The sequence below is a fragment of the Pseudomonas neuropathica genome (assembly GCF_051174785.1).
In the GTDB taxonomy this organism is placed as follows: Bacteria; Pseudomonadota; Gammaproteobacteria; order Pseudomonadales; family Pseudomonadaceae; genus Aquipseudomonas; species Aquipseudomonas neuropathica_A.
This window is the reverse complement of the sequence record NZ_CP195111.1, coordinates 2,592,599-2,649,320: the sequence shown is the minus strand read 5'-3', so window position 1 is coordinate 2,649,320 and position 56,722 is coordinate 2,592,599. Positions and strand designations below refer to the sequence as shown.

The following is a 56,722-nucleotide window of genomic DNA, read 5'->3' as shown; positions in this document are numbered from 1 at the left end:
GCACTGATCAGCAACACGCCCAGCACCAACGGATAATCGAGCTTGCTCGGCAGCAAGGTAAAAATTACCGCCGCCATCAACGACCAGTTCAATGCGCCTAACAGCAGTTGCAGGACCGCCATGCGCAACGACGGCAGATTGATTTCCACCCCGCGAATCGACCACTCGCGGCGCTTGGAAAACTGACACGCCGCGAGATAGCCGGCGCTGGTCAGCAGCAACAACACACCAATGCCTTGCAACGCATCACTGCTGACTTTCCAGCCCGGCGGCATGCTCACCAAGCCGCTGCTGAACACCACGCCGGCAATGGTCATGTAGCCGAACCAGTTGGTCGCCAAGCTTAAGCCGAGAATTTTGGCGATATTGCTTTTGCTCACGCCGAGGCGTGAATACAAGCGATAGCGCATGGCGATACCACCGACCCAGGCGCTGAGATTGAGATTGAACGCGTAACTGATGATCCCCACCGGCAGGATCTGTTTCCAGGTCAGGTCCTGCCGAATGTAGGTGCGGCCGATCAGGTCAAAACTGGCGTAGGTGAGAAAGCTCAGCAAGGTCACGCCAGCGGCGATGATCAACGTGCGCACCTTGAAGTCGGCCAGGGTTTGCAGGACTTCGGCCCATTCGATGCGCGTGGCGAACATTGTCAGCAAGACGATCAGGGCGAGGAAAAACAGCAGGGTCAACGGACGCTTCCAGCGGCTCCATTTCGACGGGTTCGCTGGCGCTGCATGGCTGCTCGAATGCACGTCGGAATGGCTCATGGCGTGGTCCCTCGAAATGGCTTGAGCCGTGGTTTATGCGCCGGCAGCCAACCGGCCATCGCCGGGAAATGCCGCAAAAAGTGAAACACCAGAAAACCCACGGTCATGTGCCAGATCCGCCCACGCGGGGACTTGCTGGCGTCCATGGCTTTGCAGTGATTTTGGCTGAGGTCGTCGAGGCGCTCGAACAGATGCTGATTGAACGCGCGGTCGCGGATCAGCACGTTGGCTTCCAGGTTGAGCGACAGGCTCAGCGGGTCGAGATTGCTGGAACCGACCGTGCTCCACTCCTCGTCCACCAGCGCGACTTTGCCGTGCAGCGGGCGCTGGCAGTATTCGTGAATCTGCACGCCGGCCTTGAGTAGGTAGTCGTAGGTCATCCGTGCGGCGAGTTTGGCCACCAGCATGTCCGGTTGCCCCTGCAGAATCAGGCGTACCTCGACCCCGCGACGGGCGGCGTTACGGATTTCCCGCAGCAAGCGATAACCGGGGAAGAAGTAGGCATTGGCAATCACTACTCGGCGTTTGGCCCGGCGCAGCACCTGCAAATACACGTCTTCGATGTCGGTGCTGTGTTGGTCGTTGTCGCGGAACACCAGACGCACCTGACCGTCGTGATCGGTGAAGGCCATTTCTGCGCGACGCTGGCGCCGGCGTTGCCACCAGAACCGCGCTCGGCCCGGCCGACCACTTTGCAGCAGGGCGAAATGATGGATGTCGGCGACCGCCGGGCCCTGAATTTCCACCGAATAGTCCTGTTTGGCCTCGGGGCCGAAATCCGCCAGGTGGTCGCCGGAAAAGTTGATCCCGCCAATAAACGCGATCAGGCCGTCGACCACCACGATCTTGCGGTGCAAACGGCGGAACCAGTTGGTGCGGATGCCCAGGTGTTTCGGTGCCGGATCGAAGATTTGCAGATGCACGCCGGCCTCGCTCAACGCAGTGAGATAACCGGTAGTCAACTCGCCGCAACCAAAGCCGTCGAGGCTGACCGTGGTGCGCACGCCACGCCGGGCGGCGTCGATCAGAATTTCCTGTAACTCGGCACCGACCTTGTCTTCGAAAACGATAAAGGTCTCGAGGAGGATTTCACTTTTCGCCGCGCGCATCGCTTCAAACACACGCGGGAAATACTCCTCACCGTTTTCCAGCAACTCGACGCGATTACTGCCCTGCCAGCGGTACTCGACATCAACCTGGCCGGGCTGGCGTATCGGCGGGTTGACGGTGATCGGTTCCACGGCGGATTTCTCCAGCGGCGCGCTGCTCATAGTTCGATCTCTACCGATAAAGGAACGTGGTCGGAAAGGTGCGACCAGGGCCGGTTCGCCAGAACTTTCGGCTGGCTGGCCTTGAGGTTGCGCACGTAAATGCGATCAAGCCGCAGCGCCGGCAAACGCGCTGGAAAACTGCGCGCCGGTTTGCCCAGGTGCTCGGCGAACACTTCGCGCAGGCCGCAGGGTTTGAGCTGCGCGTCGGCGCGCTGGCGCCAGTCGTTGAAATCGCCCGCGACGATCACCGGTGCATCGTCTGGCAACTCCGCCAGGCGTTGCATGAGCAAATCCAGTTGGGCATTGCGATGACTTTCGCGTAGGCCCAGATGCACGCAGATCGCATGCACTTCGGTGCCGTCACCCGGCAGGCGCAGCACGCAATGCAGCAGGCCGCGGTTCTCGTGGCCGTTGATCGACACGTCGAGGTTGTCGTGACGGATGATCTGGAATTTCGACAGCAACGCGTTGCCGTGATCGCCCTCCGGGTACACCGCATTGCGTCCATAGGCGAACTGCGGCCAGAGGCTGTCGGCGAGGAATTCGTATTGCGGCATCGTCGGCCAATTGTTGTAGCGCTTGGGATGCTGTTCGTGGGTGCCGTGGACTTCCTGCAGGAACACCACATCGGCGGCGACGCTGCGCACCGCTTCACGCAATTCTGGAAGAATGAAGCGCCGGTTGAGCGCGGTAAAACCCTTGTGGGTATTGACCGTCAGCACGGTGAAGGTTCGCACTGACGGCGCGACAACGCTGCCCTCATCAGTGAAGCCAACCGGTTCCGGAATGCTCATGGCAGTACCCCTTCGGCAACAGGTTCACCGGGGGCAGTGGCGAGGTCTTTATCCAGTTCAAAACGATGCAGCAGATCGCGCGCGTCATACGGTGCGCGGACTTTGATGTCGTTGTCGAAATAGCAGAACACCTCACGGGATTTGCGCGCGCGCGGCTTCAGGCGTGGAGCGATCAGGTGCGCGTCTTTTGGTTGCTCACCGTGGTGCCAGGCGTCGATGCGTTCGGCCCAGCGCTTGAGGGCTGGTGCGGTGTAGCCGCTGGCGTAGAGTTCTTCGGCGCCGTGCAGGCGCAGGTAGACAAAGTCGCTGGTGAGGTCTTCGCGATACGGCCATTTGTTCGCGGTGTCGGCGATCACCAGTGCCGTGTTGTAGCGTTTCAACAAGCGTACGAACTCCGGGTTAATAAAGCTTTCATTGCGGATCTCCACGGCATGGCGCAGCGGCTTTTTGCGCCAGGCTTTCAGGCTGGCGTGGCCGTGCAGATGAGCATCGTGTTGCCGGGCGAGGGTGGCGGCCGCTTCGGTGTCGTGAGGCAGTAGCGTGAGAAAGTGTTCGAAGCGTTCGGGTTCGAATTTGAAGTTCGGCGGGAATTGCCAGAGGATCGGCCCGAGTTTTTCCTTGAGTTCCAGCACCCCGGAGGCGAAGAAATTGGCTAATGGTTTTTCGATCTCGCGCAAGCGGCGGATGTGGGTGATGAAGCGTGGTGCCTTGACGCTGAAGACGAAGTCGTCGGGCGTTTCCGCATACCACTGCGCATAACGTTCGGGCCGTTGCAACGCATAGAAAGATCCATTGATTTCGATGCTGTTGACCGCCCGCGAAGCGAACTGCAATTCGCGTTTCTGCGCCAGTCCCTCGGGGTAGAAGTCCCCGCGCCACGGTTCGTAGCGCCAGCCGGAAATACCGATGTGAATCGTTGCCATGCCGCCCTCCCGTCGAAAGTCCTCGTGTTGCCGCTATCTCTTGATGACTGCGGGCGGTTCGGGAAAGTTTCGATGGCATTACGGACGGTCACGTCTGCGGCAAAGATCAAAAGCGCTCCCCCTCACCCCAACCCTCTCCCCCAGAGGGGGCGAGGGGGAAGGGAGCAGATCTTCAGGGTTCTCGGGGTTTGAGTTCGACTTGCGAGGGGGAAGGGAGCAGATCTTCAGGGTTCTCGGGGTTTGAGTTCGACTTGCGAGGGGGAAGGGAGCAGATCTTCAGGGTTCTCGGGGTTTGAGTTCGACTTGCGAGGGGGAAGGGAGCAGATCTTCAGGGTTCTCGGGGTTTGAGTTCGACTTGCGAGGGGGAAGGGAGCAGATCTTCAGGGTTCTCGGGGTTTGAGTTCGACTTGCGAGGGGGAAGGGAGCAGATCTTCAGGGTTCTCGGGGTTTGAGTTCGACTTGCGAGGGGGAAGGGAGCAGATCTTCAGGGTTCTCGGGGTTTGAGTTCGACTTGCGAGGGGGAAGGGAGCAGATCTTCAGGGTTCTCGGGGTTTGAGTTCGACTTGCGAGGGGGAAGGGAGCAGATATCCAGGGTTTTCAGGATTCGAGTTCGACTCGCGAGGGGGAAGGGAGGAGATCTTCAGGGACTCGGGGTTGGAGTTCGATTCGCGAGGGATAAGGGAGCTGGTCTTTCCAGAGCTTGAGTTCGACTCCGGGCTCTCAGGTCGACGTCACACTGACATCCAACTCGGTCGGCTCCCTCTCCCTCCGGGAGAGTATGTACCGGAGACATGGTGGACACATGTTCGGAGACATGGTGGACGGTTTTAGATCTTCTTACCTGCCGTGACGATCTGCAAGTTCAAGTCGATTTGGGCGATGCGATGTCTACTCCAGTAGACATCGTGGATGCCGTCCTCCGTCGTTTCCCGGATAGCCACTGACCTCCCGTAAAACGCCTTCCCGACAGTGTATTCACGGTTGCCCCAGTAGATCTCGCCCTTCACCTGAACCTTCCTGACCACATCCCCATCGTCGTACTCCGGCGCCGCCGGTTGCTCCTGATATTCCCGTGGGCTGCTGCTGTAGCGAGTCGCGGGAACCTGCATGTCCAGTGCTTGGTGCGGACGCTTCTGGTTGTAAATCTCACGCCAGATATCAAACGCCCGTTGAGCATCGTCCAGATCGATGAAGAGTTGGCCTTGCAGGACTTCCCTTTTCAGGCTGCGGTGGAAGCGCTCCAGCTTTCCCTGGGTTTGCGGGTGATAAGGTCGGGAGTGGCCGACCTTGATGCCCTGGCTCATCAGCCAGACCTCCAGCGCGGTATAAACGCCGGTCTGGTCACCCCATGGCGAACCGTTGTCCATCGTCATGCGCAGAGGCAGACCATAGAGCCGAAAGGCCCGCATTAGTTGCTCCTGGACGGTTCGGCGCTGCTCATTGGCGCACGCAGCGATGCACAGTGAGAACCGCGAGTGATCGTCCAGTATCGTCAGCGGATGGCAACGCCCCTGAGCCAGGCTGATATGCCCCTTGAAGTCCATCTGCCAAAGATCATTGGGTGCTTCATGCTCGAACCGGATAAACGGTTTGACCTCGGCAGCCTTTGGATCAACGCGCGAATGACGCTGTAAAACCGCATGCACGGTGCTGACAGAGGGCATCACTTTGCCGTCGTCTTCCAACACACGCTTGAGCTTGCGAGCGCCCCAAGCGGCGTACTCCTGACTCACGGTCAAAATCTGCTGCTCAACCTCTTCAGCGCAGCGTTTGGGTGACGTCTTTGGTCGTCGAGACTGATCGATCAACCCTTGCGCACCGAGGTTTTCAAACCTGCTGAGCCATTTGTAGGCAGTGCTTGGGCTGATATTGAATCGACGGCAAAGCTGCCGAACATTGGCCCCTTCTTGCCGAGCCAACAGCACGAATTCTGAACGAAGCTGCACAGTGGACACCTCTTCCCAAGACACAGGCCATCTCCTTCGCGATGAGCAATGTGTCTATTAAAATGTGTCCACCATGTCTCCGAACACCTGTCCACCATGTCTCCGGTACATACAGGGAGAGGGCTGGGGTGAGGGGCTCTTGAACTTGCTGGGCAATTACCGATCAGTTCCTTACAGGTTCAGTCACGGGAGATCGGAGTTTTGCGCAAGTTCAGGATCGCCATTCTGCTGGTAGCATTGCTGTTTCTCGGCGCCAGTGAAATTGACGCCGCCGCATTGCCGGGTGTCCCGGCCGCCGCCGAAGAAGCAGCCAAACCTGAACCGATTGTGCAGGGCGGTCTGCTCGGCGCGATCAGTTCGAGCATCGACGACGTCCAGGACAAACTCGACCTCAACGAACACCTGGTCGACGCCTGGCGCCTGCGCGCCGATCGCGCCGCCGATGAAGTCGACAAACTGGTCAATCAGCCGTCGAACCGCTCGGGCTGGAGCGTCGCCGGGGATTTCCTCTCGTTGTCCGGCACTTGGCTCGGCAGTTTCGCGCTGCTCACCGTGCTCGGCAGTCTGTTGACCAAACGTCTGTGTGAGGGGCGCTGGTTGCGCACCCGTCAGCGCAGTCAGGATCTGATTGGATATTTGCTGCCTTACACCATTCCAGCGCTGATCTGCCTGCCGCTGACCCTCTACGTCAGCCATTTCCTGCATGCTTCGGTAGGCCGCGCGCTGGCACTGTGTCTGGCCTACGCCACCAGCAGCGGCATCTTTTCTACCTCGATGTTGTTGTGCGTGGTGGTGATGTTCAACGTCGGCCATAAACGCCCGGCGGCGCGGATCATCCGCAACTACTGCCCGCGTCCGCTGTTCCTGATCGGCTTTCTCGCCGCCCTCAGCGATGCGCTGACCAGTCCGCAGATCGCCCGGCAACTGGGCGGCAATATCACCAGCAGCGTCGCGGTATTTACTGGCCTGATTGCCTCGGTGATTTTCGGCTTGTTAGTGATCCGATTGCGTCGTCCGGTGGCGCATCTGATCCGCAATCGTTCGCTGAGCCAGCGGCTGAAACAACCCTCGTTGCAGGAGTCGCTGCGGATCTTTTCCGGGCTGTGGTATTGGCCAATCGTGCTGATGGTGCTGGTCTCGGCGGTCAACCTGATCGGTATCGGCGAGGACAATCAAAAGGCCCTGCGCTGCGCGCTGTTCACCACGGTTTTGTTAATCGGCACGGTGTTTCTCAGCACGATCCTGCAGCACTTGTTCAAGTCGCGGAAGGCCGAAGCGATCCAGCGCAGCAGCGCTTACAAGGAGCGTTTTCTCAGTCTGTTGCACGCCTTGCTGCGCATCGTGATCGCCATTGCCTTTATCGATATTCTCGGACGGATCTGGGGCGTATCGCTCCTCGATTTCGCCCAGAGCAGCACAGTCGGACGAGCCATCAGCAACGCGCTTAGCAGCATTGGCCTGATTTTCCTGGTGACGTGGTTGTTGTGGGTGGTGCTCGACACGGCGATTCAGGAAGCGCTGAAGCCGCCGCTCAGCAAACGCGCGGCGCGCCAACCAAGCACGCGGGTGAAAACCATCCTGCCGCTGCTGCGCAATGCAATCAAAATCATCCTCGTGGTGATTTGCGCAATCACCACCATGGCCAACCTTGGGATTAACGTTGCGCCACTGCTGGCCGGTGCCGGGGTGGTCGGTCTGGCCATCGGTTTCGGTTCACAGCAATTGGTGCAGGACGTGATCACCGGGCTGTTCATCATCATTGAAGACACCCTGTCGATTGGTGACTGGGTGGTGCTCGACTCGGGCCATGCCGGCACCGTCGAAGGCCTGACCATTCGTACCCTGCGTCTGCGCGACGGCAAGGGCTTTGTGCACTCGGTGCCGTTCGGCCAGATCAAGGCAGTGACCAACCAATCGCGGCAGTTTGCCTTTGCATTTTTCTCGGTGCAGTTCACCTACGACACGGACGTGGATAAGGCCATCGAGTTGATTCGTGAGACCGGCGATTCGATCCGCGAAGACCCGTTCCTCAAATACAACCTGCAAGGGCCGCTGGATGTGTTTGGCGTGGACAAAATGGATTTGAACGGCGTGGTGCTGACGGCGCAGTTCCGCACGGTGTCGGGCGGGCAGTATGCGGTGAGCCGCGCGTTCAATCAGCGCTTGAAGAAGCTTGTGGATAACAGTCCGGTGGTGCATTTCGCGCAGACTTATCCACAGCAGGTTTTGTTGCCGAAGCGGTCGCCGCAGGAGGGGGAGGTGATTGCGACTGAGGTGCCGCAGGAATCGCGGACTTAACGGCGGGATTTGTGGTGTGAGTATCGGCCCCTTCGCGAGCAAGCTCGCTCCCACATTGGATTTGTGTACGCCGTGAAACCATGTGGGAGCGAGCTTGCTCGCGAAGAGGCCAGTGAGGATAACCTCAATGCCGGATCAGCTTGCAGCGCACCTGCTCCATCGCGATCTGATCCAGCTCCAGCCAAAATTGCGGCTTACCCGCAATCTCCGCCGCCGCCGGCAAACCATCGCGATACACCAACCGATTAGTCACCAACGCCGGCACCTTCACCCCCGGCAATAGCGTCCCGGCCAGATTCAGCGGATCGACCCCACACACCGCCACCAGACTGCCGTCATGCGGCCGCCGCCTTACTTCGCGCAACAACGGAATCGCCTCAGGCAAGGCAAACTGTTCCCCCGCCAAGCCACTGACAAACCGCCCGCCGCGAATCTCGCCGCGCGCTTCCAGCCGATGAAACGTGCGCAGCAATTCGCGCCAACTCGGCAACCAGTCCGCCTCGCGCTCCAGCAAGCGCCAGAACACCACGCCATAGCGCCGCAACAATGTCATCGCGACATGTTCAAGGGTTTCGCTGTTATCCACAGCTGCCCCGCGCCGCAGCAACGCCCAGCGCCCGGCATCATCCATCCCACCGATAAACGCCCCGCGCCCACGCCTACTGCTGCGCTGCTGGCGCTTGCTCGCCGGGGTGATCAACGCGCGCAGGCCGGCGAAGCTGTCGGCGTTCACCAGACCGGCGCCGACCAGCTCCTGCAAGGCGATTTCCAGCTCCGTGCGCAGTAAGTGCGCTTCATGAATCAGCTCATCGAAAAACAGCGCGCCGTGCTGACTCAAAGCTTCAAATACTTTCCGGGTTTTCGGCGAGAGTTCGCTCACGGGCGTCTGTTCGGCCAGCGCACTCCACAGGCCGATCTGACTGCGCGGCAGCAGCACGATAGGCGTACTGCGCAACGCCGTGCCGCTGACTTTCTGCCGGGCACTGAGGCGCATCCACACCAGCTTGCCGTTGCGGCACAAGTCATCCAGCCAGCTCGGCGAATAATCTTTGAGACGCGCCGGAAGAATGTCGCTGTCCCACGCTGAAGCGGCCGTCGCGTAGCCTTCGAACTGGCCGATGATCGCCGGTAGCACAGCGCTGCCCTGGCCGCGAGTCGCGGGTGACAGATGCTGCCAGTCGAACAGAAACCGCATGAAATCCTGCAGCGCGACCGGTTCTATTTCCCGGCGCAGACGCTTGACCGTGTAGCGGTGGATGCGCGCAAGCAGATGGCGTTCGCACCATTCCTCAACCTTCACCTTGGGCGTGAACTGACCGCGTAACACGTAACCCTCGCGCTCCAGTTGGGCGAGTGCCTGATTGACTTGAGCGGTCGGCAGGGCAAGCGGTTCGGCGATGGCGGACAGCGGCAGTGGGCCGAAAGCACCGAGGCGGGCGCGGATCACTTCGACCAAGGCCTCGTCAAACGTCCAGGGCTCAGCAAATCCCGGCAATGCCACCAGTTCGTCCTGCAGTCTGGCTTGTGGATAAAGCGCTTGCAGGCAGGTCAGGCGTTCGCGGGCCAGCCATACACAATGCTCGGCATCGATTTGCAAACGGCAGGCGCGACCGCTGTGGGTGAGATTTTCCAGCCATGCTCGCCAGCCTTCGTTCGCTAGCACTTCAGCCTCGCTGACACACGCCAGGCTCATCAGCGCTTCATGCATTTCATCCACAGCGTTCGGCGTCGGCCAGGCTTCTACGCGCACAGCATCAATGGCGTCCGCATCCAGCGCACCGAGATCATCGGTCGATTGCGGATCGCTCCAGCGCCGGTTGATCACCGCCTGGGTACGACGTTCTTCCAGCGGTGCGTCGTCGAGAAAGGTGTACGGCCGCGCGCTGAGAATTTCAGCGGCGAGCGGCGAGGGCGCCGGCAGATCTCGGCTGATCAACCGCACGTCGCCACGCTCCATGCGCCGCAGCAGATTGAGCCAGCCTTCGCTGTCCATCGCCTCGTGCAGGCAATCGTCGAGGGTTTGTTCGATCAATGGATGCTCGGGAATTTCGCGTTCGCCGGCGAGGTTTTCCAGGCAGGCGATCTGATCGGGAAACACGCTGGCAATCAGGTCTTCGCTTTTCATCCGCTGCAACTGCGGCGCGACCTTGCGCCCACCGGTAAAACGCGGCAACGCCAGTGCCACACCGGCATTCCAGCGCCAGCGCACGCCGAACAACGGCGCATCGAGCACTGCTTGAATGAGGATGTGCTCGGCGCTGTTGCTGTGCAGGTAGCGCCAGACGTCATCGAGTTCAAAGCTGTGGCTGGTGGACAACGACAGCACGATCGCGTCTTCGCTGGCGGCGGCCTGCAATTCGAAGTTGAAGGTGCGGCAGAAACGCTTGCGCAGGGCCAGGCCCCAGGCGCGGTTGATGCGGCTGCCGAAAGGCGTGTGGATGATCAGTTGCGTGCCGCCGGACTCGTCGAAAAACCGCTCCATCAGCAGTGTGTCCTGCGAGGGCAGGGCGCCGAGGGTCTGGCGGGCGCGGGCGAGGTATTCGACCAGTTGTTCGGCGCTGGCAAGGTTGAGACCGAGGGTGTGCGTCAGCCAGTCGAGCGCCGGTTGCAGATTGCCCGGGCTGGCGCCGAGCAGTTCGTCGAGCCGCGCTTGCAGACGTGCTACGGCGAACGACAATTCATCACTGCGTCCCGGCGCTTCGCCAAGCCAGAACGGAATGGTCGGCGGCTGGCCGTGGGCATCCTCGACGCGCACCTTTCCGGTTTCCACGCGCAGGATGCGATAGGAGGTATTGCCGAGCTGGAATACATCGCCAGCAATGCTTTCTACGGCGAAGTCTTCGTTGACGCTGCCGATATTCAGGCCTTGCGGCTCGAGCATGACGCTGTAATCGGCGTTGTCGGGGATGGTGCCGCCGCTGGTCACGGCGGTCAGCTGCGAGCCACGGCGGCCACGCAAGGTGCGGCTGACGGCGTCGCGGTGCAGGTACGCGCTGCGAATGCCTTGGCGACCGTTGTAGCCTTCGGCGAGCATGCTCAGCAGGGCCTGATAGTGTTTTTCGTCGAGATTGCGGTAGGGCGAGGCTTGGCGAAACCTTGCGAGCAAGGCGTCCTCCGACCATTCCTGACAACTGACCTCGGCGATGATCTGCTGTGCCAGTACATCCAGCGGTGCTTCGGGAATGTGCAGGGTATCGAGTTCGCCACGGCGCACGCAGTCGAGCAGGGCGGTGCATTCGATCAGGTCGTCGCGGGTGGTGGCGAACAATCGGCCCTTGGGTGTGCCGCCGACCTGGTGCCCGGAGCGGCCGACGCGTTGCAGAAACCCGGCGATGGAGCGCGGTGAGGCGATCTGGCAGACCAGATCGACTTCGCCGATATCAATGCCCAGTTCCAGTGAGGCGGTGGCGATCAGCACTTGCAGTTCGCCGCGTTTGAGCCGTTGTTCAGCGTCGAGGCGAAACTCCTTGGCCAGACTGCCGTGATGCGCCGCCACGGCGTGCTTGCCGAGGCGTTCGCTCAGGTGTCGGCTCAGGCGCTCGGCCAGTCGCCGGGTGTTGACGAAAATCAGCGTGGTGCGGTGCTCGCGGGCAAGTTCCGCAAGGCGGTCGTAAACCAGCTCCCAGACATCGTTGGCCATGACTGCCGACAACGGCACGGGCGGCACTTCGATACCTAGATCCCGTGGCCGGGCGTGGCCGATGTCGATGATTTCGCAGGGGCGCTCATGGCCGACGAGAAATTGCGCCACGGCTTCGACCGGTTTCTGCGTGGCGGACAGGCCGATGCGGGTCAGCGGTTCGCTACACAACGCCTGCAGGCGCTCAAGGCTCAGGGCCAGATGACTGCCGCGTTTGCCGGCGGCCATGGCGTGGATTTCATCGATGATCACCGTGCGTGTGGTGCCGAGCATTTTCCGTCCCGACGCCGAGCCGAGCAGGACGTAGAGCGATTCCGGGGTGGTCACCAGAATGTGCGGCGCGGTCTTGCGCATGGCCGCGCGATCTTTTTGCGGGGTGTCGCCGGTGCGCACGGCGGTGGTGATTTCCAGCTCGGGCAGATTCATCTGCCGCAGTTGCTCGGTAATCCCGGCCAGCGGGTTTTGCAGGTTGATGCGAATGTCGTTGGACAGCGCTTTCAGTGGCGAGACGTAGACGACAAAGGTTTCGTCGGGCAGGCCGTCAGAATGTTCCAGGCCACGGTGGACGAGGTCGTCGAGCACCGCGAGAAACGCGGTGAGGGTTTTGCCGGAGCCGGTGGGCGCAGCGATCAGCGTCGAACGGCGCTGGCGGATCAACGGCCATGCGCGAGCCTGGGCGGCGGTGACCGTCGCGAATGTGTTGCTGAACCAGGCGCTGACGGCGGGGTGAAAGCCTGCCAGGGCCGCGTCCGTGGGGATGGGCAGATTCATGGTTCAAGTTATGCGGGCGCGGGTGGGAAGATGCAAGTACCGCTGGGATCTTCAGCGTCCAGGCGGGCCTCTTCGCGAGCAAGCTCGCTTCCCCCAGTGGATTTTTGTGCACCGCAAAATCCCATGTGGGAGCGAGCCTGCTCGCGAAGGGGCCGGTCGGGACAGCACAAATCCCGGAGATCTGCACTTTACGGATGACGGTTGCGCACTAAACCCGCAAAATGCAACGATTCCGGTAATTATCGACGACGGTTCCACGAGATCCGTCGCTAAAGCCATCGTTCCAATCAGACTGGGCCTGCTGACTCTATGCGAATGCGCCTTATGTTACTGGGCGGCGGAAATGCCCTTGGGCAGGCGCTGATTCGCCTCGGTGCAGAGGAAGACATCGGTTTCCTCGCCCCCCGCCCGCCCGAAAACGGCTGGGATGCCGCGAGCCTGACCCAATTGCTCGACGACACCCGTCCCGATGCATTGATCAATCTCGCCTACTATTTCGACTGGTTCCAGGCCGAAACCGTCAGCGAAAGCCGTATGGCCGGGCAGGAACGTGCAATCGAACGTCTGGCCGAACTGTGCCAGCACCACAATATCGTCCTCGTCCAGCCCTCCAGTTATCGGGTTTTCGATGGCTCGCGTGCCACGGCGTACAGCGAAAAAGACGAACCGGTACCACTGGGCCTGCGCGGTCAGGCGTTGTGGCGAATTGAACAAAGTGTGCGCGCCACGTGCCCGCAACACGTTTTGCTACGATTTGGCTGGTTGCTCGATGACAGCCCCGATGGCACCCTCGGACGGTTTCTCGCTCGCGCCGAGCAACCGGAAGAATTGTTGCTGGCCGATGATCGCCGGGGTAATCCGACGCCGGTCGATGACGCCGCACGAGTGATCATCTCGGTGCTCAAGCAACTTGATTGCGCGGCGCCGCTGTGGGGCACGTATCACTACGCCGGCCACGAGGCGACAACGCCGCTGGCGCTGGGGCAAGCGATTCTGACTGAGGCGCGCAGCCTGCATGCGCTGGCTATCGAAGCACCAACTGCACAGGCCCACGCCGCGCGACCGGACGCTGCCGAAGAGCCACAGCACGCGGTACTGGCCTGCAAGAAAATTCTGCACACTTTCGGGATCAAGCCGCGCGCCTGGCGTGCTGCACTCCCGGGCTTACTGGATAGGTTCTACCGTCATGGCTGAAAGGACTGTTTTAATCACCGGCGGAGCCGGCTTCATTGGCTCGCACTTGACCGACGCCTTGCTCGCCAAGGGGCATTCGGTGCGAGTGCTCGATGACTTGTCGACCGGCAAGCGCAGCAACCTGCCGCTGGATAATCCAAAGCTTGAGCTGATTGTCGGTGATGTTGCCGATGCGGCGCTGGTGGCCAAGGCCATGCAAGGCTGCAGCGCTGTCGCTCACCTTGCCGCTGTGGCTTCGGTGCAGGCGTCGGTGGATGATCCGGTCAAGACTCACCAGAGCAATTTCATCGGCACGCTGAATGTCTGCGAAGCCATGCGTCTGGCCGGAGTCAGACGTGTGGTGTACGCCTCTAGCGCAGCGGTGTACGGGAACAACGGTGAGGGCGAGTCGATTGATGAAGACACGCCCAAAGCCCCGCTGACGCCTTACGCGTCGGACAAACTGGCGGGCGAACAGTATTTCGATTTCTATCGCCGCCAGCATGGCCTGGAACCGGTGATTTTCCGCTTCTTCAACATCTTCGGCCCGCGTCAGGATCCGTCCTCGCCGTATTCCGGGGTGATCAGCATTTTCAGCGAACGTGCGCAGAAAGGCCTGCCGATTACCGTGTTCGGTGATGGTGAGCAGACGCGTGATTTCCTCTATGTCGAAGATCTGGTCGATTTGCTGGTACAGGGGATCGAAAAGCCTGAGGTGGAAGTCGGCCCGGTGAACGTTGGCTGGAACCAGGCGATGAGTCTCAAGCGGATGCTCGAGGCGCTTGAAGCGGTAGTCGGTGAGCTGCCACCGATCAGCTATGGCCCGGCGCGTTCTGGTGATATCCGGCATTCCCGGGCGAATAACGCTCGTCTGCTGGAGCGCTTCAAGCTGCCGCAGCAGACGCCGATGAGCGTGGGGCTGGCGCGGTTGTTGGGGCGCTCCTGAAAAGAGCCCTCACCCTAACCCTCTCCCTGAGGGAGAGGGGACTGATCGAGGTGTACTTTCGAGTTACGCCGACGTGAAATACCGAGTCGAACTGAGATTTTGAAGAACACACAAATCTGCTCCCTTTCCCCCCTCTCCCTGAGGGAGAGGGCTGGGGTGAGGGGGATGATCCAACTCACGCCACACATTTGCGGCAGGCATGAAAAAGGCGCCCTTTGACAGGCGCCTTTTTCACGGCCGGAATATGTCGCTACTCCTGTGGCGAGGGGAATGTTATCCCCCGATCAACTGCGTACGGTCGCCGTCAGTTCTATGCCTGCTCGCCACCAAGCCTCATTCACCACCACGTGAACGTTCGGTCAATCGACTTAGAACTTATAGCCCAAACCGACCATGTAGATGAACGGATCGACATCGACATTCACCCGTGCACGTGTGCCCGGCGCAACCGCGTTGTTCTCAACGGTGGCGCGGGTATCGATGTCGATGTAACGCACTTGGGCGTTGAGCATGATGTTGTCGGTCAGCATGTAGTCGGCACCGACCTGCCAGGCCAGACCCCAGGAGTTTTTCGCCTTGAAGTTGCTGAAACCGTTGGCGCTGGCTTCGCTGCCGACGTGTTCGTCATAGATCCAGGTGTAGTTGATACCGCCACCGACATACGGCTGGAACGGCGACTTCGAGTCCAGTGGGTAGTAGACGACGCTGAGGGTCGGCGGCAGGTGTTTCAGGGTGCCGAGCTTGCCGTTGGCCGCTGGCAGGGCAGTGCCCTTGAGCTTGACGTCATGCTCGAACGGCGTGGCCGCGAGCAATTCGAGGCCGACGTGATCGGTGAGCATGTAGGCGAAGTTGAGACCCAGTTGGGTGTCGCTGCTCATGGTCGCCTTGCCGCCCAGATTGGTGCCGCTCAGCGGACCCTGATCAACCTTGACGCTGGAGCTGTCGGCCTTCGGATTGACGGTGATCGCACCGGCGCGGATGAGGATGTCACCGGCTTCGTGGGCGTGGGCGAGCGGGGCTGCGAGCGCGAGGGCAAACAGCGAAGCGCTGAGCAAGGACTTGTTCATGGGGGCTCCGAAAGGACGTTAGAAATGTCTGATGTCCTATGGTACGAAGCCAACTGATACGGTCTTTTGACTCAGCTCAATGAAACAGTGAAGGGGCAGATTTCTGTGGAACCTTGGGGGCCTCTTCGCGAGCAGGCTCGCTCCCACTTTGGGATGTGATCTCCTGTGGGAGCGAGCCTGCTCGCGAAGACGATAGATCAGCCAATACAAAACTACCGGGATTCACTCCGGCAGCTCATACACGTAAATCTTGTCCGCATCCATCTGATACCCGGCATCCGCCAGTTCACTGCTCGACGCCTTGACCTGCAACGGCCCCTCGACCCAGTACGGCTGATACAACTCATCCAGCTTCACGCCCAACTCGCTTTTTACATGCACAATCTGGTTCGACGGCGGTGGCGGTACGTGGATGCAGGCGCCGAAATACGGCACCAGCAAAAAGTCTGTGGTGCGCCCCTCTTCATTGACTTCCAGCGGCACGATGTAGCCCGGCAAACGAATGTTCTGCCCGTCGAGCGACTTCACCACCGGCGCGTTCGGCAGGTCCTGCTTCGCCGCTGGCGCGGACTCGGCAGACAACGCATCGCCCATCTTCGACAGGTCGTGTAGCGGCGTCATGTTCGGCACTTCCGGCGCAGCGTCCGGCGGGATCATTTCCGACCACGTCAGGTCTTTCGGCGCCGCTGCCCACACAGGCAGGGCGATCAGCAACAGCAGCGCGAGTGCGGCGCGGGGCATGGTGAACATCCTCATAAACGGATCGACAGGCCATCGGCCAAGGATTGGCGATAAGCGCGCCAGGCCGGCACGCTGCCCATCAGCAGCGCGGCCGCCAGAATGCCACCGAGCAGCGTCCATTCATACTCGCTCGGCCAGGCCAGCGGCAGGAACAAACCATAGTTGGCCTGTACATAACCCTGCGCGGCGGCGATGCCGATGTACAGCAATGCCAGACCTGCGATAACGCCCGTCAGTGCCAGCGCGAAGGCTTCGAGCACCAACAGGCTCGCGATATGCCACGGTCGAGCCCCGACCGAACGCAGAATCGCCATTTCGCGGCGCCTTTCGTTGAGGCTGGTGAGAATCGCCGTGAGCATGCCGATCAACCCGGTCAGCACCACAAACAGCGAGACCACAAACAGCGCTTTTTCGGCGGTGCTCATCAGGCTCCACAATTCTTGCAACGCTACGCCCGGCAGAATCGCCAGCATCGGTTCGCCACGGAATTCATTGATCTCGCGTTGCAGCGCAAAGGTGGAAATCTTGCTGTTGAGGCCGAGCATGAACGCGGTGATCGCTTGCGGTTTCAGGTCCATGTTGCGTGCCTGATCGGCGCTGATCCGGCCATTGCCCCGTGCCGGCACACCGTTGTGCCAGTCGATGTGAATCGCCTCCATGCCGCCGAGGCTGATGTGCAACGTGCGATCGACCGGCGTGCCGGTGCGCTTGAGAATGCCGACTACGGTGAACGGTTTGTCGTCGTGCTTGACCAGACTGATCGCTGCCACACCGTGGGCCAGCACCAGTTTGTCACCGAGTTTGTAATGCAGCGCCTCCGCGACCTCGGCACCCAGCACCACTTCGAACGGGTCCGTCGCAAACGCGCGGCCGTCGGCCAGTGCCAGGTGTTGCTGGCGACCGTACTGGTAATGCTCGAAATAGGCTTCGGTGGTACCCATCACCCGGTAGCCGCGATGAGAGTCGCCGAGGGACATCGGGATTGCCCACTTCACTTTCGGGTTGCTGGCGAAGTGTTCGAAGCTGTCCCAGCGGATGTTGTTGGTGGCGTTGCCGATGCGGAATACCGAGTACAGCAACAGGTTTACCGAGCCGGAGCGGGCGCCGACGATCAGGTCGGTACCGCTGATGGTGCTGGCGAAACTGGCTTTGGCTTCGGTGCGCACCCGCTCGACGGCGAGCAGCAGGCACACCGACAGGGCAATGGCGAATGCAGTGAGCAGGGCGGTAAAGCGGCGGTTGGCCAGGCTGGCCATGGCCAGACGAAACAGATACATCTCAGACCTCGGCAGACGTGGCGGCGCGATTGAGTTCGGCCAGGGACAGATGACGGTCGAACAGCGGCGCCAGGCTCTGGTCGTGGCTGACGAACAGCAGACTCGATCCGGCCTCGCGGCATTCGGCGAACAACAGGCGAATGAAGTTTTCCCGGGCGTCGTAATCCAGCGCCGAGGTCGGTTCGTCGGCGATGACCAACTCAGGTTGACCGATCAAGGCACGCGCGGCAGCGACCCGTTGTTGCTGACCGATTGACAGTGAGTCAGCGCGACGGCTGAGGAGACTTTCGTCCTTCAAACCCAAGTGCGCGAGCAAGGTCGCGGCGGCTTGATCGACGCTGCCGTGGCGCTGTTTCGCCCGTTGCGCACGCAGTTTCGAGAAGTGGCACGGCAGCTCAACGTTCTCGCGCACCGAGAGAAACGGCAGCAAGTTGAACTGCTGGAAGATGTAGCCGGTGTGATCGACACGGAACGTATCGCGAGCGCCGGCGGAGAGTTCGGTCAGCTCCTGGCCGAGCAGGCGAATGCTGCCGCGAGCGGGTTTCTGCACGCCGCCGAGCAAACCGAGCAGGGTGGTCTTGCCGCTGCCGCTGGGGCCTTTGAGGAACAGGGTTTCGCCAGCTTCCAGACGAAACGCCGGGATGTCCAGCAACGGCGGATGACCGGGCCAGTTGAAGCCCAGGTTGGACAGTTCGATGAGTGCTTGGGTCATGGCACCAGTTTCATGGTTGGACACTGAACCTCTGTGGGAGCGGCCTGCTCGCGAATGCAATCGGACAGTCGACATCGATGCTGACTGATGCACCGCTTTCGCGAGCAGACTCGCTCCCACAGGGGATTTTCGGTGTTATCAGAATTTCAGCGCGGCAGCCTTGGCCGTCACTTCGGTACCTTGCTGGCCGCTGGCGCTGATCAGTTGTACCTGAATTTTCTGCGTCGCCGGGAAGGTCTTGAAGACGTTCGCCAGATCGAGGGTCTTCAGCGCGCCCGGGCTGGCACAGTTGAACTGATAGTGCGCGTGGATTTCGCTGTGGTCGTGGTGATGCTCGTGACCGTCCTTGTCCGCTTCATCGTCGTCATGGTCATCGGCATCCGGCTTGTCGCCGAACAACGGGCTCTCCAGTTCCTGACTGACCACTTTGCAGCCGGCAGCCGCAGGCAGGCTGAACAGGGCCAGCGGTTTTTCCAGCTGCGCACGGGCGGCAGCGACTTTGGCTTTATCGGCATCCGAAGTCGCAACGTGTTCGAAACCCACGAGGTTCATCGCCGGGCTTTCCAACTCCAACTCCAGGGTCTGACCATCGAGCGCCGCGTTCAATCGACCGACGCCGTGTTCATGCGCGCCGAGGCTGCCGTGTTCATGGTCGTGATCGTGGTCATGCTCATCGGCAGCATGGGCGATGGCCAGCGGCAACAGGGCAAACGGCAAAGCGAGCAGCAGACGACGCATGGCGGTCTCCGGGAAGTAAAGTGAAGAGTTTGTTATGTAATCTTATAACGAAAGTGCGCAGAGTTTGCCCGTGCGCTCCGCTTTGCGCAAGACATGACTGAGCGCCGCCCGGGACAGATTCCGGGCGGCACATAGATTGGATGTCACACTTTTAGAGTCAGAAGCCTGCGCCGGGATAGTCGAACCAGTAATGTCCCGATAGCACATGCTTGATCAGATTTGCGTCTAGCACGCTCGGCGCATCGCGACTGAAGCGCTCGCGCCAATCCGGGAGCCACCAGTAGTTGATGGCTGTTCCGCGTGGAAGTACTACAAGTGTCATCACCTCCCGATCAATTTTTTCATCCGCGTAGAGTTGATGGGTGCGATCCATGAAGCCCATGTACTGATTAATCGGCAGATGAAACATGAGTGCAGTGGTGAAGATTTTTTCGCTCTGACTGAAGGTTGGACTGCTCAGAATCTGCAACGCTTCGCAAACATGAGCCTGTGGTTGACCAGCGATTTTTTGGCCTTCTGGAGTAGAAAGTATGTCGAAACGGTCATCCAGATCCCTCCAGTCGATACGGTTATTTCCCTCAAAGTAATTGCGAATTACGGCAGTAAGCTGACCTTGCTCTGTGTTTTTGGAAGTACAGGCTGAAAGGTCGGCAGGCGACCAAAAGCGCCATGCCACGATGAATAGAAGTGAAGCAGTCAGGATTATCCAAGAGAGTCGTTTCATTGTGGTTTGCTGTATTTGTAACGTCGAAAAATGGTGAAGTCATGGTCGCTTTCCACCGCGTTGCCCGACGCATGACGAAAGCCTGCATCATTGACTTCAACTTTCTCCCAGCCTGCCGAAATGCAGACGCCCTGAGTCAGAACAAAACCCACGTGTCCGCTGGCATCCGAGTAATTGACTGCATAAGCGCCGACATCGCCCGGTAAAGGTGAATGTTCCACTTTCCAGCTATTGAGAAGTCGTCCGCTGTCGGCCCATTCACCCGCCAGCGGTGGGCTGACCTTGGAGAAATACGGCAGGTATTTGGATTTTCCATGTTCGATCAATGCCACATTGACCCCGATCGAAGTCAGCACGTCATAGACAAACAGATTGCATTTGTTCGTGTTTGCCGGGAACTCCACACTTTGCTTTAGCGTTGGATGCGCCAAAGACTGTTTGCTTTTGTTGCCTGCCCATTGCGTGGAACCTCGGTGTGAAAGCGCCTCCATCAATATTCGGCGCGGCATATCCTGGATGACCACTTTCACGGTGCGGGTCTCGTTTTTGCGTTTGACCCCGTACTCCACCTCGTAAAAGGTGTCATTGGAAACGGCACCGCTAGTGGACAAGGGAACCTTGACCCACGGTGAAACGGCGACGATCGACAGTGATTTGCCTTCGGTCAGCGTGGCTGTGTGCATCGCCTTTGTCGCTCCAGATGAGCCGACGATCTGAACAGTAACTTCGTGGCTATCGCGGGTTTTTACCGAGGGCAATGTCTTTGAACCCGAGAGGGTGATGCCGGTTTGCCCCTTGTCAGAGATGAGCGAGTAAATGCGGGGTTTGTCATCGTTCTGAATAATGTTGTCGTCGATGATCGATCCATCCACCAGCATCTGAAACTTGATGCCTTTTGGTGGCTGCATCAGAAAGTCTTTAAAGATCAGTTTGATTTCCGATTTCATGACAGATCCTGTTGCAACGGTTCTTCGTAGGCATAAAACGTCCACTCGGAATCTTCACCGACCAACAGAGTGTCGTAATCCGCGTGGTTTTCTACTTTGTGTTCGCAGCCTTCACCCGTGGCGCTGCAGGTGCTGTCTTGCAAGACAGCCACCTTTTTTTTGTCCTTGAGTTTGTAGGACAGTCCAGGCTTTTCGACGTCGTCCAAGCGTTCGATGATTACTTGCAGGTAACGATACGAAGTCAGCGCAACAATCGGTGGCCCCATGTCGATAGGCGCGGGGCGGCCTATTCCGGCAAAACCACTGTGTTGTTGAGGCAGCAGTTTGTTGGACATGGGCGGGCAGCCGCAGGCGACATAATCATCTACCAACGCGGCGGGGCCAGCAGGCAATATCAGCGTTCTTTCGCCCACTGCCACGATCGGACCTTTGCCGGGACCGCAAACCGGACAACTGGCGAGTTGTCCGATGGAGGCGATTATTTTTCCTTCGATATTGAGGTTTTCATTTCCCTCAAGTACCACGCCACCTGTAGAGGTCGGGCCTCCCTTTGAGGCCAGTTTTCGTCCTGAAGACATTGGGATCCTTCCCGCGAAAAAGAGATCAATGTAGTCGATTACCCGAGAATTACCAGATGCGTTTGGCGCCTTTACTTGGCGTTGCACAAGTCCCGTGGGAGCATGCAGGTCAGAAAAGTGCAGGAGCGAACTCAATGTTGCGGATACGCGGAACTGTCGGCGATGTGCCGGTGGACTTGACGGTGGAACTGGATGACGGCGATTGGGCGAAGCTCGGTTCAGCGCTGAATGGGCAGGCGCCGGTCGCTCAATCTGAGCCGGTCGCATCAGCCCCGGCTGCGAAACCGCTGAATCAAGACGATGCCTTGTGGCAGGTGGCCAAGGATCTGTTGCGCAAGGCTGGGCAGCTCAGCGGTCCGGATCTGCTTGATCAACTGGAAGGGCTGACCGGCAGCGCGGCGGCGGGTAAACGCTTGCTGGTGCGTTTGCGCCACAGTTCGGACGTGAAAGTGGTGAGCGGCGGGGATACGCCGCTCTACAGCTGGATCGAATGAGGGCTTAGTAAAGCGCAGCAAACACCTTGCGACGGTACACATTCACCAGCGGATGATCATTGCCCAGCAGCTCAAACACCTGCAGCAAGGTTTTGTGCGGCAGACCTTCGCTGTAGCTGCGGTTGCGGATGAACAGCTTCAGTAGTGCATCCAGCGCCGCTTCATATTGCTGGCGAGAGAGCTGCTGAATCGCCAGTTGATACACCGCCTCATCGTCCTGCGGATCTTTCGCCAGACGCGCTTTCAGGTCAGCAGCATCCGGCAGGTCACGCGCCAGACCGAGGAACTTGATCTGCGCCTTGGCCCCCGCCAGCGCGGCTTTGTGTTCGTCGCTCTTGACTGCATCCAGCACGGTTTGCGCTTCGTCCAGCTCGCCGCGTTCAGTCAGGCAGCGCGCGTAGAGGATTAGCGCCTTGGCGTTAGTGTTGTCTTCATTGAGCATCACCACCAGCGCCGCTTCGGCGTCGGCATAACGCCCGTCATCGAACAACGCCTGAGCCTGCTCGAACGGATCAGCTGCGGCCGGTGGCGGCATCTGCACATGCGGCTCAAGCAGGGCGCGCACGGCGGATTCCGGTTGTGCACCGGCAAAACCGTCGACCGGTTGACCGTCCTTGAACAGCACTACGGTCGGCAGGCTGCGAATGCCGAAGCGGGCGACGATGTCCTGCTCGATGTCGCAGTTGACCTTGGCCAGCAGCAATTCGCCCTGATAACTCTCGGCAATGCCTTGCAGCATCGGCATCAACGCCTTGCACGGCGCACACCATTCGGCCCAGAAATCCACCAGCACCGGTTTGTTGAAAGAGGCCTCGATCACCGACTGGTCGAAATCGGCCGTCGTGGCGTCGAAGATGTATGGCGTTTGCTGACTCATGGGGGATCTCGTCAAAGCGTGGATGGGGCAACTATACGGCTTGGTGGGGTGTGGCCGGAAGCGGGGCAGGGTTTGAGAGGTGTGTTGCATGGGCGGACGCCTTCGCGAGCAGGCTCGCTCCCACATTGGATCTGTGTCGTTCACGAAAAACCTGTGGGAGCCAGCCTGCTGGCGATGCTTTTAGCTAGCGCCGCGCATGGTACAGGCTGACATGTCTGAATTCTTCCGGCTCCGCCAGATCCGGCAAGGTCATCGCCTCAAGCATTTCAATCCGCTCATACAACGGATGGCGAAAATCGCGAACCCGCGAATCCGCCACCAGCGCCTCTCGCCCACGGCTCAAAAACGCATCGAGCAACGGCAGATTCGCCCGGTCATACAACACGTCCGCCACCAGAATCAGATCAAACCGATCGGCTTCGGCAAAGAAGTCCGTCGAGTAACTCATCTCTACGCCATTCAGCGTGGCATTCGCCCGGCACGCAGAAATCGCCAGTGGATCGAGATCGCACGCCACGACTTCAAGCGCCCCGGCTTTCACCGCCGCAATCCCGGCAATCCCGGAACCGGCGCCGAAATCCAGCACACGCTTACCGCGCACCCACTCCGGGAACTTCGCCAGATAACGCGCCACCGCCAGGCCACTGGCCCAGCAGAAACCCCAATACGGTGGCTCGTGCAGAATTCGCTGAATTTCTTCCTGGCTGAATTCGCGATCCATGTTGTCGCCATCGATCAGCCATAGCTGTAAATCAGTGTCCGGCAACGCATAGACCTTGAGTCTGGCGTCGCCGAGCAATTCACCCAACGCCCGTTGCAGGTCGAGCGGTGCATTCATGGTGCTTTGACAAATTGCAGTTGGCCCAGCGCCTGGGTGGTCGGCTGGCTGATGGTTTGCGACGGCAAATGCAGGATCAACTGACCGGACTGGCTGGCGCGACCACGCAGCTCAACCCGCACGCCGGCGGGGAAGGCGTCCGGGTTGAAGCGCAGGCGGAACGGCAGAATCTGGTTGTTGCCGATCAGGCTGGAACTGGCGAGCAATTGTTGCGGGCGATCCTTTTCATCGATCACCAGCAGCGCCAGTTCGACTTCGGCACCGGCCGGCACGCCTTGCAGGGTGCCGCTCAGTTCACGTTGATAGGCAGGCAGCGGGCCGAGGTCAGCAGCCTCCTTGGCTTTTTTCTGCGCCTGCTGCGGCGCAGGGCCCGGCGTTGGCGGCTGGGGCTTGGGTGCATCGCTGCCACAGGCCACCAGCAGGCTGAAAAGACTGAGCAAAACGAGCGGACGTAACGGCATTGGATGCTCCGGCAAAATGAAATCCATGGATCAAACGATCATGCCGTTCTGTATACCGCAAAGCCTATGGCTTGTCTTGCCACCGGGATGCGCTACCATGGCCCTCCCTTTTTTTGTTGCCAGCCACCATGCACTGTCCCTTCTGCGGTGCCAACGACACCAAGGTCATCGACTCGCGTCTGGTCGCCGAGGGCGAACAGGTGCGCCGCCGGCGTGAATGCCTGGCCTGCGGCGAACGTTTCACAACGTTCGAGACGGCCGAACTGGTGTTGCCGCGCCTGATCAAAACCGACGGCAGCCGCCAACCGTTCGACGAAGAAAAACTCCGCGCCGGCATGCAACGCGCGCTGGAGAAACGTCCGGTGAGCGTCGAGCGCCTCGAATCCTCTCTGGTTCACATCAAGCACAAGCTGCGCGCCACCGGCGAGCGCGAGGTCAAATCCCTCGTGGTCGGCGAACTGGTCATGGCCGAGTTGCAAAAGCTTGATGAAGTCGCCTACATCCGTTTCGCTTCGGTGTACAAGCGCTTCCAGGACCTCAACGAATTCCGCGAAGAAATCGACCGCCTCGCCCGCGAACCGGTGAAAGAATGACCAGCGCCGCCGAGCAGGCCATCCTCGACGCCCACTTCATGGCGCGCGCGCTGGAACTGGCGCGCAAGGGTCACTACACCACCCATCCCAATCCTCGGGTTGGCTGCGTGGTGGTGCGTGACGGGCAGATTGTCGGCGAAGGCTGGCATGAGCGCGCCGGCGAACCCCACGCCGAAGTCCATGCCCTGCGCGCCGCCGGTGAGCTTGCCCGGGGCGCCACTGCTTATGTGACCCTCGAACCCTGCAGTCACCATGGGCGTACGCCGCCGTGTGCTGATGCGCTGGTGAATGCTGGCGTAGGTCGCGTGGTCGCAGCGATGCGTGATCCGAATCCGCAAGTCGCCGGACGTGGTTTGCAGCGTCTGGCCGATGCCAGCATCGCCACTGAAAGTGGTGTGCTCGAAGCCGAGGCGCGCAAGCTCAACCAAGGTTTTCTGAAACGCATGGAACACGGCTTGCCGTTCGTGCGGGTCAAGTTGGCCATGAGCCTCGACGGTCGTACGGCGATGGAAAGCGGCGAGAGCCAATGGATCACCGGCCCGGCCGCACGTTCGGCCGTCCAGCGTTTGCGCGCTCAGGCCGCCGTCATACTAACTGGCGCCGACACCGTGCTGGCCGATGGCGCGCGCTTGACTGTTCGCGCTGACGAACTCGGTCTGGACAGCGAGCAAACGGCGCTGGCCATGAGTCGCCCGCCGCTGCGGGTATTGATCGACGGTCGCCTGCGGGTGCCGCTGGATGCGCCATTCTTCAAGGCCGGCCCAGCGTTGGTCGCCACCTGCGTCGCGATCGAAGAGCAATACGCTCACGGCCCCGAGTGCCTGATCGTGCCGGGTGATGACGGTCAGGTCGATCTGCATCAGTTGCTGATCGAACTTGCCAACCGTGGCACCAACGAAGTACTGGTCGAGGCTGGCCCGCGTCTGGCCGGGGCTCTTGCTCAGCTCGGTCTGGTCGACGAATTCGTGATCTTCATTGCCGGCAAGTTTCTAGGTTCCACGGCGCGTCCATTGCTGGACTGGCCGCTGGCCTATATGAAGGACGCTCCCGAGTTGAAAATCACTGAAATTCGCGCGGTGGGCGATGACTGGCGAGTCACTGCCATCCCTGTCCTTTCGCCGAGCGTATAATTCCCGGCCATCGTTATTACGCTGGCTCAGTTCTCAAGGAGAACCCCATGTTTACCGGCATCATCGAATCCATCGGCAGTATCCGCGCATTGACCCCAAAGGGCGGTGATGTGCGGGTCCACGTCGCCACCGGCAAGCTCGACCTGAGCGATGTCAAACTTGGCGACAGCATCGCGGTCAACGGCGTTTGCCTGACTGCCGTTGAGCTGCCGGGCGACGGCTTTGCCGCGGACGTCAGCCGTGAAACCCTCGACTGCACTGCCATGAATGACCTGAAAAGCGGCAGCCCGGTCAATCTGGAAAAGGCCCTGACCCCGACCACCCGCCTCGGCGGGCATCTGGTCAGCGGTCACGTCGACGGCGTCGGTGAAATCGTCTCGCGCAGCGACAATGCCCGCGCCGTGGAATTTCGCATCCGTGCACCGAAAGAACTGGCCAAGTACATCGCCCATAAAGGCTCGATCACCGTCGATGGCACCAGCCTCACCGTGAACGCCGTCGATGGCGCCGAGTTCATGCTGACGATCATCCCGCACACCCTGAGCGAAACCATCATGGCGTCGTACAAGCCAGGTCGTCGGGTGAATCTGGAAGTCGACTTGCTGGCGCGTTATCTGGAGCGTCTGCTTTTGGGCGACAAGGCCGCAGAGTCGGCATCCGGCGGCACGATCACCGAAAGCTTTCTGGCCGCCAACGGCTACCTCAAATCCTGACTGAAGGGGGTGCCTTGTGGCGCTCAATAGCATCGAAGAACTGGTTGAAGACATCCGCCAAGGCAAGATGGTCATCCTCATGGATGACGAAGACCGCGAGAACGAAGGCGACCTGATCATGGCCGCCGAATGCTGCCAGGCCGAACACATCAACTTCATGGCCAAACACGCCCGTGGCCTGATCTGCATGCCGATGAGCCGCGAGCGCTGCGAACTGTTGAAGCTGCCACTGATGGCGCCGCGTAACGGTTCCGGTTTCGGCACCAAGTTCACCGTCTCGATCGAAGCCGCCGAAGGCGTCACCACCGGCATTTCCGCTGCTGACCGTGCGCGCACCGTGCAAGCGGCGGCCGCCAAAGACGCCAAGGCTGAGGACATCGTCAGCCCGGGCCACATCTTCCCGCTGATGGCGCAGGCCGGCGGCACCCTCGCTCGCGCCGGCCACACCGAAGCCGCTTGCGACCTTGCGCGCATGGCCGGTTTCGAGCCAAGTGGCGTGATCTGCGAAGTGATGAACGACGACGGCACCATGTCCCGTCGCGCCGAACTGGAAGCGTTCGCTGCCGAGCACAACATCAAGATCGGCACCATTGCCGACCTGATTCACTACCGGATGATCCACGAACGTACCGTTCAGCGGATTGCCGAGCAGCCACTGGACAGCGAACTGGGCCAATTCAACCTGGTGACCTATCGTGATTCCGTGGAAGGCGACGTGCACATGGCCCTCACTTTGGGCACTGTTTGCGCTGAAGAGCCAACCCTGGTTCGCGTGCACAACATGGATCCGCTGCGCGACCTGTTGATGGTCAAGCAACCGGGCCGCTGGAGCCTGCGCGCCGCCATGGCTGCGGTTGCCGAGGCGGGCAGTGGTGTGGTGCTGTTGCTCGGTCATCCACTCGATGGCGACGTGCTGCTGGCACATATCCGCGAAACCGGTGATCAGGCCGCGCCGAAAAAACCGACCACCTACAGCATTGTCGGTGCCGGTTCGCAGATCCTGCGTGACCTCGGCGTACGCAAAATGCGCTTGATGTCTGCGCCAATGAAATTTAATGCGATATCCGGTTTCGATCTGGAAGTTGTAGAATACGTGCCCTCCGAATAATGACCGGTTGTTTCCGGACCCGAATTCGCGGCAAATAAATCACTGAGGGACGCGTAGCAGACGCGTCCCGGCTCTTTAAGAGAACTGACGAATGACCCTGAAGACCATCGAAGGTACCTTCATCGCCCCTAAAGGCCGCTACGCTTTGGTAGTGGGCCGTTTCAACAGCTTCGTCGTTGAAAGCCTGGTCAGCGGTGCAGTTGATGCCCTGGTTCGCCACGGCGTGAGCGAAAGCGACATCACCATCATCCGCGCACCTGGCGCCTTCGAAATCCCGCTGGTTGCGCAGAAAGTCGCCCAGAAAGGCGAGTTCGCAGCCATCATCGCCCTCGGCGCGGTCATTCGTGGCGGCACTCCGCACTTCGAATACGTGGCAGGCGAGTGCACCAAGGGTCTGGCCCAGGTGTCCATGGAGTTCGGCGTGCCGGTCGCTTTCGGCGTCCTGACCGTTGATTCCATCGAGCAAGCCATCGAACGTTCCGGCACCAAGGCCGGTAACAAAGGTGCCGAAGCTGCCCTGTCCGCACTGGAAATGGTCAGCCTGCTGGCACAGTTGGAGGCCAAGTGATTAGCGACGAAAGCGATCGTTTCAACCCGCGCGATCCGAAACCTGCGGATGCCGGCAAGCCCTCGAAAAGCGTCAAGCGTCGCGAAGCCCGTCAGCTCGCGACCCAGGCGCTGTACCAGTGGCACATGGCCAAGCAATCGCTGAACGAGATCGAAGCGCAGTTTCGCGTTGATAACGATTTCACCGATGTCGACGGTGCTTACTTCCGCGAAATCCTCCACGGGGTTCCGCAGTTCAAGACCGAAATCGACACCGCCCTGACGCCTTGCCTGGATCTGGCGATCGAAGAGCTGGACCCGGTTGAACTGGCCGTTCTGCGCCTGTCGACCTGGGAACTGCTCAAGCGCGTCGACGTGCCGTACCGCGTGGTGATCAACGAAGGTATCGAGCTGGCGAAAGTCTTCGGTTCGACCGACGGCCACAAGTTCGTCAACGGCGTGCTCGACAAGCTGGCCCCGCGCCTGCGTGAAGCTGAAGTGAAGGCGTTCAAGCGCTAATAGCGCTTGAACTCTTTGTCTCAGCCATGGGCGAGTTTGAGCTGATCCGCAATTTCTTCGCCGCCGCGCCTTGTGCGCAGGGCGGCGAAGGCGTTGCTCTGGGGATCGGCGATGACTGCGCCTTGCTCGCTGTCCCACCCGGGGAACAGTTGGCGATCTCCACCGATACGCTGGTGGCCGGTGTGCATTTCGCCGACCCCTGCGATCCGTTTCTGCTCGGTCAGCGCTCGCTGGCCGTTGCGGTCAGCGACCTGGCCGCCATGGGCGCCACGCCCGTTGCCTTTACCCTTGCCCTGACTGTGCCGACGGTGACTGCCGATTGGCTGCAAGCCTATGCCCACGGTTTGAACCGTATGGCGCAGAGCTGCGGCGTCGCGCTGGTGGGCGGCGATACCACGCGCGGGCCGTTGAGTCTGACGGTAACCGTGTTTGGTCGCGTACCTGCGGGTCAGGCATTGACCCGCAGCGGTGCGCAGCCGGGCGACTTGCTCTGTGTCGGTGGTGAGCTGGGCAATGCGGCCGGCGCCTTGCCTTTGGTGCTCGGTCAGCGTGAGGCCGAAGCACACATCGCCCAATCGCTGCTCGATCATTACTGGTCGCCGCAACCGCAACTCGCCCTCGGTCAGGCCCTGCGCAGTAAAGCCACTTCGGCGCTGGACATCTCCGATGGCCTGCTCGCCGACTGCGGCCATATCGCGTTGGCGTCAAAGGTGCGGCTTGAGATTGAACGCGAGCGCGTACCGTTGTCGGATGCTCTAGTGGCGTTCCTCGGTCAGCGCGGTGCTGAGCGCGCAGCGTTGAGCGGTGGCGATGATTACGTGCTGGCGTTCACGCTACCGTCCGTCGAGTTGCCGGCGCTGCTGGCCAATGGCTGGCCGATCCATGTGATCGGCTGCGTAGCTGAAGGGCAGGGCGTGGTCCTGCTGGACCGTGAAGGGCACGACATCACCCCGCAAATCCGGGGCTATCAACATTTTCAGGAGACACCGTGACAGATCACCCGAAACAGGTTCCGGCCGAATTCGTTCCGCCGTCGGTCTGGCGCAATCCCTGGCATTTCCTCGCGTTCGGCTTTGGTTCCGGCACCCTGCCGAAAGCCCCGGGCACGTGGGGTTCGTTGGTTGCACTACCCTTTATCCCGTTGTGGCAGATGCTGCCCGACTGGGGTTACTGGCTGATGCTCGGGATCACCATGCTGTTCGGCTTCTGGCTGTGCGGCAAAGTCGCCGACGATCTGCGGGTACACGACCACGAAGGTATCGTCTGGGACGAAATGGTCGGCATGTGGATTACCCTCTGGCTGGTACCGGAAGGCTGGTATTGGTTGCTCGCGGGTTTTCTGGTGTTCCGTTTCTTCGACATTCTCAAGCCATGGCCGATCCGCTGGATCGACCGGCACGTGCATGGCGGCGTCGGCATCATGCTCGACGACGTGCTGGCCGGCGTATTCGCCTGGCTGGCGATGCAGGGTCTGGTGTGGATTTTCGCCTGATTCCACGGGATATCAGGGTCAAGTGAGGGGACTAGGGATGGCTCGACGCTGGTTGGCGTTAGCGGTTTTGGCTTTGCTGAGTACCGTGGCCGGTGCGCAGGAAGCTGCGCCGACGCCTGCGGTCATCCATCTGGCCAGCGAAGACTGGGAAGACTACACCGCCGCCGACGGTCATGGCCTTGGCTGGGACGTGTTGCGCAAAGTGTTCGAGCCGGTCGGAGTGAAGCTGGATATCCGCAGCGTGCCATACACCCGTTCGGTCGGTCTGGTGCAGTTGAAGGAAGTCGACGCCCTGGTCGGTTCCTATCGCGACGAAGCCGAGCAGGTGTTGTATCCACACTGGAACTTCGATTCCGACCACATCTATGCGTTGGGCCTGGCGAGCAGTCCATCGCCCACCGAGGCGACGCTGGGCAAGTATCGACTGGCCTGGGTGCGCGGTTATCGTTACGAAAACTACCTGCCGAACATCAAGCGTTACAATCAGATTGAACGCCGTACCGGGATTCTGTCGATGCTCAAGCAGGGGCGGGCGGATTACTACATCGATGCGCTGACCGAGATTGAAGCGGTGGTGAAAACCGCAGATGATCCGGCGCTGTATCGCTATTCACATCTGATCGAGCTGCCGTTGTTCCTCGGCTTTGCCGACACTCCACAGGCACGGGCGCTGATGGCGCTGTTTGACCAGCGTATGGAGCAGTTGGTGAAGAGCGGCGAGTTGAAGCCGATCTTCGAGAAGTGGAAGCAGCCGTATCCGTTCACCTCGAATTGACCACGTACCCTTGTGGGAGCGAGCCTGCTCGCGAAAGCGATGGTTCAGTCAGCATTGGGGCGACTGACATGACGCCTTCGCGAGCAGGCTCGCTCCCACAAGGACCTACGCTAGTCAGTAGATATCAAACTTTTTGATCGTTATGCCCGATAATTCAGCCTAAGCGCCGGTAGGAACCTGCTGTTACAATGCCGGCCTGCGAATTTTCAGACTCTTTAGATCAGGAGCACACCGGTGCCTGTCGTCTTTGTCGCCGCTTCCAAGCTGCCAACACCTTTTGCGCAATTCACCATGCACGGTTTTCTCGATGAGGCCACCGGCCGCGAGCACGTCGTGCTGAGTCTGGGTGAAATTGCCGATGGTGCCCCGGTTCTCGGCCGTTTGCACTCCGAATGCCTGACCGGCGACGCCTTGTTCAGCCAGCGTTGCGACTGCGGCTCGCAGCTCGAAGGCGCGCTGAAAGCCATCGCTCGTGAAGGCCGTGGCGTGTTGCTTTACCTGCGCCAGGAAGGTCGCGGTATCGGTCTGCTGAACAAGATCCGTGCTTACGAACTGCAGGACGGCGGCGCCGACACCGTTGAAGCCAACGAGCGTCTGGGCTTTGCCGCTGACCAGCGCGACTACGCCATGTGCCTGCCGATGCTTGAGCATCTGGGCGTGAAATCCCTGCGCCTGATGACCAACAATCCGCGCAAGGTCAAGGCCTTGACCGACATGGGCATCACCGTCGCCGAGCGCGTGCCGTTGCACACCGGCCACAACCCGCACAACAAACTGTACCTGGCGACCAAAGCCAGCAAGCTCGACCACATGATGGGCAACGAGCATCAGGGCGAGGTTGATCGCGCGTGACGCGAGGTCAGGTGCGGCGCCGATTGTCGGTCGATTGGTGGAAATACCTCGCGCTGGCGCTGGTGCCGTTGTTCGTGCTCAACGCGTTGTTTGGTCAGGGCAAAGGGATTCTGCCAGTGCTGGCGATGCCCTTTTTTATTGCCGGCGTGGCGTCGATGTTTGTCAGCCTGAAGTTTTTCGGCCGCTACAAACATGCGCTGATCGCCACGCAAAAAGCCCTCGATACCCCGGATGAACCGGCCGCGTGGATTGCCCTCGCTGCGCGTCGTCGTGCGGCTTTTCTCGTGGCAGCCTTGCCGGCGTGGATCGGCGCACTGGCGGTGTTTGTCGGTCTTGAAGCTGTACCGTTGATGCTGCTGGCGTTGTCCACGGCGGTACTGTTTTATCTCTACCGTATCCCGCGTCAACTCGGCTGATGCGTCGTCTGTGGCTGGCGTTTCTGTTGCTGGCCGTCAGTGGCCCTGCGCTGGCGCAACTGCGGGTGGTCAGCCTCGCCCCGTCGCTTTCTGAAATTGTCGTTGAGCTGGATTCGGCGGACCTGCTGGTCGGCGTGCTGGATGCCGGGGAGCGGCCTGCCGCGATTGCGGACGTTGCTTCTGTGGGTCGTTATGGCCAGCTCGACATGGAACAACTGCTGAGCCTCCAGCCTGATTTGTTGTTGCTGTGGCCCGGCAGTGTCGGCCCGGCGCAGCGTGATCAGCTCAAGCGCCTGGGCATCCCGACTTTCGTCGCCGAACCGCATTCCTTCGAACAACTAACCACCCAGATCGAAGCCATTGCCGCGCAACTGGGCCGACCTGAGCGCGGAGTAAAACGGGCGGCGGCGTTGCGCCAACAACTCGCGGAGCTGCGCCAGCGCTATCGCCAGGAAGTGCCGTTGCGGGTGTTCTATCAGGTGTGGGACAAGCCGCTGTACACCGTCGGGGGCGGGCAGATCATCAGTGATGCGCTGGAAGTGTGTGGCGCGCGCAATGTGTTCGCTGATCTGAGTCTACCGGCGCCGCAGGTGAGTATTGAGGCGGTGTTGCAGCGTGATCCGGAGGTGATTCTGGCGAGTGATCAGGCGCAACTTGATGCGTGGAGGGCGTGGCCGCAGGTGGCAGCGGTGAAACAGGGGAAATTACTGCTGGTCACCGACAAAGGCCTCGAACGCCCAAGCGGCCAGATGATCAGCGCCACCGCCAAGCTCTGCCAATTGATCGCGCCGGACTACTGAAACTGTGGTGACTTCTTCGCGAGCAGGCTCGCTCCCACATTGGTTCTCTGGCGAGCACAAAATGTGTGGTTGTGCTCAATCTACTGTGGGAGCGAGCCTGCTCGCGAAGGGGCCAGTCAAATCACCGAAGATTCAAATCAAAGCTGGGGAGTCCAGGTGACGCCGAACATCCACACTCGACCTTCTTCGCGATAGCCATACTGGCTGCCGTCGTAGCTGTAATTCGCGCGGCTGTAACCCTTGTCCAAGAGGTTGTCGACCTTCAGATCCAGCTTGATCTCGCGGTTCAACGCCCAACTGCTGCGCAAGCCGAACAGCGCATAGCCGCCCAGCGCCTGCGTATTGTCCTTATCGTCATAACTGCTGCTGACTGCCTGCCAACTGGCACCGAGGCTGACTTGATCAAACTGTCGATCCAGATCCCAGCTCAACGTCCGCCGCGCACGCCGCGCCAACGTGTGGCCCGTGTCGCGATCACGCGGATCGATGATCGCCACTCCGAGGTTGCTCTGCCAACCGAACAGTTCCTGCTTCAGTGCAGCTTCAAAACCGTTGATTCGCGCGGAAGCCACGTTTTCCGGACGTGAATTGCTGCCGAAGATGATCGCGTCTTCCAGGTCAGTACGGTAAATCGACGCTTCCAGGCGACTGCTATCGGTCAACTGACTGCGCCATTGCAGCTCGTAGCTTTTCGAGGTTTCCGGTTTCAGATCCGGGTTACTGAAATCCGGGTAGTACAGGTCGTTGAAGGTCGGCGCGCGGAAGCCTTCGCTGTAGCTCAGCAACAGATCGTTGTCCGGGTTCAGCGGCAGGGTGAATGTGCCGCTCCAAGTGTTCTGGCTGCCGAATTGCTGGTTATCGTCATGGCGCAGACCCAGTTCCGTGGAGAAACTGTCGGCCTGATAACGATGCTGGATGAATGCGGCGCGGTTCCAGCGGCTGTCCTCATCGAATGCGGTGCTGCTGTTGACCCGGTCTTCGTACCAATCGCCGCCGAGAATCAGGCTGTTGCGCGCGTCCAGTGTCAGGTCGTTCTGCCAGTTCACCGAGTCGCGGTAGGTGTTGAACACCGTACGTTCGTCGCTGAGCTTGTCGAGGGTCTTCTCGCGGTTTTCGGTGTGGCCGAACTCGACGCGGGTTTTCCAGATATCGTTGACCCGGGCATCGACGTAACTGCTGACGCTGCTGACGTTGAAATCGCTGTAAGGCTGCTGCTGGTAGGACTGATCCGTCGCGAAGTCATATCTACCGAACGGACTGTCAAACTCGCTCTTGCCACGGCTATCCAGCAGATTGGCGCCGACTTCGATGTCATCGGTCAGCGCATGACTCAGGCTCAGGCTGACGGATTTGTTGCGGTAGGCATCGTGATCGCCATCGCTCGGGTACGACTCGTGAGTGCGGTCAATTCCGGCGGTTTCATCCAGGCTGGCGCCGAGATTGAAGCGGGTTTTGTCATCGCCGCCGGACAAGCCGAGGCTGCGCTGCCACGTTTGATTACTGCCGAAGCCGACGTGCATCCGAGGCTGCAAACCCTGCTCGGTGCCGCGTCGGGTGAAAATCTGAATCACCCCGCCAATCGCATCGCTGCCGTAAATCACTGAACGCGAACCGCGCAGCACTTCCACCCGCTCGATCTGCTCGATGTTCAGGTGTTGCAGATTGCTGTCGCCGGACGTCGAACTGCCGATGCGCTGGCCATCGACCAGCACCAGACTCTGCGCTGACTGCGTACCGCGAATGTAAATCCCCGGCAGACTGCCACGCCCGCCGGCCTGCGCCACTTGCACACCGGGGACGCGACGCAGCAGGTCCGGCACGTCGCTCGGTTGCAGGCGGTCGATGTCTTCACGGGTGAATACCGTATTGGCGGCGCTGCTGTCGTTGCGGGCTTCGACCTGGCGATTGGCTGAAATCAGCATGTCCGGCAGTTTCAGTGCCTGGTCCCGCTCGAAGGTGTCGGCGAGGGCGTTGGCGGTTGGCAGCAGGAGGAAGGGCAGGGCGAGGCGCGAGAGTTTCATCGGTGGTCCGTTGACGCTTGGGGCGGATTCAATTTGGCAGTGACACAAACCACTGTGGGAGCGAGCTTGCTCGCGAATACGGTGTGTCAGTCAAAAATGAGTCGACTGACAGTCCGCTTTCGCGAGCAAGCTCGCTCCCACAGGGTTTTGCACAAGTATTGCGTTTACTTGTTGAGCAATTCCAGACGCTCACGAATCGACGCTTCGATCCCCGCCTCATCCAGCCCGCACTCGGCCAGCATCTGCGCAGGCTTGGCGTGTTCGACGTAGATATCCGGCAAGCCCAGATGCAGCATCGACTTGAGAATATTCTTCCGTGCGAGGAACTCGCTGACCGCGCCACCGGCGCCGCCCATGATCGCGTTCTCTTCGAGGGTCACCAGCAACTCGTGGTTGTCGGCAATCTCGCGCACCAGCTCTTCGTCGAGCGGTTTGACGAAACGCATGTCGACCACGGTGGCATCCAGCTTCTCGGCAACTTTCAGCGCTTCGGTCAGTTGCACACCAAATACCAGCAGGGCGACTTTGCTGCCCTGACGACGGACGATGCCCTTGCCGATTTCGATCGGCTCGAGGTCTTTCTCAATGGTCGCATTCGGGCCGCTGCCGCGTGGATAACGCACTGCCGCCGGGCCGTTGTAGAGGTGGCCGGTGGTGAGCATCTTGCGCAGCTCGTTTTCATCGCTCGGGGTCATGATGACCATGCCCGGGATGCAGCGCAGGTACGACAGATCGAAGCTGCCAGCGTGGGTCGGGCCGTCTTCGCCGACCAGACCGGCACGATCGATGGCGAACAGTACGTCGAGGTTCTGCACCGCGACGTCATGTACCAACTGATCGTAACCGCGCTGCAAGAATGTCGAGTAGATCGCCACCACCGGTTTCGCGCCTTCGCAGGCCATACCGGCGGCGAACGTCACCGCATGTTGCTCGGCAATCGCCACGTCGAAGTAGCGCAGCGGGAAGCGTTCGCTGAACGCCACCAGATCCGAGCCTTCCTTCATCGCCGGGGTAATCCCGACCAGGCGCGGATCGGACGCGGCCATGTCGCACAGCCACTCGCCGAACACCGCCGAGTATTTCGGCCCGCTGGCCTTTTTCGGCGCGGCGGCCGGAGCGTCCAGTGGTTCGAGTTTGGTGATGGCGTGGTAACCGATCGGGTCGACTTCCGCCGGGGCGAAACCTTTGCCTTTCTTGGTGACGATGTGCAGGAACTGCGGGCCTTTCAGATCGCGCATGTTGCGCAATGTGGCGATCAGGGTTGGCAGGTCGTGGCCGTCGATCGGGCCGATGTAGTTCCAGCCCAGCTCTTCGAACAGGGTGCCGGGGACCAGCATGCCTTTGGCGTATTCTTCGGTGCGGCGGGCGATTTCCCAGGCGCCGGGGAGGCGCGACAGGACTTTCTTGCTGCCCTCACGCATGCTCGCGTAAGTGCGGCTGGAGAGGATTTTCGCCAGATAATTCGACAGACCACCGACATTGCGCGAGATCGACATATCGTTGTCGTTGAGGATCACCAGCATGTTGGCGTTCACTTCCGGCGCATGGTTCAGCGCCTCGAAGGCCATGCCGGCGGTCAACGCACCATCGCCGATCACCGCAATCGCCTTGCGATCACTGTCTTGCAGGCGGGCGGCAATGGCCATGCCCAGCGCTGCGCTGATCGAAGTGCTGGAGTGACCGACGCCAAAGGTGTCGTACTCGCTCTCGGAGCGGCGCGGGAAAGCTGCGATGCCGTCTTTCTGGCGCAGGGTGCCCATGCGCTCGCGGCGACCGGTAAGGATCTTGTGCGGATACGCCTGATGACCGACGTCCCACAGCAGACGGTCGTCCGGCGTGTCGAAGACGTAATGCAACGCAATGGTCAGCTCGATCACGCCCAGGCCGGCCCCGAAATGCCCACCGGTCTGACCGACCGTGTAGAGCAACTCCAGGCGCAACTCATCAGCCAGGGTTTCCAGCTCGGCTTCGCCTAACCGGCGCAGGCCGTCCGGCGTATTCGCGCGGTCGAGCAGGGGCGTGGTCGGGCGCTTGCGGGGAATCTCATGAAACGTCGTGGGCATCAGGCGAATCGTTATAGGTATAAAAGATGCCGCAGTTTACCTGATGCATCGCCCCCTGCCCACGCGTTGGTCTTTTTTGGCGGATACGCCGTCAGTTGCGCCGCTCGACGATATACCGGGCCAGCTCGCGCAAGGGCTCGGCCGCCGCGTCAAACGGTCGCAGGGCGTGCATGGCCTGATCGCGCAGTTCCAGCGCGTAAGCCTTGGCAGCGTCGAGACCGAGCAGCGCCGGGTAGGTCGGTTTGTCGCGGGCGATGTCGGCGCCCTGGCGTTTACCGAGGGTTTCGGTATCGCTTTCGACGTCGAGGATGTCGTCCTGCACCTGAAAGGCCAGGCCGATGGCCTGTGCATAAGTCTGCAGGGCACGGAGTTCATCCTGCTCGGCACGGCCGCTGGCCAGAGCACCGAGTTTGACGCTGACTTCGATCAGCGCGCCGGTCTTGTGCCGGTGCATCTGTTCAAGGGCTTTCTGATCGAGTTTGAGGCCGACCGAACCGAGGTCGATGGCTTGACCACCGACCATGCCTGCCGGACCTGCGGCGTTAGCCAGCGCGGTGACCATTTGCAGGCGGATGTCACTGCTGCAATCGCTCAGGCGCGGGTCGAGCAGGGCGCTGAACGCCAGACTCTGCAAACCGTCACCGGCGAGAATCGCGCAGGCTTCATCGAATTTTTTGTGAGTGGTTGGCTGGCCGCGACGCAGATCGTCGTCGTCCATCGCCGGCAAATCATCGTGAACCAGCGAATAAGCGTGGATCAGCTCAACCGCGCAAGCCGCGCCGTTGGCTTGCTCAGCCTTGCCACCCAGTGCTTCACACGCCGCATAGGCGAGCAGCGGACGCACACGTTTGCCGCCGTTCATCACGCTGTAGCGCATGGCTTCGTAGAGGCGCGCCAGTTCCGGCAGCGGCGGGTTGAACAGGGTTTCCAGCGCCGCGTTGACCCGGCCCTGGCTGGTCGCCGAATACGCTGCGATCATTCTGGCTGTTCCGCGTCGAAGGGTTCCTCGGCGAGTTCGCCATCGCGCTCCAGCAGCACTTGCACCTTCTGCTCGGCTTGCGCCAGCGCTGCCTGGCAGTCACGGGTCAGACCGATGCCCTGCTCGAAAGCGGTCAGCGAGTCTTCCAGCGACAATTCACCGTTCTCCAGACGCTCGACCAATGTTTGCAGGTCGGCGAGGGACTGTTCGAAATCCAGTGCAGCTTTTTTGCGGGCCATGGCGGCGATTTCCGGTTGACGTTAAACGGGCGCGACACTAGCAGATAGGGGGGGTATGGGCAAATGAGCAGGCCGGCTCTCACAGGGCAAAAATGACGCTGTGGCGGTTGGGTTTAACGTGCTGCTCTGTCCGGATAATTGATCTGGTAGCGCGTGCTACGGCCACCTCCCGGCAAGCGTTGCAGGCAACCTTTGTCCAGCAACTCCGCAAGATGCCGGGTCGCTGTGGCCTTCGACACTTTCGCCACCGCTTGATATTGACCGGCGCTGATACCGTGCTCAAAGCCCCGCTCGCCGCCGTCAAGCAGGCGGTTAAGCACTTTGACCTGTTCTGCCGAGAGTTCGGACTCGCGGTGCGCCTGCCAGAAACGCGTCTTGCCCAGCACGCTTTCGATTCGAGTGATGGCTTGTTGCAAGCTGCTTAGCAACGTTTGCAGAAACCATGTGAGCCATTCAGTGATATCCAGTGTGGTTTTTTGACTCGATTCCAGAATCCGATAGTAGCCGGATCGATTATCCAGAATGCTCGCTGACATGGCGTAGAAACGGATCGCTTGAGCTTCGCCTTGCGCCAGTGCCAGATCAGTGATGGTGCGGGTCAGGCGACCGTTGCCATCGTCGAACGGATGCAAAGTGACAAACCAGAAATGGGCGATGCCCGCACGAAGTATCGGGTCCAGTGCTGTCTGATGCTGGCTGGCCTCGAACCATTGAAGAAATTGCTCGAGCTGCTGCTCAAGACCTTTGCGAGGTGGCGCCTCGAAATGAACCGTTGGACGATCAATGCGACCCGATACCACCTGCATTGGCTCGTCGCCCCGTAGCGCACCCACATGCATTGAGCGCGCAGTAAGGTCAGCCCCTTGATCGGGAAACAGCCATTGGTGCCATTCCAGCAAGCGTTCCAGTGTCAACGGTTCGGCAAATCGACGGGTGGCATCAAGCATTAGCTGCGCCAGACCTTCACTGCGTTGGCTGACGTTATCGCCGTCGATCAACTCCAGGCCCAACCGTCGCGCCAAGGACGACCGTACGGAGCCGACATTCAGTTGCTCACCTTCAATGGCCGAAGACGTCACGATATTCTGTAAAAGGGCGTCCAGTTCGGTCTGAGCCCCCAAAGAGTCACCTACTGAACCGGCCATCCCCATCAACTGACCTTGTGCCTGTACACACGCGCGCAACAACGGCGTCAGGCGTTCTGCCTGCCAGTTGAAGTCGGGCCAATCGGGCTGCTGCCAGATCCAGTGAGTTGCCATTCGTTACCTGCCTTGAGTCCGTGAGCCGAATAGAAAAGCTATTCGGCTCATTTTGTGAGCCGAATATGACGCCTATTCGGCTCACCGTCCACCGCGTTGGCTTGATTCCTACAGCAATAGCACATGTATCCGATTGTTAAAAAACTGCCGAATCGCTAATCTTCGCGTCTTCTACGACCCCATAGTCACGGGTCTTTCAGACGAAACGCAGTTTTCACCGCTGTGAAGTACCGAGGATCGGGTGCAAGGTTTCGTTCAGGCATGGCAGGAGGCATTACATGCGTTCATTTCTTTGGCTGCTGATCGGCCTGGCCTGCGCGCCCGCGCTGCTGGCGGCGCCGACGGCCGAGGTGTCGGAGCCGGTAGGCGGCTGGCGCTATCACGGCTTGCTCGATCGTACGGAAAACCCGCAAGTCGCCTATCCGACGCCGCCGATCGATCGCGGCATCCAGCGCAATCGCACGATGATCCAGGGCCAGCTCAAGGCCATCGGCCATATGCGCCCGCCGCACAGTCTCGCGGTGAATGGCAATCCACTGAATCTGTACACCGACGACCAAGGCCGCTTTGCCCGGCCGTACGCGTTCGGCGCCGGCTCCAACAGCGTCGAAGTGATCAGTGCCGAGGGCCAGTCGCTCAAGCGCGTGCAATTTTATGAAGCAAACAATTTGCGCACGCCGGCGCGGATTCGTCTTGTCTTGGGCTGGGACGATCCGAAAGCCGAGCTCGATCTGCACATTGTCACGCCCGACGGTCAGCATGCCTTCTGGGCGCGGCCGGCGCTGAGCAATGGCGGCGGCCTCGACCCGGATGGCGTCGATGGCCCCGGCCCGGAAATGTTCACCATGACCGCGCCGCTGCACGGCACCTACCTGGTTTACGTCAACTATTGGGGCAACTTCGGCAACGGCGGCTATAACTTCGAGGAGACCAGCAACCAGAACGAGGTGATCACCTCGCAAATCACGCTGGTGCTCAACGAAAACACCGTCGACGAAAAACGCGAAACGTTCATCGTGCCCCTGCGGGCGATCGGTGATCTGCTGCTGGTCAAGACTTTCAACTATTAAGCATCCCGCCACGGATGAAATCGGGTTTTGTTAACGATGAGTGATAACACTGTGACTCCAGCTGCCGATACGCCAGCGACTCAACCTTCCCGGAAATGGCCGTTGCTGCTGGCCGGGCTGTGCCTGGTGGCCGGTGTAGCGGGTGGTTTTGGCTGGCTGCTGCTCAAGCCCAAGGCGCCGCCGGCGGAATTGGCCAGTGACAAGCTTGGCCTGAGCCGTCCGGATGCGCTGCTGGAAACCCGCTCGCTGAGCCAGTTGCCCAAGGACTTGCTGACCGTGCCGTTCCTCAAGGCCACGCTCACCGAAGATTTCGTCTTCTATTACGAGACCCATGCCGACCGTCTCGGGCTGATCGGCAGTCTGCGCCGGATCATCTACGAGCATGACCTGAAACTGCAGGACAGCTTGATCGAACAGCTTTTCGATCAACCGGCCGATGTCGCGCTGTGGCGTGGCGCGGATGGTCGCTTGAAGGATTTTCTGCTGGTGATGGATCGTGGTGGTCTGGCGAAACTGCTGGAGCCGCTGGCGAAAGTCGCGCTGGATGACACGCAGCTCAGTCAGATGGGCGAACTCAAAGTCGGCGGCGATAGCGTGCCGCTGTATCAACTGACCTATAACGCCAGCAAAGCCCTGTTGTTCGCCTCCCACGGCGACAAACTGGTGGTGCTGTCCAATCCGGCCAAGTATTACGACCCGGAAAGTGGCGTGTCTGAAGAGTCCGGTCACGTCTCGCCACAAGCGCTGGCGGCGTTGCTCAATGGCGAAAAACTCTTCCCCGAAGCCTTCGGCCTGCCGGCGAAAACTCCGGAAACCAAACAGCGCCTGTCGGTGAACTCCAGTGTCCTGGTCATGGGTTACCAGCGTTTCATCCCGAACTTCGCCGGGCTGCGTTTCGACATGGACGATAAGGGCTGGCACAGCTACCTCGCCATGGATGAACTGGAAAACCAGCCAGACTTCGATTTCAAACCGGTTTGGCAAGCCATGCCACTCGGCGCCAGTGCCTGCGTAACCTTGCCGGTCGCGGCCGAACCGCAAAAACCACTGCTGGTAAAACTCGGCGCCGAAGAAGCGGTAGCGCAAACCCTCACTGAGCACGTGGCTGGCGCCGCAGGCCTGTGCTGGTACGCCGATTCGCGTTTGTACACGCCGTTGCTGGTGGCCAGTCTGAAAGACGAAGACAGCAGCAAACTCGATGGCGACCTCGGCAAACTGTTCGGTTCGATGGTCGGCGCATTCGAAGCCAACGTCGAAGAAAACGTCTTCCCCGTGGTCGAGAAACAGGAAGGTCAGAACCACGTCTGGCAGCGTCAGGTCAGCTCCAACTTCGGCCCGTATGCGGCGAAGACTGCCGAGAACCCGGATGCGATTTCCGGCAAGGCATTCATGAAAGTCAGCCTCGCCCGTCACGGCTCGACGCTGCTGTTTTCCCTCGACGACAAACTTGTCGACAAGGCCCTCGGCACCCTCGACAAACGCTTCCCGCCGATGGCCGACGTGCTGCCCAAAGATGTCTTGATGCCGATTTATTTCGGCCCGGACTCGATGGCGCAGCTGATGCAACAGGAAACCCTCGACAGTCTGCCGCAAGACATGGAGCCGGTGTTCTACAACGCTGCGCAAACCTATCTGATCCCGAAACTGCGCACCTTCGGCGGCTACGGCAAATATGCCCTGACCTTGCCCGAAGGCAGCGAGCCGGATGGCCACTGGCAGTGGTTGCCGCTGGAATGGAAAGCGCTGTGACGGCACTGATCCGCAGCCTCGGCCTGCTCGCGCTGTTGCTCAGTGCGGGTGCCCGAGCCGTCGAAGCGCCAGCGCTGGATCCGGCGCAATCCCAGGTGTTTCGCGCCTGGTTTGTGCGCATTGCTCAAGAGCAACTGAGTCAGGGCCCGAGCCCGCGTTGGTATCAGCAAGACTGTGCCGGACTGGTACGTTTCGCTGCCAACGAGGCGCTGAAAGTCCACGACGACAAATGGCTGCGCAGCAATGGCCTGTCCAATCGCTACCTGCCGCCAGAGCTTTCGCTCAGCGATGAGCAACGCAAGTTTGCCCAGCAGTGGCAGCAGGGCGGCGGCAAGGTCGGGCCGTACGTCAACGCGATCAAACTGATTCAGTTCAACAGCCATTTGGTCAGCCGGGACGTGTCGCAGGCGCGGCCCGGTGACTTGATGTTTTTCGATCAGGGCGACGACCAGCACCTGATGATCTGGATGGGCCGCTACATCGCCTATCACACCGGCACCACCACCCCCACTGACAACGGCATGCGTTCGGCAAGCCTGCAGCAACTCATGACATGGAAGGACACCCGATGGATACCCGACGCAGCCAACCCCAACTTCATCGGCGTCTATCGACTGAACTTTCTCTCCCAATGACCGGTGCCCGCATGTTGCGACTCTGCTCCCGAATTTCATTGCTGCTGGCGCTGTTGCTGCCAGTGGCTACCGTCAGCGCCGAAGATTCGGTCGAGCCGAGCGGCTACACGCCGGTCTCGGGCGAAAGCTTCTTCCTGCTCGCCGACAGCAGTTTTGCTGCTGACGAACAGGCAATGGTGCGCCTCGAAGCGCCGGGCCGTGATTACCGTCGTTTCCGCATGGAACCCTATGGCGGCGCCGACATTCGTGTGTACCGCATCGACAAGCCGCTGGATTTCCTCAAACGCCAGAAGAACCTGCACCGCGTGGTCAGCGACGGCCAGTTCAAAGGTGAAGGTTTGTCCAACACCCTCGCGTACCTGTGGGACAACTGGTACCGCAAATCCCGTCGAGTAATGCAGCGCGCGTTCTCCTATGAATCGCGCAAACAGGTCACCGAGGAAGTGCCAGAGCTGAAGATGGGCAACGCCATGGTCGCGCCTACTCCGTACGACGCGCAGCCGCAATTTGCGCTGATCCCGGGCCTCCCGGTGGTCAGCCAGTTCCGCTATCCGCTGTGGCAGGCCAAGCCGATTCAACCGCCGACCGGGGTCAATCTGGCGGGGTCTTCGAGCGATTTCGTCAGCGTCGCGCCGGGCAACGTTTATATCCCGTTGGGCAATCTGAAGCCGGGTCTGTATCTGGTCGAAGCGCTGATCGGTAAATACCGCGCGACCACCATGGTGTTCGTCTCCAACACGGTGGCGGTGAGCAAGGTTGCCGGTGATGAATTGCTGGTCTGGGCTGCGCGCAAACACGAAGGCACCTCGGTGCCGAAGGTCAATGTGCTGTGGACGGATGGCCTCGGCGTGATGAGCAGCGGTGCCACCGATGCTGATGGTTTGCTGCGCCTGAAGCATGTCAGCCCTGAGCGCTCGTTCGTGATTGGCGAGGACGAAGAGGGCGGCGTGTTCGTCTCGGAGAACTTCTATTACGACAGCGAAATCTACGACACCAAACTGTATGCCTTCACCGACCGGCCGCTGTATCGCCCGGGTGATTGGGTATCGCTGAAAATCGTTGGTCGCGAATTCAAGAATGCGCGGGATTCGGTGTTGCCGGGTGCGGCGGACGTTACGGTCAGCGTGCTCGATGCCACCGGTACCGAGTTGCAGCATCTCGACCTGAAGCTTGATTCGAAGGCCGGTACTCAGGGCCGATTCCAGTTGCCAGACAACGCGGTGGCGGGCGGTTACGAGATTCGGTTCAACTATAAGGATCAGGCCTACAGCAGCGCATTCCGTGTCGCCGAGTACATCAAGCCGCACTTCGAGATTTCGCTGAACCTGGCCAAACAGGATTACCGCACCGGCGAGCCGGTCAAAGGCAGTCTGGTGCTGCTCTACCCGGACGGCAAACCGGTGGCCAACGCCAAACTGACCCTGAGCCTGCGCGCCCAGCAACTGTCGATGGTCGACAACGAGCTGCAATACCTCGGGCAATTCCCGGTGGAGCTGACCAGCACCGAACTGACCACCGACAGCAAAGGCAATGCGAGCCTCGACCTGCCGGCGGCCGATAAGCCGAGCCGCTACATGCTCACCGTGTTCGCCAGCGATGGCGCGGCGTATCGGGTCAAGACCACCAAGGAAATCCTCATCGACCGTGGCGCGGCGAGTTTCCGCCTGAGCGCGCCGCAACGCTTCAGTGCAGTCGGCGACAAGGTTGCGTTCAGCTACGCCAACGAGGGCGGCACCGAGCAAAGCAAAGCGGTCACGCCGAGCAGCTATAGCTGGGTTCGTCTCGAAGATCAGAGCACCGGCGAAGGCAAACTCGCCGCGACGGATAAAAGCTTCAGACTGGCCTTCGAACGTCCGGGCACTTACAACCTGACGTTGAAGGATCAGCACGGCCGTGTCCTCGGCGCGACCGGTCATTCGGTTACCGGCGAAGGCGTCAAAGCGGTGCCGGGCACCGTAGAAATTGTCCTCGACAAGCCTGAGTACAAGGCCGGCGATGAAGCGCTGGCGCTGATCACTTTCCCTGAGCTGGTCAGCGATGCCTTGCTGTCGCTGGAGCGCGACAAGGTCGAAGCCACTGCGCTGCTGGCCAAGGGCGGCGACTGGCTGAAGCTGGAAAAACTCAGCGACACCCAATACCGCGCACGCATTCCGGTGAAGGACAACTTCGCGCCGAACCTGACCTTCTCCGTGCTCTACACCAAGGGCGGTCAGTACAGCTTCCAGAACGCCGGGATCAAAGTGGTCGCGCCGCAAATCGACGTGGCGATCAGCACCGACAAAGCGGTGTACCTGCCGGGCGACACGGTCACGGTTGACCTGACCACGCAGTTCGCCGGCAAAGCGGTGCCGGCGCATCTGACTGTCAGCGTCGTTGACGAAATGGTCTATGCGTTGCAACCGGAAGTCGCGCCAACCATCGACCAGTTCTTTTATCACCCGCGCCGTAACAACGTGCGCACCAGTGCGAGCCTGTCGTTCATCAGTTACGACGTCGCGTTGCCGGGCAGCCCTGGCGCGCCGGGCAAAGCCAACCGCAGTGAGCGTGGGGTGAAAGTGCTGGAGCGGCCGCGTCGTGAAGACGTTGATACCGCCGCGTGGCAGTCAGAGTTGTTGACCGGTGCCGACGGCAAAACCCGCTTCACCTTCAAGATGCCGGACTCGCTGACCCGCTGGCGCATCACCGCCCGCGCGATCGCCGATGACGGTCAGGTCGGGCAGAAAAAGCAGTTCGTCCGTTCGGAAAAACCGCTGTACCTGAAGTGGAGCGGGCCGAGCAAATTCCGTAAGGGCGATCAGCCGCAACTCGGTGTGTTCGCGTTCAGTCAGGCCGAGAAACCGGTCAAGGCTGAGCTGGTCACTCACTATGCTGGCGCCGAACAACGCCTGCCGGTGACCCTCAACAACGGCATCAATTACCTGCCGCTACCGGCGTTCGCCTTGGCCTCCGGTGAGTGGACGGCGGAGCTGGTTCAGGACGGCAAAACCGCGGACTCTCTGGCCGTGCGCCTGAGTGCGACCGGTGATGGCTGGCAAGTGACGCAAACGCAAAGCCTTGATGTCGCCAGCGGCGACACTGCGCTGAGTCTGCCAGCGGATGCCACGGATATTCGCCTGCGTCTGGATGACAGTCCGCAAGCGTTGTTCCGCTCGGCCCTCGATGATCTGCTCAGCTACCCGTATGGCGGCGTCGAGCAGACGGCCAGTCGTTTGCTGCCGCTGAGTATTGCTTATCCGTCGCTGGCATCGAATCCGCAGATTCGTGATCGCTTGCGTCTGATCATGCAGAACAGCCGTCTGCGTCTGGTGCAAATGGCCGGGCCGTCGGCGAGCTTCACTTGGTGGGGCTACGACGGTGAACCGGATGCGTTCCTCACGGCCTACGCCTATTACGCCGACTTTAACGCCAGCCAGGTGCTGGAGCTGACCTTGCCACCGGAGCACTGGCAGCGGGTGCTGGAGGTGTACGCCAAGCAAGCGCCAAACACGCCATTGCTGCAACGGGCGCTGATTCTGTCGTTTGCCAAGCAGATGCATTTGCCGGTGAACACCTTGCTCAGCGGTTTGATGGAGGATCTGGCCAAGGCGGGTGAAGGTCATGCTGAAACCATGCTCGACGATGGCGAAGACAGTCTGGTCATGAGTGATCCGGATTCGGCGCTCGGTCTGGCGGCGGCGCGGGTGTTGACCGCCTCTTTGGCCACGCAGTCGAAAGTCGCCTTGCCGGACGCGTTCAATCGTCAGGTGGGGGCTGCGCAACAGCGTCTGTCGGTCAGCTCGCAGCCGTTTGCCGAAGCGCTGAACCTATCGTTACAACCGTTCGATCAGGCACGTGCGCAAGCGCTGTTGCAACGACTTTTGCCGCAGCAATCGACCCTCGAACGTGCGCTGGCACTGACCTGGTTGCAGCGCAGCATCGCCCAGGCATCGCCGACCATCGCGCTGACGCCGGGTGAAGGCTGGAAGAAGAACTACGGTGCAACCGGTGAGATGTTCTGGACTTGGCAGGGCGCCACGCCCGTGCCGAGCGTGTTGACAGTGTCCGGCACGCAAGAGCGTCCGCTGCGCGCGGCATTGAGCTTCCAGACCCAACAACCAATGGTCGATCCAATGGCCGTGACCATCACCCGTCGCCTGTCGCGACTTGTGCCGGGCGATGAAGCGTTCACCTTCAAGCTGGAGCCGATTGGCACCAAGCCGCTGTCCAGCGACAGCCTGTATCTGGACGAGGTGATCCTCACCAGCAAAGCGCCGAAACCGCTACGCTACGGCATGCTCGAAGTGCCGCTGCCGCCGGGCGCCGATGTCGAGCGCACGACGTGGGGCATCAAGTTGCAGGGCAAGGACGGCACCGAACCGACCGCGCTGGAGAAAGCGCGTTTCGAACCGGGTCAGTTGGCTTACGCCGTGCCCGTCGATGCGCTGAGCGGCGAATTGCGTCTGCGCCATCTGGTGCGCTTCTCGCAGAAGGGCCAGTTCAATCTGCCGCCGGTGCGTTTCAAGCAGGTTTACGCGCCGCAGCATCAGGCTCAGGAGGCGAAAGCCGCCCTCGGTCAGGTCACGGTCAACTGACATGACCCGGCCGCTGCTGTGGCTGCTGATGTGTGTGATGCCTGCGCTGGCGACGGCGCAGGATGAGCGGGTGCGCGTGGCCTACAAGGGCGAATTGTTGTCGTTGAGTCAGATGCAACTGATCGCCCGTGAACCATTGCCGTCATCGCTGAATGCGCCGCTGGGCAGTCTGTGGAAGTTGTTTGTCTACGCATGGCTGGTGGATACCGGCGCGCGGGAGCCTGCGTATGAATGTCGCGGACAGTCGAAGGAAGAGGTTTATTGCTGCTCGGCGGGCGGCAAGATCGAGCGTGATCAGGCGTTGGTAAAATCCTGCGGGTTGTACTTTGAGCCAAGGCGGTTGGGCATTTCTGCTGCTGAGTGGCGGACGTATTGGCAGGCGCGACAGGCACCGTCGTGGTTGCTGGATTTGCCGTCGGTGCAACCGGCTCAACGGGTTTCCGTGGTTGAGTTGCTGAAGGTTCTAGCCTCGTTGCCGGGGCAGGATCAGGCGCGTCGAGTGCTGCTCGATGTGGTGCTGAATGCGGCGGACGGCAATGTCGTTGGTGAACTCGGCGGACGTCTACGGGTGAAAACCTGGAGCTGGCTTGGCGATCAGGATCCGCAGTCGCGGCAGGGTGGTTTTGCTGGCTGGACGGCAGATGGCGCGCCGGTATGGGCGGGTGGGCGAGGCACCAGTCAGATGGTCTTGCGGCATTACGGCCAAGCATTGGCGACCGTGTTGCCGGCAGCCTGGCCGGCGGAGGCGGGGCGTTGTGTCGAAGTCAGCCTGTTTTCGAAGTACCCGGTTTCGAAGGTCTTAGCGGGTGATCGCCGCGCGACATCCGGCCCGTTGCAGGGCAACTACCGCGTCGAATTCGCCAACGGCAACGCGTTGGATATCCACAGCGATGGCGAACTGTTTCTGCTCAACGACAAACTCGTCGCAAGGCTTGATCGCGAAGAGTACGTCGCCCGCGTGCTGGAGCGCGAAGCCAAACCTGAACCGGCCGAAGCCGCCAAGGCCCTCGCCGTAGCGATCCGCACCTATCTACTGCAAAACGCCACGCGCAACGGCGACTGCCTGAGCATTGACGACAGCAGCAATCGCCAGCGTGTAGCCCCGCGCCCGGCTTCCACCGAGGCGCGCAACATTGCGGCGTGGACGGCGGATCTGGTCCTTGCCGGCAGCACCGTCACCTATCACTCCGATCAACCCGGCCCGGACAAACTCGCCTGGCAACAAGCCGTCGAGCAAGCCAAGGCCGGTCAACGTTACGACGCGATTCTGCTGCACGCCTATCCGCGCGCCAGCCTCAGCCGCTGGGACAACCCGGTCGCTTCCTGCGAAGCATTGCCCGCCGCGCAAGACTGGTTGCAGAAACAACGACGCGGCTGGCGCCCGAAACTGGAAAGCGAAACCGGCTACAACGAAGTCAGCACTTTCGCCGTGTGCAAACTGGCGTTCGGCAGGCCCTTCGTCGACCGCGAACGCCAACGTATCTACGTGCGCGGCGTACTGACCCTGCAGGATCGCCTCGACTTGACTCACGAATATCTGCACCTGGCCTTTGAAGCACATCCCAACGGCCAGGATGAAACCTACATCGAAGGGCTCGCCCGTCACCTTTTGCTGGAATAGACCATGACACTCCGTTACCCCCAGGTCTTGCTGCTGCTCTGCACATTGACCGCGCTATCGCCGGCAATGGCCGCTGACAGCGTCAAACTCGACACCCCGGTCGGCGGCTGGCGCAGTGGCGCTCCCGAAGGCGAGGGCGAAAGCTTCCGCCAGACCGTCAACTACCCGGCATCATCGGTCAACACCCCGATCGGTCAGGCCAACACCGCCCGCATCAGCGGCGAAATCAAAGCCACGGCAAAGGCGAATGAACCCGGTCGCTTGATCGTCAACGGCGTGAGCATGCCGCTGAAAATCGACGACAGCGGCCGCTTCGACCGCCCGTTCTCCTTCCCTAACGGCAGCAACAGCGTCGAAGTGCGCAGCCCCGACGGCCAACAACGCCACCGCACGCAATTTCTCAACACCAGCGGCGGCGCGACCCCGGCGAAACTGCGCGTACTGCTGGCGTGGGACAGCGACGGCACCGACCTCGACCTGCACCTCGTCACCCCCGACGGCGCACACATCTGGTACGGCAACCGCAGCGCCGCCAACGGCGCCGCGCTCGACGTCGACGTCACCACCGGTTACGGCCCGGAAATCTTCGCCATGCCGGCGCCGATCAAGGGCCAGTATCTGGTGTATGTGAATTACTACGGCGGTGGCTATCGCGGGGATGACGAGGGCGGCGATGAGGCGGTGCAGGCGCTGACCACGGCGCAGGTGACGGTGATTACTGAAGAAGGCACGCCGAGCGAGAAAATGGAGTCGTTTCTGATCCCGATGCGCGCGGTGGGTGAGCTGACGTTGGTGAAGTCGTTCAGTTATCCGTGATGGGGCAACGTGTTCTGAACAAATGAACAGATCAGCGGGTTGCTGACCTATTTCAGAGGGTCTCAATCATTGAGTTGATTCAACTTTGGGGTGACAGTCGGTCTTGCGCAACCTCGTAAGCAGCCTCTCGCTCTCTCTCTTCCCGATAGCGACTACGAACACCACGATCTCCTGATCAAGCACCTGATAGATCAATCGAAAGCCAGCGCTTTTCAACTTCACTTTGTAGCAGTCCGGCAGCTCGCGAAGTCGATTGGCTTCTATTCGAGGGTTTTTCATTATCTCAACTAGCTTCTTCTTGAACTGTTGGCGAACACGTATCGCCCAGTTTGTTCCACTCCTTTAACGCCCGACGATCAAATTCAAGGTTATAGGTCATCCAGACTTACCTTGACTCGCTGAGGAGCGGCGAGACGTTCGGTGACTACGGCGATGAGGGCTTCATCTTCCTCGCTGATTAATGCCGCTTTGAACGGCAGTTTGCCCCGCTCGGCGACGTATTGAAGTGTCTGGCGCAGAAGCTCTGACGGAGTTACGCCGAGCTTTTCGAGCTCGGCGAAGGAGCGCTGTTTCAGCTCATCGTCGATGCGAATATTGATGGAGGCCATGATGGGGTACCTGTAATGACGTTTGTCGTTACGGTAGCAAGAGGCTTTCATATTCGACAAGCGCGAATTTACGTATCTGACGGTAGGTTAGGTTTCTTTCAGGCATTAAAAAGCCGGCTTGTGGCCGGCTTCTCGGGGACTGGCTTGGCCTATTTTTGGTAAGCCTTGCCAGCCTTCAAAACGTACATCCGGATCTGCGTCCGGCTGTGGGACTTGGTCAGACGTTGGTCTGCCGCGTCGGGCGCTGTCTGAGCCGCGGGGCGGGTCGATGCGCAAATGTGGGGCGCAGGATACTGAGTTTTGCTTGGGATTCCCAGTCTGAAGTGCGGTTTAGAGCGACCGCAGTTGAACAAATTCGAGATTTGTACCGATTATCAGGGCCTCATCGCGAGCAGGCTCACTCCTACAGGGAGCTTTGCAGGCCGTAAGATCAAAGAAACGGCACCACCGGCCGCCGCTTGCTCACGGTCGACCACCAGAACACCCAGCCCAATATATGAATCCTTTGCTCCTCGATCTGTGCCGGGCGGAATACTTCGTCCGGGTATTCGGCGCTGTTGTGGCTACGCAGGCGCAGGCCGTTGCCGGGCATGCGGTGCACGTATTTGATGCGCAGCATGCCGTCGTGTTCGATGGCGTAGATTTCGCCGTCGACGACTTGGGTCAGGCTGCGGTCGATGGCGACGACGGAGCCGTCTTCGATGCGTTCAGCCATGCTGTTGCCGATCATGTGTGCGCAGATGGCGTCGGCGGGGCGGATTTCCAGTTGATCAAGCTGTGCGCGCAGCAGGCGGATGGACAGGTCCGGGTCCTGAATGACGTGGTTTTTGTCGGAGCCGTTGGCCAGGGGTGTTTCTTTGAAGAAGGCCAGTTCGATGTCGTTGGGATGGATGAATCGATAGGACCCATGGGGATCCTGAGCGTCGAAACTGTCGCCGTTGCTGGCAGGTGGAGTCAGGCTCGGCAGCTCTTTTGTGCCTTGGCCGGTTTTCAGCCATTCGCTGTTGACGGACAGCAGGCGTGAGACTTCTTCCATGCGATACGCCGGGACGCCCCGGGTGTACCAGTTGTGGACATTTTGGGCTTCCGTGCCCCAGAACTTTGCGAAACCCGTCGTCGAGATGTTCGCAGCTTCCAGGAGTGCCTTGAATCTTGGACCGCTAGTGTTCTTTCTCATAAACACGGAGTCTACGGCCGTGCCAGAGCGGTTTGAATAAACCGGACGTTCAAAAACGGGCTGAATTTTGCGACGGGATGTAAGACGGTCTTGTGGGAAATTACACAGGCTAAAACTTTTCTGTAGTCCGTCATAAACACGCTGTTTAAGACGGCTTTTGCCGAGCACAAAAAACCCCGGATCAACCGGGGTTTTCTTCAAGCCTCACGCGCAGCGCAGGTGCTTAGCCTTTGTAGGCGGCAACCGACTTGGTGATCGCTTCGCGGGCGGCGTCTGCACCGGCCCAGCCTTCGATCTTGACCCATTTGCCTTTCTCGAGATCTTTGTAGTTCGCGAAGAAGTGCTCGATCTGCTGGATCAGCAGTGGCGGCAGGTCGGTGTATTCCTTCACATCGACGTACAGCTGGGACAGCTTGTCGTGTGGCACTGCGATGACTTTGGCATCGCCGCCGCCGTCGTCAGTCATGTTCAGGATGCCGACTGGACGGGCGCGGATCACCGAACCTGGGGCAACCGGGTAAGGGGTCACAACCAGTACGTCGAGGGGATCACCGTCGTCAGCCAGGGTGTTCGGGATGTAACCGTAGTTGGCCGGGTAGAACATTGGGGTGGCCATGAAACGGTCAACGAACAGGCAATCGCTGTCTTTGTCGATTTCGTATTTGATCGGCGCGTGGTTGGCCGGGATCTCGATCGCGACGTAGATGTCGTTCGGCAGGTCTTTGCCAGCCGGAATCTTGCTGTAGCTCATTGGGCGTTGCCCCCGTAGTTGACCAAAAACACTTGGCCGGATTGACCAAAAAGTGGCGGCGATTATAGGCATATTCTGCCGTCGACGCCATGTACCGAAAGTCGTGCAGAGCTTAGTCGTGCGCCTGATAGACCGGGTCTGTGGCCTGAAGTTGCCGTAATCGGCTCAACGGGTCCTGGCGGTAGAAAAGCTGCAACTGCGCATACACCTGTGGATAAGCTTCATGCAGCAGATCCGGGGCGCTGAAGAAATATTCGCTGGTGACCGCAAAGAACTCCGCCGGGTTCTCGGCGGCGTAGGGATCGATGGCGGTTTCGGCGTCCGGGTTATGGTCGAGCTGACGGTTGAGATCGTCGTAGGCGTGTTGCATCACTTCGGCCCAGTCGCTGACGCGCATATCGGCGTGTAGCGGTGGCAGGCCATTGGCGTCGCCGTTGAGCATGTCGAGTTTGTGCGCGAGTTCGTGGATCACCAGGTTGTAGCCTTCCCAGCCACCACTGGCCATCACGCCGGGCCAGGCGAGGATGATCGGCCCCTGTTGCCAGGCTTCGCCGCTGTGTTCGCCGTCCCATTCGTGCTCGACGCCGCTGGCGTCGCGATGACGCTGCGGACTGAGAAAATCGTCCGGGTAGAGCACGATTTCGTGGAAACCCTGATACCAGTTCAGATCGCCCAGGTTGAGCAGGGGCAATTGCGCTTGGGCGGCGAGCAGCAGGCGTTGTTCCTGATGCAGTTCGACGCCGGGCAGGGCGCTCAGCTGTTTGTCTTCGAGGAACAGCACGCAGGCTTCGCGCAGCCACTGGTCTTCGGCAGCGCTGATACCGTCAAGGAAACTCAGGTGATGGCGCACCCGTTGCCACATGTCGTCGGCGATCGGGTGCTTCGTCAGAAGGCGCCGGCGACGCCAGGCACTCAGCGACCACATCGGCTTAGTGCGATTGGGCTTTGGTGCCGCCGAAACGGCTGCGAACCACACCGAGGATCATCGGCACCAGCGACAACAGAATGATCGCCACCACCAGCAACGACAGGTTTTTCTTGATGAACGGTACGTTGCCGAAGAAGTAGCCCAGCGTCACCAGGCCGCCGACCCAGAGGATGGTGCCCAGCACGCTGAAACCAAAGAAACGCGGATACGGCATCTTCGCCACACCCGCGACGAACGGCGCAAAGGTACGGATGATCGGCAGGAAGCGCGCCAGCGTTACGGTCTTGCCGCCATGCTTGTCATAGAAATCGTGGGTTTTTTGCAGGTAATCGCGACGGAAGATTTTCGAGTTCGGGTTGCTGAACAGCTTCTCGCCGGCCGTTCGTCCGATCACGTAGTTGGTGCTGTCGCCCAGTATGGCTGCGAGCATCAGCAAGCCGCCCAACAGTACCGGATCCATGCCACCGCCAGCCGCAACGGCACCGGCAATGAACAGCAACGAATCGCCCGGCAGGAAGGGCATTACCACCAGGCCGGTTTCACAGAAGATCACCAGAAACAGGATGGCGTAGATCCATGGCCCATAGTTGTTCACCAGCAAATCGAGATAGACGTCGAGATGCAGGATAAGGTCGAGCGGGTTGAAATCCATGGGGGCACCTGTTTGACGGCCCGACTCGGCAGGCCTGTGCGGATGACTTCGTGTAAGCCTACAGCGGGGTGTAGTTTTTCTTACAAGCCGGAAAGATCGGGATTATACGGTCTGAAGGATGAAAAGCGCGTTGGTTTTGTAGCGAGGGATGTCGAGGTGTGAACAATTGTCAGGAAGCATTCGGGGGGCCTGAGGGAGCGGACTCCCTCATCACACCTTGCACTTGCAGTCAGAGCTCTTCGCTGATCGGCAGCACGTAGTTCTTGAACTCGGTGTCTTCCTTGAACCCGATGGATTCGTAGGTTTTCTGTGCGACTTCATTGTTGCTGCTGGTGGAAACGCGCATACGCACCGCCTGGGTTTCCTTGGCCATTTTCTTCGCGGTGCGGATCAGGTTGTCGGCGACCAGTTGGCGACGGGCGTCTTCGGCGACATAGATGTCGTTGAGGATCCAAACCCGTTTGAGCGACAACGAGGAGAAGCTTGGGTAGAGCTGACAAAAGCCCATCAGCTTCTTGTCGTCATCATCGGCCAGGGCCAGGTAAATCACCGATTCCTTGCGGCGCAGGCGTTTTTCAAGGAACGCGCGGGAGGAATCCGGGTAAGGCAGGGAACCGTAGAACTCGCGATATTTGACGAACAATGGAGTCAACAAATCCAGATGTTCGAGGGTCGCTTGAATAATCCGCATGATAGGTCTCGTCTTCAAGTGGCTGTCTTCAACTGCTCTGACGGCGATGGGAAACCCGTGCGGCCGTGCATCGATCCTGCCTGAAACCGGCGCAGAAAGGCAATGCGGAAACGGTTCAGGTTGTGGGCGGATCAAGTAGGAAATTGCCTTTCATATCTACACCGGCGTCTGATTCCAGCGTCTGAACCTGTGCTTCGTCCTTCAGGTTGACCCCCGACAACTGCCGCCGACAGGCTTCGCGCATCAGATAAAGCAAGCGATGCGCCGCCATGCCGTAGCTCAAGCCTTCGAGCCGCACATTGGAAATGCAGTTGCGGTAGGCATCGGTCAGGCCGACCTTTGGATCGTAGGTGAAATATAAACCAAGACTGTCCGGCGAACTGAGGCCCGGGCGCTCGCCGATCAGCATCACCAGCATTTTCGCGCCGAGCAATTGGCCGATTTCATCACCGACGGCAACGCGACCCTGTTCCACGAGGACAACGGGGGCCATCGACCAGCCGTCAGCGCTCATTTGCTCTTCCAGCCGATTGAGAAACGGCAACGTATGGCGGTGCACCGCCAGCGCCGACAGGCCATCGGCCACGACAATCGCCAGATCGACACCGCCGGGATGCGCCGCAGCGTATTCGCGCAAGGCCTGCGCCGATTCGTCGCTGAGCTTGCGCCCCAGATCCGGGCGCTGCAGATAACTGTTTCGATCCGCAGCGGCGCTGTGCAGCAGCAGGCTCTCGCGCCCGCGCTCAGTCAATTGCGCACTGAGTCCGGCATGATCAAAAGGCAGATGCACAGCATCGCGCGCTTGCGCGTGGGCAAACTGGAAGTCCAGTTGTGCGCTGGTCGGCAGGCTGGTGCCGGTGCGGCCGAGAGCGATGCGCGCCGGGGTCAGGCGGCGTAGTTCCAGCCAGGGGTTTTGCGGATACACGGGCGGTTTTTCCATGTGACTCATCCCAGTTGCGCCAATGCCTGACGGAAGGCCGGCGGCAAGTTATTACCGAAGCGAACCTTGCCGTCCGCCTGAGTGAAGATGCCCATGTTCGCCAGCCATTGCTCGAACTCCGGCGCCGGTTTCAGGCCCAGGGTCTGGCGGGCGTATAGGGCGTCGTGAAACGAGGTGGTCTGGTAGTTGAGCATGATGTCGTCGGAACCGGGGATGCCCATTATGAAATTGATCCCGGCGACCCCAAGCAACGTCAGCAAGGTGTCCATGTCGTCCTGATCGGCTTCGGCGTGGTTGGTGTAGCAGATGTCGCAGCCCATCGGCACGCCGAGCAACTTGCCGCAGAAATGGTCTTCGAGGCCGGCGCGGATGATCTGTTTGCCGTTGTAGAGGTATTCCGGGCCGATAAATCCTACAACCGTGTTCACCAGGAACGGCTTGAAATGTCGCGCCACGGCGTAGGCCCGCGTCTCGCACGTCTGTTGGTCGACACCGTGATGGGCATTGGCCGACAGCGCGCTGCCCTGACCGGTTTCGAAATACATCAGGTTCTGCCCGAGGGTGCCGCGATTCAGGCTCAGGCCGGCGTCGTAGCCTTCCTGCAACACGTTCAGATTGATGCCGAAACTGGCATTGGCTGCTTCGGTGCCGGCAATCGACTGGAACACCAGATCCAGCGGCACGCCACGGTTGATCGCCTCGATGGAGGTGGTGACGTGGGTCAGCACGCAGGCCTGGGTCGGGATGTCGTAGCGTTGAATGATCGCGTCGAGCATCTCCAGCATCGCGCAGATCGAGGCGATGCTGTCGGTGGCCGGGTTGATGCCGATCATCGCGTCGCCATTGCCGTAGAGCAGACCATCGAGGATGCTCGCGGCGATGCCGGATGGCTCGTCGGTTGGGTGATTGGGTTGCAGGCGCGTCGACAGCCGTCCGCGCAGGCCAAGGGTGCCGCGAAATTTTGTGACCACGCGGATCTTTTGCGCCACCAAAACCAGATCCTGCACGCGCATGATCTTTGATAC

52 protein-coding genes and 1 pseudogene (2 of these 53 cut by a window edge) are annotated in these 56,722 nt (G+C 60.2%); 22 read left to right on the top strand and 31 right to left on the bottom strand.

The genetic code is table 11. From position 1 onward, the window contains the following. From ACRRSD_RS11995 to ACRRSD_RS11975, 5 genes are all read right to left on the bottom strand, one after another. Positions 1–767: the 5' portion of a lysylphosphatidylglycerol synthase domain-containing protein gene (locus ACRRSD_RS11995; protein ID WP_435038190.1), read on the bottom strand. It extends 220 nt beyond the left edge of the window; the window shows 767 of its 987 coding nt (coding positions 1–767); its start codon is at positions 765–767; the stop codon falls past the left edge of the window. Continuing rightward, positions 764–2,038, bottom strand: a complete 1,275-nt coding sequence (gene clsB / locus ACRRSD_RS11990) for a cardiolipin synthase ClsB (RefSeq protein ID WP_435038189.1) — start codon at positions 2,036–2,038, stop codon at positions 764–766. Before clsB ends, ACRRSD_RS11995 begins: the two co-directional genes overlap by 4 nt. Then, positions 2,035–2,832 carry an endonuclease/exonuclease/phosphatase family protein gene (locus ACRRSD_RS11985; RefSeq protein WP_435038188.1) on the bottom strand — a complete coding sequence of 266 codons (798 nt, stop codon included), beginning with the start codon at positions 2,830–2,832 and terminating at the stop codon, positions 2,035–2,037. Before ACRRSD_RS11985 ends, clsB begins: the two co-directional genes overlap by 4 nt. Beyond that, a complete protein-coding gene (locus tag ACRRSD_RS11980; RefSeq protein ID WP_435038187.1) occupies positions 2,829–3,755 on the bottom strand; it encodes a DUF72 domain-containing protein in 927 nt (308 codons plus the stop codon). The genes ACRRSD_RS11985 and ACRRSD_RS11980 overlap by 4 nt, the downstream gene beginning before the upstream one ends. Positions 3,756–4,582: 827 nt before the next feature. Then, entirely contained in the window at positions 4,583–5,725 is a 1,143-nt protein-coding gene (locus ACRRSD_RS11975) for an IS481 family transposase (RefSeq protein ID WP_435038186.1), read from the bottom strand. Positions 5,726–5,902: 177 nt separating this feature from the next. Here ACRRSD_RS11975 and ACRRSD_RS11970 point away from each other — a divergent pair, with 177 nt between their 5' ends. Next, entirely contained in the window at positions 5,903–7,999 is a 2,097-nt protein-coding gene (locus ACRRSD_RS11970; RefSeq protein WP_435038185.1) for a mechanosensitive ion channel family protein, read from the top strand. Between the two features lie 124 nt (positions 8,000–8,123). Here the strand turns inward: ACRRSD_RS11970 and ACRRSD_RS11965 are convergent, their stop codons facing one another. After that, positions 8,124–12,410 carry a DEAD/DEAH box helicase gene (locus ACRRSD_RS11965; protein ID WP_435038184.1) on the bottom strand — a complete coding sequence of 1,429 codons (4,287 nt, stop codon included), beginning with the start codon at positions 12,408–12,410 and terminating at the stop codon, positions 8,124–8,126. 309 nt (positions 12,411–12,719) lie between these two features. Between ACRRSD_RS11965 and ACRRSD_RS11960 the strand changes: the two genes are divergently transcribed. Both ACRRSD_RS11960 and ACRRSD_RS11955 read left to right on the top strand, forming a co-directional pair. Then, entirely contained in the window at positions 12,720–13,604 is an 885-nt protein-coding gene (locus tag ACRRSD_RS11960; RefSeq protein ID WP_049802170.1) for a sugar nucleotide-binding protein, read from the top strand. After that, positions 13,597–14,529: an NAD-dependent epimerase/dehydratase family protein gene (locus ACRRSD_RS11955; protein WP_435038183.1), complete on the top strand. Its 933-nt coding sequence runs from the start codon at positions 13,597–13,599 to the stop codon at positions 14,527–14,529. Before ACRRSD_RS11960 ends, ACRRSD_RS11955 begins: the two co-directional genes overlap by 8 nt. Positions 14,530–14,897: 368 nt before the next feature. Here ACRRSD_RS11955 and ACRRSD_RS11950 read toward each other — a convergent pair whose 3' ends face one another. The 8 genes from ACRRSD_RS11950 to ACRRSD_RS11915 all read right to left on the bottom strand — a co-directional run bounded on the left by ACRRSD_RS11950 (position 14,898) and on the right by ACRRSD_RS11915 (position 21,313). Continuing rightward, positions 14,898–15,596: an OmpW/AlkL family protein gene (locus ACRRSD_RS11950; RefSeq protein ID WP_007910962.1), complete on the bottom strand. Its 699-nt coding sequence runs from the start codon at positions 15,594–15,596 to the stop codon at positions 14,898–14,900. A gap of 222 nt (positions 15,597–15,818) precedes the next feature. Beyond that, a complete protein-coding gene (locus ACRRSD_RS11945; RefSeq protein WP_127929951.1) occupies positions 15,819–16,337 on the bottom strand; it encodes a DUF3299 domain-containing protein in 519 nt (172 codons plus the stop codon). Between the two features lie 11 nt (positions 16,338–16,348). After that, complete coding sequence (locus ACRRSD_RS11940) at positions 16,349–17,614, bottom strand: ABC transporter permease (RefSeq protein ID WP_435038182.1); 1,266 nt, start codon at positions 17,612–17,614, stop codon at positions 16,349–16,351. A 1-nt stretch (position 17,615) separates the two neighbouring features. After that, positions 17,616–18,326: an ABC transporter ATP-binding protein gene (locus ACRRSD_RS11935; protein ID WP_435038181.1), complete on the bottom strand. Its 711-nt coding sequence runs from the start codon at positions 18,324–18,326 to the stop codon at positions 17,616–17,618. 138 nt (positions 18,327–18,464) lie between these two features. Further along, on the bottom strand, positions 18,465–19,064 hold the full coding sequence (locus tag ACRRSD_RS11930) for a DUF2796 domain-containing protein (RefSeq protein ID WP_435038180.1): 600 nt from the start codon (positions 19,062–19,064) through the stop codon (positions 18,465–18,467). 157 nt (positions 19,065–19,221) lie between these two features. Beyond that, a complete protein-coding gene (locus ACRRSD_RS11925) occupies positions 19,222–19,788 on the bottom strand; it encodes a hypothetical protein (RefSeq protein ID WP_435038179.1) in 567 nt (188 codons plus the stop codon). Continuing rightward, a complete protein-coding gene (locus tag ACRRSD_RS11920; protein ID WP_435038178.1) occupies positions 19,785–20,735 on the bottom strand; it encodes a CHAP domain-containing protein in 951 nt (316 codons plus the stop codon). The genes ACRRSD_RS11925 and ACRRSD_RS11920 overlap by 4 nt, the downstream gene beginning before the upstream one ends. Further along, complete coding sequence (locus ACRRSD_RS11915; protein ID WP_435038177.1) at positions 20,732–21,313, bottom strand: PAAR domain-containing protein; 582 nt, start codon at positions 21,311–21,313, stop codon at positions 20,732–20,734. The genes ACRRSD_RS11920 and ACRRSD_RS11915 overlap by 4 nt, the downstream gene beginning before the upstream one ends. Positions 21,314–21,447: 134 nt before the next feature. On the opposite strand from ACRRSD_RS11915, the gene ACRRSD_RS11910 reads away from it, so the two are divergent. Then, on the top strand, positions 21,448–21,807 hold the full coding sequence (locus tag ACRRSD_RS11910) for a hypothetical protein (protein ID WP_435038176.1): 360 nt from the start codon (positions 21,448–21,450) through the stop codon (positions 21,805–21,807). 4 nt (positions 21,808–21,811) lie between these two features. On the opposite strand, the gene trxA is transcribed toward ACRRSD_RS11910, so the two are convergent. The 3 genes from trxA to ACRRSD_RS11895 form a co-directional block, all read right to left on the bottom strand. Continuing rightward, positions 21,812–22,684, bottom strand: a complete 873-nt coding sequence (gene trxA / locus ACRRSD_RS11905; protein ID WP_435038175.1) for a thioredoxin — start codon at positions 22,682–22,684, stop codon at positions 21,812–21,814. Positions 22,685–22,868: 184 nt separating this feature from the next. After that, on the bottom strand, positions 22,869–23,522 hold the full coding sequence (locus ACRRSD_RS11900; RefSeq protein WP_435038174.1) for a class I SAM-dependent methyltransferase: 654 nt from the start codon (positions 23,520–23,522) through the stop codon (positions 22,869–22,871). After that, positions 23,519–23,983 carry a YbaY family lipoprotein gene (locus ACRRSD_RS11895; protein WP_435038173.1) on the bottom strand — a complete coding sequence of 155 codons (465 nt, stop codon included), beginning with the start codon at positions 23,981–23,983 and terminating at the stop codon, positions 23,519–23,521. Before ACRRSD_RS11895 ends, ACRRSD_RS11900 begins: the two co-directional genes overlap by 4 nt. Positions 23,984–24,111: 128 nt before the next feature. Here ACRRSD_RS11895 and nrdR point away from each other — a divergent pair, with 128 nt between their 5' ends. From nrdR to ACRRSD_RS11835, 12 genes are all read left to right on the top strand, one after another. Then, positions 24,112–24,576 (top strand): transcriptional regulator NrdR, encoded by a 465-nt coding sequence (nrdR, locus tag ACRRSD_RS11890; RefSeq protein ID WP_007910946.1) that lies wholly within the window; start codon positions 24,112–24,114, stop codon positions 24,574–24,576. After that, on the top strand, positions 24,573–25,706 hold the full coding sequence (ribD, locus tag ACRRSD_RS11885; protein ID WP_435038172.1) for a bifunctional diaminohydroxyphosphoribosylaminopyrimidine deaminase/5-amino-6-(5-phosphoribosylamino)uracil reductase RibD: 1,134 nt from the start codon (positions 24,573–24,575) through the stop codon (positions 25,704–25,706). Before nrdR ends, ribD begins: the two co-directional genes overlap by 4 nt. A gap of 47 nt (positions 25,707–25,753) precedes the next feature. Next, the gene (locus ACRRSD_RS11880) at positions 25,754–26,419 is read left to right on the top strand and encodes a riboflavin synthase (protein ID WP_127929943.1); all 666 of its coding nucleotides are present in this window, start codon (positions 25,754–25,756) and stop codon (positions 26,417–26,419) included. 16 nt (positions 26,420–26,435) lie between these two features. After that, the gene (ribBA, locus tag ACRRSD_RS11875) at positions 26,436–27,527 is read left to right on the top strand and encodes a bifunctional 3,4-dihydroxy-2-butanone-4-phosphate synthase/GTP cyclohydrolase II (protein ID WP_034153727.1); all 1,092 of its coding nucleotides are present in this window, start codon (positions 26,436–26,438) and stop codon (positions 27,525–27,527) included. 91 nt (positions 27,528–27,618) lie between these two features. After that, positions 27,619–28,095, top strand: coding sequence for a 6,7-dimethyl-8-ribityllumazine synthase (ribH, locus tag ACRRSD_RS11870; protein WP_003228649.1), 477 nt, complete (start codon positions 27,619–27,621; stop codon positions 28,093–28,095). Beyond that, positions 28,092–28,592: a transcription antitermination factor NusB gene (nusB, locus tag ACRRSD_RS11865; RefSeq protein ID WP_039761889.1), complete on the top strand. Its 501-nt coding sequence runs from the start codon at positions 28,092–28,094 to the stop codon at positions 28,590–28,592. Before ribH ends, nusB begins: the two co-directional genes overlap by 4 nt. Positions 28,593–28,618: 26 nt before the next feature. Continuing rightward, entirely contained in the window at positions 28,619–29,584 is a 966-nt protein-coding gene (gene thiL / locus ACRRSD_RS11860; RefSeq protein ID WP_435038171.1) for a thiamine-phosphate kinase, read from the top strand. Continuing rightward, positions 29,581–30,084: a phosphatidylglycerophosphatase A family protein gene (locus ACRRSD_RS11855; RefSeq protein WP_007910933.1), complete on the top strand. Its 504-nt coding sequence runs from the start codon at positions 29,581–29,583 to the stop codon at positions 30,082–30,084. The genes thiL and ACRRSD_RS11855 overlap by 4 nt, the downstream gene beginning before the upstream one ends. 37 nt (positions 30,085–30,121) lie before the next feature. Further along, positions 30,122–30,859, top strand: a complete 738-nt coding sequence (locus tag ACRRSD_RS11850) for a substrate-binding periplasmic protein (RefSeq protein WP_435038170.1) — start codon at positions 30,122–30,124, stop codon at positions 30,857–30,859. 234 nt (positions 30,860–31,093) lie between these two features. Then, positions 31,094–31,711, top strand: coding sequence for a GTP cyclohydrolase II (gene ribA, locus ACRRSD_RS11845; protein ID WP_016984117.1), 618 nt, complete (start codon positions 31,094–31,096; stop codon positions 31,709–31,711). Then, the gene (locus ACRRSD_RS11840) at positions 31,708–32,127 is read left to right on the top strand and encodes an MFS transporter (RefSeq protein WP_095048811.1); all 420 of its coding nucleotides are present in this window, start codon (positions 31,708–31,710) and stop codon (positions 32,125–32,127) included. Before ribA ends, ACRRSD_RS11840 begins: the two co-directional genes overlap by 4 nt. After that, positions 32,127–32,927: a cobalamin-binding protein gene (locus ACRRSD_RS11835; RefSeq protein ID WP_435038169.1), complete on the top strand. Its 801-nt coding sequence runs from the start codon at positions 32,127–32,129 to the stop codon at positions 32,925–32,927. The genes ACRRSD_RS11840 and ACRRSD_RS11835 overlap by 1 nt, the downstream gene beginning before the upstream one ends. A gap of 137 nt (positions 32,928–33,064) precedes the next feature. Here ACRRSD_RS11835 and ACRRSD_RS11830 read toward each other — a convergent pair whose 3' ends face one another. The 5 genes from ACRRSD_RS11830 to ACRRSD_RS11810 all read right to left on the bottom strand — a co-directional run bounded on the left by ACRRSD_RS11830 (position 33,065) and on the right by ACRRSD_RS11810 (position 39,488). Further along, positions 33,065–34,948, bottom strand: coding sequence for a TonB-dependent receptor domain-containing protein (locus ACRRSD_RS11830; protein WP_435038168.1), 1,884 nt, complete (start codon positions 34,946–34,948; stop codon positions 33,065–33,067). A gap of 164 nt (positions 34,949–35,112) precedes the next feature. Continuing rightward, complete coding sequence (gene dxs, locus ACRRSD_RS11825; protein ID WP_435038167.1) at positions 35,113–37,011, bottom strand: 1-deoxy-D-xylulose-5-phosphate synthase; 1,899 nt, start codon at positions 37,009–37,011, stop codon at positions 35,113–35,115. 91 nt (positions 37,012–37,102) lie between these two features. Next, positions 37,103–37,990: a (2E,6E)-farnesyl diphosphate synthase gene (gene ispA / locus ACRRSD_RS11820; protein ID WP_435038166.1), complete on the bottom strand. Its 888-nt coding sequence runs from the start codon at positions 37,988–37,990 to the stop codon at positions 37,103–37,105. Further along, a complete protein-coding gene (locus ACRRSD_RS11815; protein ID WP_003228627.1) occupies positions 37,987–38,229 on the bottom strand; it encodes an exodeoxyribonuclease VII small subunit in 243 nt (80 codons plus the stop codon). The genes ispA and ACRRSD_RS11815 overlap by 4 nt, the downstream gene beginning before the upstream one ends. A 113-nt stretch (positions 38,230–38,342) precedes the next feature. Then, positions 38,343–39,488 (bottom strand): Fic family protein, encoded by a 1,146-nt coding sequence (locus tag ACRRSD_RS11810; protein WP_435038165.1) that lies wholly within the window; start codon positions 39,486–39,488, stop codon positions 38,343–38,345. Between the two features lie 278 nt (positions 39,489–39,766). On the opposite strand from ACRRSD_RS11810, the gene ACRRSD_RS11805 reads away from it, so the two are divergent. The 6 genes from ACRRSD_RS11805 to ACRRSD_RS11780 are packed head-to-tail and all read left to right on the top strand — an operon-like array spanning position 39,767 to position 49,950. Further along, the gene (locus ACRRSD_RS11805; protein ID WP_007910916.1) at positions 39,767–40,558 is read left to right on the top strand and encodes a YfaP family protein; all 792 of its coding nucleotides are present in this window, start codon (positions 39,767–39,769) and stop codon (positions 40,556–40,558) included. 36 nt (positions 40,559–40,594) lie between these two features. Further along, complete coding sequence (locus tag ACRRSD_RS11800) at positions 40,595–42,307, top strand: DUF2138 domain-containing protein (RefSeq protein WP_435038164.1); 1,713 nt, start codon at positions 40,595–40,597, stop codon at positions 42,305–42,307. Next, entirely contained in the window at positions 42,292–42,942 is a 651-nt protein-coding gene (locus ACRRSD_RS11795; protein ID WP_401045082.1) for a DUF1175 domain-containing protein, read from the top strand. Before ACRRSD_RS11800 ends, ACRRSD_RS11795 begins: the two co-directional genes overlap by 16 nt. Continuing rightward, on the top strand, positions 42,939–47,513 hold the full coding sequence (locus ACRRSD_RS11790; RefSeq protein WP_435038163.1) for an alpha-2-macroglobulin family protein: 4,575 nt from the start codon (positions 42,939–42,941) through the stop codon (positions 47,511–47,513). Before ACRRSD_RS11795 ends, ACRRSD_RS11790 begins: the two co-directional genes overlap by 4 nt. 1 nt (position 47,514) lies before the next feature. Further along, positions 47,515–49,134: a DUF2300 domain-containing protein gene (locus ACRRSD_RS11785; RefSeq protein WP_435038162.1), complete on the top strand. Its 1,620-nt coding sequence runs from the start codon at positions 47,515–47,517 to the stop codon at positions 49,132–49,134. Between the two features lie 3 nt (positions 49,135–49,137). After that, positions 49,138–49,950 (top strand): YfaP family protein, encoded by an 813-nt coding sequence (locus tag ACRRSD_RS11780; RefSeq protein ID WP_435038161.1) that lies wholly within the window; start codon positions 49,138–49,140, stop codon positions 49,948–49,950. Positions 49,951–50,029: 79 nt separating this feature from the next. Here ACRRSD_RS11780 and ACRRSD_RS11775 read toward each other — a convergent pair. The 9 genes and pseudogenes from ACRRSD_RS11775 to ACRRSD_RS11735 all read right to left on the bottom strand — a co-directional run. Continuing rightward, a pseudogene (locus ACRRSD_RS11775) lies at positions 50,030–50,329 on the bottom strand (type II toxin-antitoxin system RelE family toxin). Beyond that, the gene (locus ACRRSD_RS11770; RefSeq protein ID WP_122608099.1) at positions 50,319–50,558 is read right to left on the bottom strand and encodes a type II toxin-antitoxin system RelB/DinJ family antitoxin; all 240 of its coding nucleotides are present in this window, start codon (positions 50,556–50,558) and stop codon (positions 50,319–50,321) included. Before ACRRSD_RS11770 ends, ACRRSD_RS11775 begins: the two are co-directional and overlap by 11 nt. Before the next feature lie 430 nt (positions 50,559–50,988). After that, positions 50,989–51,735, bottom strand: coding sequence for a S24 family peptidase (locus tag ACRRSD_RS11765; RefSeq protein ID WP_435038160.1), 747 nt, complete (start codon positions 51,733–51,735; stop codon positions 50,989–50,991). 223 nt (positions 51,736–51,958) lie between these two features. Continuing rightward, positions 51,959–52,486 carry an inorganic diphosphatase gene (gene ppa / locus ACRRSD_RS11760; protein WP_003205933.1) on the bottom strand — a complete coding sequence of 176 codons (528 nt, stop codon included), beginning with the start codon at positions 52,484–52,486 and terminating at the stop codon, positions 51,959–51,961. A gap of 112 nt (positions 52,487–52,598) precedes the next feature. Continuing rightward, complete coding sequence (locus ACRRSD_RS11755) at positions 52,599–53,411, bottom strand: zinc-dependent peptidase (protein WP_435038159.1); 813 nt, start codon at positions 53,409–53,411, stop codon at positions 52,599–52,601. A gap of 4 nt (positions 53,412–53,415) precedes the next feature. Next, positions 53,416–54,066, bottom strand: coding sequence for a DedA family protein (locus tag ACRRSD_RS11750; protein WP_007910892.1), 651 nt, complete (start codon positions 54,064–54,066; stop codon positions 53,416–53,418). Between the two features lie 229 nt (positions 54,067–54,295). Continuing rightward, on the bottom strand, positions 54,296–54,757 hold the full coding sequence (locus ACRRSD_RS11745; RefSeq protein WP_007910890.1) for a GNAT family N-acetyltransferase: 462 nt from the start codon (positions 54,755–54,757) through the stop codon (positions 54,296–54,298). 115 nt (positions 54,758–54,872) lie between these two features. Continuing rightward, positions 54,873–55,706 carry an ethanolamine ammonia-lyase subunit EutC gene (gene eutC / locus ACRRSD_RS11740; protein ID WP_435038158.1) on the bottom strand — a complete coding sequence of 278 codons (834 nt, stop codon included), beginning with the start codon at positions 55,704–55,706 and terminating at the stop codon, positions 54,873–54,875. Next, a protein-coding gene (locus ACRRSD_RS11735) for an ethanolamine ammonia-lyase subunit EutB (RefSeq protein WP_435038157.1) crosses the window boundary here: on the bottom strand, positions 55,703–56,722 show its 3' portion. The gene runs 375 nt beyond the window's last position; 1,020 of the gene's 1,395 nt are visible here — the last part of the coding sequence; its start codon lies off the right edge, out of view; its stop codon occupies positions 55,703–55,705. The genes eutC and ACRRSD_RS11735 overlap by 4 nt, the downstream gene beginning before the upstream one ends.

Excerpts from the sequence above, each read along its gene's own strand:
- ACRRSD_RS11935 (WP_435038181.1), bottom strand. The coding sequence starts at position 18,326 with ATGACCCAAGCACTCATCGAACTGTCCAACCTGGGCTTCAACTGGCCC.
- ACRRSD_RS11900 (WP_435038174.1), bottom strand. The coding sequence starts at position 23,522 with ATGAATGCACCGCTCGACCTGCAACGGGCGTTGGGTGAATTGCTCGGC.
- ACRRSD_RS11965 (WP_435038184.1), bottom strand. The coding sequence starts at position 12,410 with ATGAATCTGCCCATCCCCACGGACGCGGCCCTGGCAGGCTTTCACCCC.
- thiL (WP_435038171.1), top strand. The coding sequence starts at position 28,619 with ATGGGCGAGTTTGAGCTGATCCGCAATTTCTTCGCCGCCGCGCCTTGT.
- trxA (WP_435038175.1), bottom strand. The coding sequence starts at position 22,684 with ATGAGTCAGCAAACGCCATACATCTTCGACGCCACGACGGCCGATTTC.
- ACRRSD_RS11830 (WP_435038168.1), bottom strand. The coding sequence starts at position 34,948 with ATGAAACTCTCGCGCCTCGCCCTGCCCTTCCTCCTGCTGCCAACCGCC.
- ACRRSD_RS11745 (WP_007910890.1), bottom strand. The coding sequence starts at position 54,757 with ATGCGGATTATTCAAGCGACCCTCGAACATCTGGATTTGTTGACTCCA.
- ACRRSD_RS11940 (WP_435038182.1), bottom strand. The coding sequence starts at position 17,614 with ATGTATCTGTTTCGTCTGGCCATGGCCAGCCTGGCCAACCGCCGCTTT.
- dxs (WP_435038167.1), bottom strand. The coding sequence starts at position 37,011 with ATGCCCACGACGTTTCATGAGATTCCCCGCAAGCGCCCGACCACGCCC.
- ACRRSD_RS11880 (WP_127929943.1), top strand. The coding sequence starts at position 25,754 with ATGTTTACCGGCATCATCGAATCCATCGGCAGTATCCGCGCATTGACC.
- eutC (WP_435038158.1), bottom strand. The coding sequence starts at position 55,706 with ATGAGTCACATGGAAAAACCGCCCGTGTATCCGCAAAACCCCTGGCTG.
- ACRRSD_RS11750 (WP_007910892.1), bottom strand. The coding sequence starts at position 54,066 with ATGGATTTCAACCCGCTCGACCTTATCCTGCATCTCGACGTCTATCTC.
- ACRRSD_RS11960 (WP_049802170.1), top strand. The coding sequence starts at position 12,720 with ATGCGAATGCGCCTTATGTTACTGGGCGGCGGAAATGCCCTTGGGCAG.
- ACRRSD_RS11895 (WP_435038173.1), bottom strand. The coding sequence starts at position 23,983 with ATGCCGTTACGTCCGCTCGTTTTGCTCAGTCTTTTCAGCCTGCTGGTG.
- nrdR (WP_007910946.1), top strand. The coding sequence starts at position 24,112 with ATGCACTGTCCCTTCTGCGGTGCCAACGACACCAAGGTCATCGACTCG.
- ACRRSD_RS11780 (WP_435038161.1), top strand. The coding sequence starts at position 49,138 with ATGACACTCCGTTACCCCCAGGTCTTGCTGCTGCTCTGCACATTGACC.
- ACRRSD_RS11945 (WP_127929951.1), bottom strand. The coding sequence starts at position 16,337 with ATGCCCCGCGCCGCACTCGCGCTGCTGTTGCTGATCGCCCTGCCTGTG.
- ppa (WP_003205933.1), bottom strand. The coding sequence starts at position 52,486 with ATGAGCTACAGCAAGATTCCGGCTGGCAAAGACCTGCCGAACGACATC.
- ACRRSD_RS11810 (WP_435038165.1), bottom strand. The coding sequence starts at position 39,488 with ATGGCAACTCACTGGATCTGGCAGCAGCCCGATTGGCCCGACTTCAAC.
- ispA (WP_435038166.1), bottom strand. The coding sequence starts at position 37,990 with ATGATCGCAGCGTATTCGGCGACCAGCCAGGGCCGGGTCAACGCGGCG.
- ribH (WP_003228649.1), top strand. The coding sequence starts at position 27,619 with ATGACCCTGAAGACCATCGAAGGTACCTTCATCGCCCCTAAAGGCCGC.
- ACRRSD_RS11755 (WP_435038159.1), bottom strand. The coding sequence starts at position 53,411 with ATGTGGTCGCTGAGTGCCTGGCGTCGCCGGCGCCTTCTGACGAAGCAC.
- clsB (WP_435038189.1), bottom strand. The coding sequence starts at position 2,038 with ATGAGCAGCGCGCCGCTGGAGAAATCCGCCGTGGAACCGATCACCGTC.
- ACRRSD_RS11920 (WP_435038178.1), bottom strand. The coding sequence starts at position 20,735 with ATGAAATCGGAAATCAAACTGATCTTTAAAGACTTTCTGATGCAGCCA.
- ACRRSD_RS11915 (WP_435038177.1), bottom strand. The coding sequence starts at position 21,313 with ATGTCTTCAGGACGAAAACTGGCCTCAAAGGGAGGCCCGACCTCTACA.
- ACRRSD_RS11930 (WP_435038180.1), bottom strand. The coding sequence starts at position 19,064 with ATGCGTCGTCTGCTGCTCGCTTTGCCGTTTGCCCTGTTGCCGCTGGCC.
- ACRRSD_RS11955 (WP_435038183.1), top strand. The coding sequence starts at position 13,597 with ATGGCTGAAAGGACTGTTTTAATCACCGGCGGAGCCGGCTTCATTGGC.
- ACRRSD_RS11950 (WP_007910962.1), bottom strand. The coding sequence starts at position 15,596 with ATGAACAAGTCCTTGCTCAGCGCTTCGCTGTTTGCCCTCGCGCTCGCA.
- ACRRSD_RS11850 (WP_435038170.1), top strand. The coding sequence starts at position 30,122 with ATGGCTCGACGCTGGTTGGCGTTAGCGGTTTTGGCTTTGCTGAGTACC.
- ACRRSD_RS11980 (WP_435038187.1), bottom strand. The coding sequence starts at position 3,755 with ATGGCAACGATTCACATCGGTATTTCCGGCTGGCGCTACGAACCGTGG.
- ACRRSD_RS11795 (WP_401045082.1), top strand. The coding sequence starts at position 42,292 with ATGGAAAGCGCTGTGACGGCACTGATCCGCAGCCTCGGCCTGCTCGCG.
- ACRRSD_RS11805 (WP_007910916.1), top strand. The coding sequence starts at position 39,767 with ATGCGTTCATTTCTTTGGCTGCTGATCGGCCTGGCCTGCGCGCCCGCG.
- ACRRSD_RS11765 (WP_435038160.1), bottom strand. The coding sequence starts at position 51,735 with ATGAGAAAGAACACTAGCGGTCCAAGATTCAAGGCACTCCTGGAAGCT.
- ACRRSD_RS11785 (WP_435038162.1), top strand. The coding sequence starts at position 47,515 with ATGACCCGGCCGCTGCTGTGGCTGCTGATGTGTGTGATGCCTGCGCTG.
- ACRRSD_RS11925 (WP_435038179.1), bottom strand. The coding sequence starts at position 19,788 with ATGAAACGACTCTCTTGGATAATCCTGACTGCTTCACTTCTATTCATC.
- ACRRSD_RS11800 (WP_435038164.1), top strand. The coding sequence starts at position 40,595 with ATGAGTGATAACACTGTGACTCCAGCTGCCGATACGCCAGCGACTCAA.
- ACRRSD_RS11770 (WP_122608099.1), bottom strand. The coding sequence starts at position 50,558 with ATGGCCTCCATCAATATTCGCATCGACGATGAGCTGAAACAGCGCTCC.
- ACRRSD_RS11910 (WP_435038176.1), top strand. The coding sequence starts at position 21,448 with ATGTTGCGGATACGCGGAACTGTCGGCGATGTGCCGGTGGACTTGACG.
- ACRRSD_RS11985 (WP_435038188.1), bottom strand. The coding sequence starts at position 2,832 with ATGAGCATTCCGGAACCGGTTGGCTTCACTGATGAGGGCAGCGTTGTC.
- ACRRSD_RS11835 (WP_435038169.1), top strand. The coding sequence starts at position 32,127 with ATGCGTCGTCTGTGGCTGGCGTTTCTGTTGCTGGCCGTCAGTGGCCCT.
- ACRRSD_RS11815 (WP_003228627.1), bottom strand. The coding sequence starts at position 38,229 with ATGGCCCGCAAAAAAGCTGCACTGGATTTCGAACAGTCCCTCGCCGAC.
- ACRRSD_RS11790 (WP_435038163.1), top strand. The coding sequence starts at position 42,939 with ATGACCGGTGCCCGCATGTTGCGACTCTGCTCCCGAATTTCATTGCTG.
- ribD (WP_435038172.1), top strand. The coding sequence starts at position 24,573 with ATGACCAGCGCCGCCGAGCAGGCCATCCTCGACGCCCACTTCATGGCG.